General features: G+C 58.8%; 56 protein-coding genes (2 of these 56 running past the window's edge). 15 read left to right on the plus strand and 41 right to left on the minus strand.

Annotation, left to right across the window (positions count from 1 at the left end):
• Nucleotides 1–812, plus strand: partial view of a TIGR00730 family Rossman fold protein gene (locus B9Z39_RS07000; protein WP_108301155.1) — the 3' portion only. The gene continues 52 nt to the left of window position 1, outside the view; only the last 812 of its 864 coding nucleotides appear in the window; the start codon falls outside the window, past its left edge; it ends in the stop codon at nt 810–812.
• On the opposite strand, the gene B9Z39_RS07005 is transcribed toward B9Z39_RS07000, so the two are convergent.
• The 8 genes from B9Z39_RS07005 to B9Z39_RS07040 are packed head-to-tail and all read right to left on the minus strand — an operon-like array spanning nt 787 to nt 8,749.
• The gene (locus tag B9Z39_RS07005) at nt 787–1,938 is read right to left on the minus strand and encodes an MFS transporter (RefSeq protein ID WP_100146795.1); all 1,152 of its coding nucleotides are present in this window, start codon (nt 1,936–1,938) and stop codon (nt 787–789) included. The genes B9Z39_RS07000 and B9Z39_RS07005 overlap by 26 nt on opposite strands.
• A complete protein-coding gene (locus tag B9Z39_RS07010; protein WP_108301156.1) occupies nt 1,935–3,185 on the minus strand; it encodes a DNA recombination protein RmuC in 1,251 nt (416 codons plus the stop codon). Before B9Z39_RS07010 ends, B9Z39_RS07005 begins: the two co-directional genes overlap by 4 nt.
• Nucleotides 3,182–4,153 carry a D-glycerate dehydrogenase gene (locus B9Z39_RS07015; protein WP_108301157.1) on the minus strand — a complete coding sequence of 324 codons (972 nt, stop codon included), beginning with the start codon at nt 4,151–4,153 and terminating at the stop codon, nt 3,182–3,184. The genes B9Z39_RS07010 and B9Z39_RS07015 overlap by 4 nt, the downstream gene beginning before the upstream one ends.
• Before the next feature lie 13 nt (nt 4,154–4,166).
• The gene (gene nhaD, locus B9Z39_RS07020) at nt 4,167–5,453 is read right to left on the minus strand and encodes a sodium:proton antiporter NhaD (protein WP_108301158.1); all 1,287 of its coding nucleotides are present in this window, start codon (nt 5,451–5,453) and stop codon (nt 4,167–4,169) included.
• Nucleotides 5,454–5,464: 11 nt separating this feature from the next.
• Nucleotides 5,465–6,649: a nicotinate phosphoribosyltransferase gene (gene pncB, locus B9Z39_RS07025; protein ID WP_100146891.1), complete on the minus strand. Its 1,185-nt coding sequence runs from the start codon at nt 6,647–6,649 to the stop codon at nt 5,465–5,467.
• Nucleotides 6,650–6,654: 5 nt separating this feature from the next.
• Entirely contained in the window at nt 6,655–7,371 is a 717-nt protein-coding gene (locus B9Z39_RS07030; protein WP_108301159.1) for a nitroreductase, read from the minus strand.
• Nucleotides 7,368–7,817: a thioesterase family protein gene (locus B9Z39_RS07035; RefSeq protein WP_100146800.1), complete on the minus strand. Its 450-nt coding sequence runs from the start codon at nt 7,815–7,817 to the stop codon at nt 7,368–7,370. Before B9Z39_RS07035 ends, B9Z39_RS07030 begins: the two co-directional genes overlap by 4 nt.
• A complete protein-coding gene (locus tag B9Z39_RS07040; RefSeq protein WP_108301240.1) occupies nt 7,814–8,749 on the minus strand; it encodes a histone deacetylase in 936 nt (311 codons plus the stop codon). Before B9Z39_RS07040 ends, B9Z39_RS07035 begins: the two co-directional genes overlap by 4 nt.
• A gap of 177 nt (nt 8,750–8,926) precedes the next feature.
• Between B9Z39_RS07040 and B9Z39_RS07045 the strand changes: the two genes are divergently transcribed.
• Nucleotides 8,927–9,469 (plus strand): phasin family protein, encoded by a 543-nt coding sequence (locus B9Z39_RS07045; protein ID WP_108301160.1) that lies wholly within the window; start codon nt 8,927–8,929, stop codon nt 9,467–9,469.
• Between the two features lie 87 nt (nt 9,470–9,556).
• Here the strand turns inward: B9Z39_RS07045 and B9Z39_RS07050 are convergent, their stop codons facing one another.
• Entirely contained in the window at nt 9,557–10,450 is an 894-nt protein-coding gene (locus B9Z39_RS07050) for a patatin-like phospholipase family protein (RefSeq protein WP_100146893.1), read from the minus strand.
• Between the two features lie 174 nt (nt 10,451–10,624).
• Between B9Z39_RS07050 and B9Z39_RS07055 the strand changes: the two genes are divergently transcribed.
• From B9Z39_RS07055 to rpoD, 3 genes are all read left to right on the plus strand, one after another.
• On the plus strand, nt 10,625–11,383 hold the full coding sequence (locus B9Z39_RS07055) for a 3-hydroxyacyl-CoA dehydrogenase (RefSeq protein WP_100146802.1): 759 nt from the start codon (nt 10,625–10,627) through the stop codon (nt 11,381–11,383).
• A gap of 57 nt (nt 11,384–11,440) precedes the next feature.
• On the plus strand, nt 11,441–13,339 hold the full coding sequence (dnaG, locus tag B9Z39_RS07060) for a DNA primase (protein ID WP_100146803.1): 1,899 nt from the start codon (nt 11,441–11,443) through the stop codon (nt 13,337–13,339).
• 252 nt (nt 13,340–13,591) lie between these two features.
• The gene (gene rpoD / locus B9Z39_RS07065; RefSeq protein WP_100146804.1) at nt 13,592–15,964 is read left to right on the plus strand and encodes an RNA polymerase sigma factor RpoD; all 2,373 of its coding nucleotides are present in this window, start codon (nt 13,592–13,594) and stop codon (nt 15,962–15,964) included.
• Between the two features lie 87 nt (nt 15,965–16,051).
• On the opposite strand, the gene B9Z39_RS07070 is transcribed toward rpoD, so the two are convergent.
• Nucleotides 16,052–16,888 (minus strand): class III extradiol dioxygenase family protein, encoded by an 837-nt coding sequence (locus tag B9Z39_RS07070; RefSeq protein ID WP_100146813.1) that lies wholly within the window; start codon nt 16,886–16,888, stop codon nt 16,052–16,054.
• An 18-nt stretch (nt 16,889–16,906) separates the two neighbouring features.
• Nucleotides 16,907–17,257 carry a protocatechuate 4,5-dioxygenase subunit alpha gene (locus tag B9Z39_RS07075; protein ID WP_100146814.1) on the minus strand — a complete coding sequence of 117 codons (351 nt, stop codon included), beginning with the start codon at nt 17,255–17,257 and terminating at the stop codon, nt 16,907–16,909.
• An 89-nt stretch (nt 17,258–17,346) separates the two neighbouring features.
• Between B9Z39_RS07075 and B9Z39_RS07080 the strand changes: the two genes are divergently transcribed.
• A complete protein-coding gene (locus B9Z39_RS07080) occupies nt 17,347–18,246 on the plus strand; it encodes a LysR family transcriptional regulator (protein WP_108301161.1) in 900 nt (299 codons plus the stop codon).
• Between the two features lie 55 nt (nt 18,247–18,301).
• Here the strand turns inward: B9Z39_RS07080 and B9Z39_RS07085 are convergent, their stop codons facing one another.
• A complete protein-coding gene (locus B9Z39_RS07085; RefSeq protein ID WP_100146816.1) occupies nt 18,302–20,533 on the minus strand; it encodes an NADP-dependent isocitrate dehydrogenase in 2,232 nt (743 codons plus the stop codon).
• Nucleotides 20,534–20,750: 217 nt separating this feature from the next.
• Between B9Z39_RS07085 and cfa the strand changes: the two genes are divergently transcribed.
• A complete protein-coding gene (gene cfa, locus B9Z39_RS07090; protein ID WP_108301162.1) occupies nt 20,751–21,908 on the plus strand; it encodes a cyclopropane fatty acyl phospholipid synthase in 1,158 nt (385 codons plus the stop codon).
• A 6-nt stretch (nt 21,909–21,914) separates the two neighbouring features.
• On the opposite strand, the gene B9Z39_RS07095 is transcribed toward cfa, so the two are convergent.
• The 10 genes from B9Z39_RS07095 to B9Z39_RS07140 form a co-directional block, all read right to left on the minus strand.
• Nucleotides 21,915–22,922 carry an aldo/keto reductase gene (locus tag B9Z39_RS07095; protein WP_108301163.1) on the minus strand — a complete coding sequence of 336 codons (1,008 nt, stop codon included), beginning with the start codon at nt 22,920–22,922 and terminating at the stop codon, nt 21,915–21,917.
• Nucleotides 22,923–22,942: 20 nt separating this feature from the next.
• On the minus strand, nt 22,943–23,899 hold the full coding sequence (locus B9Z39_RS07100; RefSeq protein ID WP_108301164.1) for a Gfo/Idh/MocA family oxidoreductase: 957 nt from the start codon (nt 23,897–23,899) through the stop codon (nt 22,943–22,945).
• Nucleotides 23,900–23,917: 18 nt separating this feature from the next.
• Entirely contained in the window at nt 23,918–24,796 is an 879-nt protein-coding gene (locus tag B9Z39_RS07105) for a class III extradiol dioxygenase subunit beta (protein ID WP_108301165.1), read from the minus strand.
• Nucleotide 24,797: 1 nt separating this feature from the next.
• The gene (gene ligA / locus B9Z39_RS07110) at nt 24,798–25,238 is read right to left on the minus strand and encodes a protocatechuate 4,5-dioxygenase subunit alpha (protein WP_100146821.1); all 441 of its coding nucleotides are present in this window, start codon (nt 25,236–25,238) and stop codon (nt 24,798–24,800) included.
• Nucleotides 25,239–26,156 (minus strand): amidohydrolase family protein, encoded by a 918-nt coding sequence (locus tag B9Z39_RS07115; protein WP_108301166.1) that lies wholly within the window; start codon nt 26,154–26,156, stop codon nt 25,239–25,241.
• Between the two features lie 44 nt (nt 26,157–26,200).
• Complete coding sequence (locus B9Z39_RS07120) at nt 26,201–27,166, minus strand: tripartite tricarboxylate transporter substrate binding protein (RefSeq protein WP_108301167.1); 966 nt, start codon at nt 27,164–27,166, stop codon at nt 26,201–26,203.
• Nucleotides 27,167–27,185: 19 nt separating this feature from the next.
• Nucleotides 27,186–28,025, minus strand: a complete 840-nt coding sequence (locus B9Z39_RS07125) for a transporter substrate-binding domain-containing protein (protein ID WP_108301168.1) — start codon at nt 28,023–28,025, stop codon at nt 27,186–27,188.
• A gap of 12 nt (nt 28,026–28,037) precedes the next feature.
• Complete coding sequence (gene ligK, locus B9Z39_RS07130; protein WP_100146825.1) at nt 28,038–28,721, minus strand: 4-carboxy-4-hydroxy-2-oxoadipate aldolase/oxaloacetate decarboxylase; 684 nt, start codon at nt 28,719–28,721, stop codon at nt 28,038–28,040.
• A 61-nt stretch (nt 28,722–28,782) separates the two neighbouring features.
• Nucleotides 28,783–29,817, minus strand: coding sequence for an amidohydrolase family protein (locus B9Z39_RS07135; protein ID WP_100146826.1), 1,035 nt, complete (start codon nt 29,815–29,817; stop codon nt 28,783–28,785).
• A gap of 41 nt (nt 29,818–29,858) precedes the next feature.
• The gene (locus B9Z39_RS07140) at nt 29,859–30,575 is read right to left on the minus strand and encodes an extracellular solute-binding protein (RefSeq protein WP_233248938.1); all 717 of its coding nucleotides are present in this window, start codon (nt 30,573–30,575) and stop codon (nt 29,859–29,861) included.
• 117 nt (nt 30,576–30,692) lie between these two features.
• Here B9Z39_RS07140 and B9Z39_RS07145 point away from each other — a divergent pair, with 117 nt between their 5' ends.
• Nucleotides 30,693–31,610 carry a LysR family transcriptional regulator gene (locus B9Z39_RS07145; protein ID WP_100146828.1) on the plus strand — a complete coding sequence of 306 codons (918 nt, stop codon included), beginning with the start codon at nt 30,693–30,695 and terminating at the stop codon, nt 31,608–31,610.
• A 17-nt stretch (nt 31,611–31,627) separates the two neighbouring features.
• On the opposite strand, the gene B9Z39_RS07150 is transcribed toward B9Z39_RS07145, so the two are convergent.
• From B9Z39_RS07150 to B9Z39_RS07165, 4 genes are read right to left on the minus strand one after another with little or no spacing between them, the layout of a single operon-like run.
• Nucleotides 31,628–33,226, minus strand: a complete 1,599-nt coding sequence (locus tag B9Z39_RS07150; protein WP_108301170.1) for a DHA2 family efflux MFS transporter permease subunit — start codon at nt 33,224–33,226, stop codon at nt 31,628–31,630.
• Nucleotides 33,223–34,434, minus strand: a complete 1,212-nt coding sequence (locus B9Z39_RS07155; RefSeq protein WP_108301171.1) for an efflux RND transporter periplasmic adaptor subunit — start codon at nt 34,432–34,434, stop codon at nt 33,223–33,225. Before B9Z39_RS07155 ends, B9Z39_RS07150 begins: the two co-directional genes overlap by 4 nt.
• A 10-nt stretch (nt 34,435–34,444) precedes the next feature.
• On the minus strand, nt 34,445–35,875 hold the full coding sequence (locus B9Z39_RS07160) for an efflux transporter outer membrane subunit (RefSeq protein WP_108301172.1): 1,431 nt from the start codon (nt 35,873–35,875) through the stop codon (nt 34,445–34,447).
• Nucleotides 35,875–36,750, minus strand: a complete 876-nt coding sequence (locus B9Z39_RS07165) for a tetratricopeptide repeat protein (RefSeq protein WP_108301173.1) — start codon at nt 36,748–36,750, stop codon at nt 35,875–35,877. The genes B9Z39_RS07160 and B9Z39_RS07165 overlap by 1 nt, the downstream gene beginning before the upstream one ends.
• A 303-nt stretch (nt 36,751–37,053) precedes the next feature.
• Here B9Z39_RS07165 and B9Z39_RS07170 point away from each other — a divergent pair, with 303 nt between their 5' ends.
• Together B9Z39_RS07170 and B9Z39_RS07175 are read left to right on the plus strand one after the other, a co-directional pair.
• Nucleotides 37,054–37,665 carry a hypothetical protein gene (locus B9Z39_RS07170; RefSeq protein WP_199221178.1) on the plus strand — a complete coding sequence of 204 codons (612 nt, stop codon included), beginning with the start codon at nt 37,054–37,056 and terminating at the stop codon, nt 37,663–37,665.
• Nucleotides 37,658–38,602, plus strand: coding sequence for a nucleotidyl transferase AbiEii/AbiGii toxin family protein (locus tag B9Z39_RS07175; protein WP_108301174.1), 945 nt, complete (start codon nt 37,658–37,660; stop codon nt 38,600–38,602). Before B9Z39_RS07170 ends, B9Z39_RS07175 begins: the two co-directional genes overlap by 8 nt.
• A 55-nt stretch (nt 38,603–38,657) precedes the next feature.
• Here B9Z39_RS07175 and B9Z39_RS07180 read toward each other — a convergent pair whose 3' ends face one another.
• From B9Z39_RS07180 to B9Z39_RS07210, 7 genes are read right to left on the minus strand one after another with little or no spacing between them, the layout of a single operon-like run.
• Nucleotides 38,658–39,578, minus strand: a complete 921-nt coding sequence (locus tag B9Z39_RS07180) for an oxaloacetate decarboxylase (RefSeq protein WP_108301175.1) — start codon at nt 39,576–39,578, stop codon at nt 38,658–38,660.
• Nucleotides 39,575–40,099: a 3-isopropylmalate dehydratase gene (locus B9Z39_RS07185; protein WP_199221179.1), complete on the minus strand. Its 525-nt coding sequence runs from the start codon at nt 40,097–40,099 to the stop codon at nt 39,575–39,577. Before B9Z39_RS07185 ends, B9Z39_RS07180 begins: the two co-directional genes overlap by 4 nt.
• Nucleotides 40,092–41,375 carry a 3-isopropylmalate dehydratase large subunit gene (locus tag B9Z39_RS07190; protein ID WP_108301176.1) on the minus strand — a complete coding sequence of 428 codons (1,284 nt, stop codon included), beginning with the start codon at nt 41,373–41,375 and terminating at the stop codon, nt 40,092–40,094. The genes B9Z39_RS07185 and B9Z39_RS07190 overlap by 8 nt, the downstream gene beginning before the upstream one ends.
• 1 nt (nt 41,376) lies before the next feature.
• Complete coding sequence (locus tag B9Z39_RS07195) at nt 41,377–42,351, minus strand: tripartite tricarboxylate transporter substrate binding protein (RefSeq protein ID WP_108301177.1); 975 nt, start codon at nt 42,349–42,351, stop codon at nt 41,377–41,379.
• Nucleotides 42,352–42,366: 15 nt separating this feature from the next.
• Nucleotides 42,367–43,332, minus strand: a complete 966-nt coding sequence (locus B9Z39_RS07200) for a Bug family tripartite tricarboxylate transporter substrate binding protein (RefSeq protein ID WP_369908120.1) — start codon at nt 43,330–43,332, stop codon at nt 42,367–42,369.
• A gap of 26 nt (nt 43,333–43,358) precedes the next feature.
• Entirely contained in the window at nt 43,359–45,653 is a 2,295-nt protein-coding gene (locus B9Z39_RS07205) for a molybdopterin cofactor-binding domain-containing protein (RefSeq protein ID WP_108301179.1), read from the minus strand.
• 10 nt (nt 45,654–45,663) lie between these two features.
• Nucleotides 45,664–46,143: a (2Fe-2S)-binding protein gene (locus B9Z39_RS07210; RefSeq protein ID WP_108301180.1), complete on the minus strand. Its 480-nt coding sequence runs from the start codon at nt 46,141–46,143 to the stop codon at nt 45,664–45,666.
• A gap of 183 nt (nt 46,144–46,326) precedes the next feature.
• On the opposite strand from B9Z39_RS07210, the gene B9Z39_RS07215 reads away from it, so the two are divergent.
• The 3 genes from B9Z39_RS07215 to B9Z39_RS07225 all read left to right on the plus strand — a co-directional run bounded on the left by B9Z39_RS07215 (nt 46,327) and on the right by B9Z39_RS07225 (nt 49,173).
• The gene (locus B9Z39_RS07215; RefSeq protein WP_108301181.1) at nt 46,327–46,611 is read left to right on the plus strand and encodes a DUF1778 domain-containing protein; all 285 of its coding nucleotides are present in this window, start codon (nt 46,327–46,329) and stop codon (nt 46,609–46,611) included.
• On the plus strand, nt 46,608–47,114 hold the full coding sequence (locus B9Z39_RS07220) for a GNAT family N-acetyltransferase (RefSeq protein WP_108301182.1): 507 nt from the start codon (nt 46,608–46,610) through the stop codon (nt 47,112–47,114). The genes B9Z39_RS07215 and B9Z39_RS07220 overlap by 4 nt, the downstream gene beginning before the upstream one ends.
• Nucleotides 47,115–47,199: 85 nt before the next feature.
• On the plus strand, nt 47,200–49,173 hold the full coding sequence (locus B9Z39_RS07225; protein ID WP_233248939.1) for an amidohydrolase: 1,974 nt from the start codon (nt 47,200–47,202) through the stop codon (nt 49,171–49,173).
• A 12-nt stretch (nt 49,174–49,185) separates the two neighbouring features.
• On the opposite strand, the gene B9Z39_RS07230 is transcribed toward B9Z39_RS07225, so the two are convergent.
• Genes B9Z39_RS07230 through B9Z39_RS07250 form a run of 5 tightly spaced genes read right to left on the minus strand, consistent with a single transcriptional unit; the run spans nt 49,186 to nt 52,315 of the window.
• Complete coding sequence (locus B9Z39_RS07230; RefSeq protein WP_108301183.1) at nt 49,186–50,187, minus strand: tripartite tricarboxylate transporter substrate binding protein; 1,002 nt, start codon at nt 50,185–50,187, stop codon at nt 49,186–49,188.
• Nucleotides 50,188–50,207: 20 nt separating this feature from the next.
• Nucleotides 50,208–50,795: a malonic semialdehyde reductase gene (locus tag B9Z39_RS07235; protein WP_108301184.1), complete on the minus strand. Its 588-nt coding sequence runs from the start codon at nt 50,793–50,795 to the stop codon at nt 50,208–50,210.
• A gap of 27 nt (nt 50,796–50,822) precedes the next feature.
• Nucleotides 50,823–51,134 (minus strand): Dabb family protein, encoded by a 312-nt coding sequence (locus B9Z39_RS07240; protein WP_100146845.1) that lies wholly within the window; start codon nt 51,132–51,134, stop codon nt 50,823–50,825.
• A 12-nt stretch (nt 51,135–51,146) separates the two neighbouring features.
• Nucleotides 51,147–51,455 (minus strand): YciI family protein, encoded by a 309-nt coding sequence (locus B9Z39_RS07245; RefSeq protein ID WP_100146846.1) that lies wholly within the window; start codon nt 51,453–51,455, stop codon nt 51,147–51,149.
• Between the two features lie 26 nt (nt 51,456–51,481).
• Complete coding sequence (locus B9Z39_RS07250) at nt 51,482–52,315, minus strand: intradiol ring-cleavage dioxygenase (protein ID WP_108301185.1); 834 nt, start codon at nt 52,313–52,315, stop codon at nt 51,482–51,484.
• A gap of 104 nt (nt 52,316–52,419) precedes the next feature.
• Between B9Z39_RS07250 and B9Z39_RS07255 the strand changes: the two genes are divergently transcribed.
• Nucleotides 52,420–53,346, plus strand: coding sequence for a LysR family transcriptional regulator (locus B9Z39_RS07255; protein WP_108301186.1), 927 nt, complete (start codon nt 52,420–52,422; stop codon nt 53,344–53,346).
• A 5-nt stretch (nt 53,347–53,351) separates the two neighbouring features.
• Here B9Z39_RS07255 and B9Z39_RS07260 read toward each other — a convergent pair whose 3' ends face one another.
• From B9Z39_RS07260 to B9Z39_RS07270, 3 genes are read right to left on the minus strand one after another with little or no spacing between them, the layout of a single operon-like run.
• Complete coding sequence (locus tag B9Z39_RS07260) at nt 53,352–53,783, minus strand: SRPBCC family protein (RefSeq protein ID WP_233248940.1); 432 nt, start codon at nt 53,781–53,783, stop codon at nt 53,352–53,354.
• A gap of 13 nt (nt 53,784–53,796) precedes the next feature.
• Nucleotides 53,797–54,780, minus strand: a complete 984-nt coding sequence (locus B9Z39_RS07265) for a tripartite tricarboxylate transporter substrate binding protein (protein ID WP_108301188.1) — start codon at nt 54,778–54,780, stop codon at nt 53,797–53,799.
• Between the two features lie 2 nt (nt 54,781–54,782).
• Entirely contained in the window at nt 54,783–55,388 is a 606-nt protein-coding gene (locus B9Z39_RS07270; RefSeq protein ID WP_100146851.1) for a nuclear transport factor 2 family protein, read from the minus strand.
• Between the two features lie 170 nt (nt 55,389–55,558).
• On the opposite strand from B9Z39_RS07270, the gene B9Z39_RS07275 reads away from it, so the two are divergent.
• Nucleotides 55,559–55,743 carry the 5' end (the start) of a tripartite tricarboxylate transporter substrate binding protein gene (locus B9Z39_RS07275; protein WP_233248941.1) on the plus strand. 817 nt of this gene lie beyond the right edge of the window, so only the first 185 of its 1,002 coding nucleotides appear in the window; it begins with the start codon at nt 55,559–55,561; its stop codon lies beyond the right edge, outside the window.

Consider the following 55,743-nt stretch of genomic DNA (forward strand, 5'->3'; position numbering starts at 1 on the left):
TTCTCAAGGCGCAACACGAAGGTGCCGATGCGCTGGTCCCCGAATCGAACCGACTGGCCTTTGCCGACCCCGAGTTTTTGCTGCGCCGAGAGACGCGTGGCATTCGCTTTCAACTCGAAATGCTCAAGCCAGACCTGGCACAGCAGGCCTTGGGCATCGAGCACACGGTGGTGGTGTTTGGCAGTGCCCGATTCCGCAGCGCAGAAGTCGCAGCCCAGCAATTGACCTTGGCACAACAAGAAGGTTCGCCCGAGGCCTTGGCACGCGCCCACACCTTGGTGCGCAATGCCCATTTCTATGAACAAGCGCGTGCGCTGGGTAAAACCATCACTCAACACACCTTGACGCAAACCAATGGCAACAAGATGTTCATCTGCACGGGCGGTGGTCCAGGCATCATGGAGGCTGCCAACCGTGGTGCCCATGAAGCGGGCGGCATCAGCGTGGGGCTCAACATCGCCCTGCCCCATGAGCAAACGCCCAACCCCTACATCACGCCGGGCTTGAGCTTCAAGTTCCATTACTTTGCTTTGCGCAAAATGCATTTCATGATGCGCGCCAAAGCCTTGGTGGCCTTTCCAGGTGGTTTCGGCACATTGGACGAGCTGTTTGAAACGCTCACGCTGATTCAATGCAAAAAAGCCAAGCCTGTGCCAATTGTGTTGTTCGGCACGGACTACTGGAAGCGCCTGTTCAACCCACAGGTGTTGGTCGAAGAAGGCGCAGTATCCGCCGAAGATTTGGATCTGTTCAAGTACGTCGACAGCGTGGAGGACGCATGGCACGTCATCCGTGCTTTTTACCAATTCTGAGCAGATAAGCGCTGCGTGACCCCAGCCCCACCACGGCTGAAACACACCAGAAAACGCCGCCAATACCCACCACAGCCCCTGCGGCACCAAACACAATGGGCATGACCACACTGGATGCGTTGATGCCCATCAAACGCAAGCCAATCGCTTCACCATGGCGCGACTCGGGTGTGATTTGGTGCAAGGTGCTCATCACCATGGGTTGCACCGAACCCAACGAAAAACCCAACAGAACCGAACAACAGCCCATGCTCAAGGCGGTGTTCATGAACGGGTACAGCGCCAAGAATACCGACGTGATCAACATTGCCCCGGTCAGCACCTGCCACTCGTGCAGGCGAGCGACTAAAAATGGCAAGCCAATGCGAATCAACGCAGCAGCAATCGCAAAGGCTCCCAAGATCGAGCCAATGGCCGACGCACTCAAACCCCGCTCGTGCCCCATGATCGGCACCACAAAGGTATGCACGTCCCAGCAAGCCGACAAAAACCAGTTCACCAACATCAGGCGGCGAAACATGGGGGCATTCAACAAGTCCCAGGCTCTGTTTTTTTCATGTCCTTCGGGCTTGACGAAAGTGGGCAATTCACGGGTTTGACGCACCCAGGCCCAAGTCAACAGGGGCAACACAGCCATCGCGCCATACGCCCATTGAAACCCAGCATGGTCAATCAACAAACCCGCAGTGAAAGGACCAATAAAGTTAGAAATGGCGGGGCCAATGGCCAGCCAACTGAAGGCCTGCTTGAGTTGAGTCAGGTCTTGTGCCGCTCGCCCAACGTGACGCTGCAAGGCGATAACCGCAGCGCCCGTCGCACCGCCCGTCAACAGCGCACTCACGCACAGGACAGGAAATATGGGCCAGATCGCAGCGATGCCCGCGCCCACAAAAGAGGTCAACACACTCCACATCACAGGTCGTTTCAAGCCATGCCGATCGGCATAGCGCCCTGCTGGCAAGGCCAAGAAAACTTGGGTCAGGGCAAACAAGGCCAGCAACACCCCCACGGCAGCCTCGCTTTGTCCGCTGCGCAAGGCCATCAAAGGGGCCGCCATGCGCATGCCTGTCATGCAAGCATGCAAACAAACCTGTCCAGCAATCAACTTGGCGAGTTCGCGTTTCACGCAGCGTCCGTATCGTCTGGCTCGTCCAACCTGGGCAGCAGCGCTTGTGCTTCACCCTCAGGCAAGGCCTCGACATTTTTCAGCGCACGGCGCATTTGTCGGCTACGGGTATCGGCACGGTCCAAGGTATCGGCAGCCTTTTGCACTTGCTCGCGCACCTTCTCCACCCAATCGCCATAGCGTTCGAATTCGGTTTTGACCGCCCCCAAAACCTTCCACACTTCCGAGGCTTGCTGTTCCAAAGCCAAGGTGCGAAAGCCCATGTGCAAGCTGTTGAGCATGGCCAACAAGGTCGTGGGGCCCGCCAACGTGACACGGTAATCGCGCTGCAAACTGTCCATCAAGCCCGGGCGGCGCAGCACCTCGGCGTACAGACCTTCGACGGGTAAAAACAAAATGGCGAAATCAGTGGTGTGCGGTGGCGCCAAATAACTCTCGGCAATGCTTTTGGCTTCGCCACGGATACGCGCTTCCAAGGCCTTTGCCGCAAGCTCGGCCGCCACGGCATCGGCGCGGTCATGAGCGTCCAGCAGGCGTTCGTAATCATCGCGTGGGAACTTGGCATCAATCGGCAACCACACCGGCTCCCCGTCATGGCCACCTCGACCTGGAAAGCGAATCGCAAAATCCACCCGCTGGTTGCTGCGAGGCTTGGTTTCGACTTGCTTGGCGTATTGCTCCACCGTGAGCACCTGTTCTAACAAGGCCTCTAGTTGCACCTCGCCAAACATGCCGCGCGTTTTGACGTTGGTCAGCACGCGCTGCAAACTGCCCACACCGTCGGCCAACTTTTGCATTTGGCCCAAACCGTTGTGCACCTGTTCCAGACGCTCAGCCACTTGTTTGAAGCTCTCGGACAAGCGCTTTTCCAGTGTGGTCTGCAACTTCTCGTCCACGGTGCGACGCATTTCGTCCAACTTTTCGGCGTTGCTGCGTTGCAGCTGTTGCAGTTGCTGGTTCAAGGTGTCGCTGATGGACTTTTGCATCAAGGTCAATTGCTGCACTTGGCTTTGCTGAAACGTGGCCAAGCTTTGGGTCAACTCTTGGCGTCCACCCCGTGATGACTCACTGATGTCATGACGCAACTCGCGCTCCATACGCTCCAGTTTGTCTTGCATGTTCTGCAAACTGAGCACCCATGCAGTCTGAGCATCCGAGCTACTCGACCCCGAACGTCGCAACAAAACCAGCAACAACACAGCGTTCAAGACGCCAAGCGCCAGTCCCCATCCAAGCTCAAAATTCATGACAGCGTGTTCAAGGGCGTCAAGGCCTTGCCTTGTGTGAAGTAAGAGATCAGATTGTCTGCAGCCAAGTTCGCCATCGCGAAGCGGGTTTGAATCGAGGAGCTGGCGATGTGCGGTGTCAACACCACATTGGGCACCGTCAACAAATCAGGATGCACCTTGGGTTCGCCTTCAAACACATCCAGACCAGCCGCTGCAATTTGACGCTCACGCAAAGCCACGGCCAAGGCCGCATCATCCACAATGCCGCCACGCGCAATATTCACCAGGGTGGCTGTGGGCTTCATCTGCGCCAGTTCTGCCGCACCAATGGTGTGGTGCGAAGCCGCCGAATAAGGCACCACCAACACCACATGGTCAGCCGTGCGCAGCAACTCTTCCTTGCTCACATAGGTGGCTTTGCATTCCGTCTCTAGCTCTGACGACAGGCGTGAACGGTTGTGATAGATGACCTTCATGCCAAAGCCATGTGCACCCCGGCGTGCAATGGCTTGACCAATGCGACCCATGCCCAAAATACCCATCGTGCTGCCATGCACCTCAGCACCAGCAAACATGTCATAACGCCATTGTTTCCATTCACCACGGCGCAAATAATGTTCGCTCTCGGTCATGCGACGTGCAGTGGCCATCAGCAACGCGAACCCGAAATCGGCTGTGGTCTCGGTCAACACATCAGGCGTGTTAGAGGCCAATACGCCACGCGCGGTCATGGTGGGCACGTCAAAGTTGTTGAATCCCACCGCCATGTTGGCGCACATCTTGAGGTTGGGGCAAGCAGACAGCACCTCGGCATCCACGGGGTCAGAGCCGGTGGTGAAAGCACCCGCGTGTTGTGCCAACGCTGCCGTCCAAGTCGCCTTGGTCCATGGATGGTCTGCTTGGTTGTCGGTCACGTCAAAGTGGTCTGACAGACGCTGTATGACGCTTTCAAAAATAGGACGGGCGACGATGATTTTGGGTTTCATAAACAGCTTTCAATTAATGAGTGAGTGTGTATTGAGCGATGTAGAACACAGCGCCAGAAAAGTAACCGAGCAAAGCAAGCGCACTGATTTTTTTGACGTACCAAACAAAATCTATTTTCTCCAGCCCCATTGCAGCGACACCTGCCGCGGAGCCAATGATCAGAATAGACCCGCCAGTGCCTGCGCAATAGGCCAAGAACTCCCATAAGAAGCTATCTGCGGGGTATTGCGTCAGGCTGTACATGCCCATCGACGCTGCGACCAATGGCACGTTGTCCACAATGGCACTCACCACGCCAATGATCATCACGATCACATCTTGGCGTCCTACTGTTTCATCAAGCCAGGTTGCCAAACTCGACAGAACATGTGTGTGCTCTAAAACAGCAACCGACAACAAAATCCCGACAAAGAAAACAATCGATGACATGTCGATGCGCGTGAGCGCGTGGGTGAGCGACAAATTTGCCTTGTCCTCATCGTCCTTTTTACGGTGCACCAAATCACCGACCAGCCACAAAACACCCAGGCCAAACAACACCCCCATGAATGGCGGTAAATGTGTCCATGTTTTAAACGCAGGCACGGCCACCAAAATCCCTAAGCCCAAAAAGAACATCAGGTTTCGCTCAAACGCCGTGGTGACGTACGAGGACTGGTCGGCCTGAGAAGCTGCGGGTGCAACAACCGGTTGACCTTTGAGCCAAAAACCCGTCACCAACAAAGGCACCAGCAAATTCACCAGTGACGGCAAAAACAACCCTTTGATGATTTCCAACGCAGTGATTTGCCCACCAATCCACAACATGGTTGTCGTCACATCACCAATGGGTGACCAAGCACCACCAGCATTGGCTGCAATCACAATGATGCCGGCAAAGAACAACCGATCCTCACGTTGGTCAAGCAACTTCTTCATCAAAGAGACCATCACAATGGTCGTGGTCAAGTTGTCCAAAATTGCGCTGAGGAAAAAAGACACAAAACCAACCAACCACATCAAAGCAGAAAGCTGGGTGGTTTTGATTCGCGATGTGATGACTTCAAAACCATTGTGTGCGTCAACCACTTCAACGATGGCCATCGCGCCCATCAGGAAAAACACAATTTGAGCCGCACTGATGAGCGACTCGTTCAAGTGCTCTCCCACCTTGTGTGCATCGCCAGTGCTGACCGCATAAATCGTCCACAACAAACCCGCACCAACCAAGGCTGAGGCTGATTTGTTGATCTTGAGAGGGTGCTCAAACGCAATCGCGGCATAAGCCAGCACAAAAATAACAACCAGTGCAGTCAACATACGTGTTTGTTTTAGACCGGCTGCGCAATGTCAAACACCTGGCGTAAATAAGCCAAGTATTTTTCATCCTCACACATGTTTTTCGAAGGGGTATCCGACAATTTGGCCACCGGCTGACCGTTGCACTTGACCATCTTGATGACAATTTGTAACGGCTCGTAACCCAGGTCGTTGGTCAAGTTGGTGCCAATACCAAACGCCAACTGACAACGACCTCGAAACTGCTGGTACAGCGCAATGATGCGCTCCACCGTCAGACCATCGCTGAAGATCAAGGTCTTGGTCATGGGGTCTACCCGGTTGTTTCGGTAGTGCGCAATCATGCGTTCGCCCCAAGTGAACGGATCGCCACTGTCGTGGCGGGCGCCATCGAACAACTTGCAAAAGTACATGTCGAAATCGCGCAGGAATGGCTCAATGCCGTACACATCGCTGAGCGCAATGCCCAAGTCGCCGCGGTACTCACGGGCCCAAGTTTCAAAACCAAACACCTGACTGTCACGCAACCGTGGCCCCAACGCTTGGCAGGCTTGCAAATACTCATGGGCCATCGTGCCCAAGGGCGTGAGGTTGAGCTTCATGGCAAACAGGGCGTTGCTGGTACCTGCCAGCTGACCTTGCGGCCCGGTCCCCAACTTGGCACTGAGCACTCGCAACAACTCTTCGTGCCAGGCCTTCGAAAAACGTCGCCGTGTTCCGTAGTCGGCGATCTTCAAATCACTCAAACGCTCCGCGTGCAAGGCTTCAATTTTTTGATCCAGGCGTTTGCGTCCCTCCAAAAAGTCAGGCACTTTCTGGGTGTTGCGAAAGTACACTTCGTTGACGATGGCCAGCACAGGAATTTCAAACAAGATGGTGTGTAGCCATGGGCCCTGGATGCTGATGTCAATCTCCCCATTGGGTAGGGCGGTGACTTGGATGTACTTTTCGTTCAGGCGAAACAGTCCCAAAAAATCGACAAAGTCGCTCTTGATAAAGCGCAAGGTGCGTAACCAAGCCAGCTCGGCATCTTGAAAATGCAAGCTGCACAACGAGCGAATTTCGTCTCGAATTTCCTGCACATACGGGGCCAGTTGTACGCCGGGGTTGCGACACTTGAACTTGTAAGAGACCTGCGCGCTGGGGAACTGATGCAACACCGCTTGCATCATGGTGAACTTGTACAAATCGGTGTCAAGCAGGCTCGTGATGATCATGACGTTCAATCCACCCAACGTGTAAATTCTTCTACCGGCACTCGCGGCGTGACCAAGGTGTTGACCTTGTCACTCTCATCGGCCCACCCCAAGGACATGCCACAGACCATGCGCTCTCCTTCGCCTGCACCGATGTGCGGCAAGATGATGCTGTGAAACGCATTCCAAGCTGCCTGCGGGCAGGTGTGCAAACCACGTGCACGTGCCGCCACCATGATGTTTTGCAAAAACATACCGAAGTCCAACAACGAGCCGCGCCCCATCACCGGGTCCATCGTGAACATCAAGCCAACAGGCGCATCAAAGAAGCGGAAATTGCGCTGCTGCTGTTGGTGCATCTTGTCTTTGTCGGCCTTGCCAATCCCCAACAAGCCATACAAGCTCCACCCGTTTTCACGGCGGCGGTCAATGTAGGGGCTGACCCACTGCGTCGGGTAGTAGTCGTACTGCTCTTGGTAATCCTTGGCCAACTCGGGGTTGGTGCGCATGGCCTCATGGGCCGCGCACACCTTGTCCACCAAGCTGTCGCGACTGGACCCTTGCAACACATACACCTTCCAAGGCTGGGTGTTGGTGCCAGATGGCGCGCGGCTAGCCACCTGCAACACCTCGGCAATTAACTCGCGGGGCAGAGGCTGCTGAGTAAAGGCACGCACCGACATGCGCGAGGTGATGGCATGGTCGACGGCAGCCACATCGTGAGAAGTTGACGTTGCATTCATACAAGTTGCTCCAAAACTGTTTTTAAATTCATCGGTAAAGCTGTCACAGGACGCCGCGTTTCTTTGCTCACATACACATGCACAAAGTGGCCACGTGCTGCACACAAGTCTTCCCCTTGGGCAAACAAGCCCACTTCGTAACGCACGCTAGACGCCCCCATGCGTGCGACCCGAATGCCCGCCTCCACCACCTGCGGAAAAGCCAGTGGCGCAAAGTAGTTGCACTGGGTTTCGACCACCAAGCCAATCGTCTCGCCTTGATGAATATCCAACGCACCTTGCTCTATGAGATGCGCATTCACCGCCGTGTCAAACCAGCTGTAGTACACAACGTTGTTGACATGCCCATACACATCGTTGTCCATCCAGCGTGTGTCAATGCGCCGAAAGGCCTTGAACGCGCTGCGCGGCTCAGGCTGAATGCGAACTTGGGAGGTGTGTGTCATCTGGGCAGATTTTGCCAGCCCCGCCAGTACGCTTGGGCGACACGGTAGGTATTGACTTGCACCTGAACTGTGTCTTCGATGGCGTTGCCATAACCGCCCGCCATGGCAAAGGCCAAGGGCACACGGCGTTGAAACGCCCAGTCAAAGACACGTCGATCACGCGCTTCCAAACCATCAAAACTCAACTTCAAACGGCCCAGCCTGTCACCTTCGTGTGGATCGGCACCGGCGAGGTAAATCACCAACCCTGGATCAAACTGCGTCTCCAGCGTACTCATGGCTTGATCCAAAGCCTCCAGGTAAGCGTCGTCACCGCAGCCATCGGGCAACTCCACATCCAAGTTGCTCATCTCTTTGGCGAACGGAAAATTGCGTGCGCCATGCAGAGACAGCGTGAACACATGGGGGTCATTGGCAAAAATATGCGCCGTGCCATTGCCCTGGTGCACATCCAAATCAATGATCGCCACCTTCAACGGCTGCACATGCTGGCGTGCCCATTCAGCTTGCATCAAGCGCGCGGCCACAGCGGCGTCGTTGAACACACAAAAACCACTGCCACGCTCAGCATAGGCATGGTGTGTGCCCCCTGCCAAATTGGCCGCAACCCCTTCTGCGCCGAACAAACAGGCACGTGCGGCCATCACGGTGGCGCCGGCCGAGCGACGCGAGCGTTCCACCATCGCAGGTGTCCAGGGAAATCCAATCTCGCGCTGTGCAGCGTCGCTGAGGGTGCCTGCAATCACCGACTGGATATAAGCCGGGGAATGCACCAACGCCAACTCCCCATTGCTGGCGGGTTCAGCTGGGTTCAACACAATGTCTGGCAACTCCACGGCCAAGCGCTCACGCAGCAACGCGTACTTGGCCATTGGGAAGCGGTGGCCGGGTGGCAAGGGCAACACAAACTGGTCGGAATAAAAAGCACGCATCAAAAGCCTGACACCAACAAAGATGGCCGCCATTGTGGCCAATCTCCACGCCTATCAAGATTTAGAACGTCACCTCTAAACATGTCAAAGTGACTTGCAAAACCCAGGGATAACCCTAAACTTCAACCCATGCTGCACTGCAACATATTTCCAACCTCAACCCTCTGGAGTCACCCCATGCTGAATGCTGAACAAGTCATCGCCACCAACAAAGCTAACCTGAACAACCTGTTCAGCCTGACCAACCAAGCCTTCGCTGGCGTGGAAAAACTGGTTGAACTCAACCTGACCGCTGCTCGCGCCGCCATGTCTGAATCTGCTGACCACGCCAAGGCTGTGTTGAGCGTGAAAGACGCGCAAGAGCTGTTGGCCCTGCAAGCCGGTTTGATCCAGCCCTTGGCTGAAAAATCTGCTGCTTACAGCCGCCACATTTATGACATCGCCTCCAGCACAAGCGCTGACCTGAGCAAGGCCATTGAAGCCAAAGCCACAGAAAGTCAACAAGCTGTGTTGGGTTACATCGACGCTGCTTTGAAAAACGCACCTGCTGGCTCTGAGTCAGCCGTGGCCTTCTTCAAGCAAGCCGTGACCGCCAGCAACAACGCTGTGGAATCGGTTCAAAAAGCTGTCAAACAAGCCACTGACCTGGCTGAAACCAATCTGCAAGCCGTCACCGACACGGCTGTGAAAGCCACGAAAACCGCTACCAAAAAGCGTTAATTCGTCAACGATTGTCTCCTCGGATTCTTTCGTCACCATCGGGTGCAGGAATCCCTTCAAGGGCTCGCCGCAAGGCGGGCCCCTTTTTTATGGCATGGCCAATGCGGCACGCAGTTTGGGCAGCGCCTGCAACATGGCAGCTCGTCCAGCTTCAATCGAACGCCTGCGGGCGCTGAATTCGGCGCTGCCCACATTGGCCAAAGCGGGGCGCACCACCAAATCGGCCTCACGCAGTTCAAAGGCATTGATGCTCTTGCCCATGATGGTGAAGGTCTGTAACAAGATTTGAAAAATATCGCCGGTTTTGCCGCTTTCTGGCGCACTTGAAATATCCACGGCCAAGACATACTCGGCCCCCATCTGGCGCGCATAACGCACCGGCACGGGTGATACCAAACCACCATCGACGTACTCGCGGGTACCGATGCGCACCGGCTCAAACACCGACGGCACCGAGCTCGACGCACGCACCGCAGTGCCCACGTCGCCACGCTGAAACAACACCCCCTGCCCCGAGTGCAGATCGGTCGCCACGATGCCCAGCGGCATTTTGAAATCTTCAATCCGTCGCCCACCGGTTTGGGCGTTGACATAGCGCGCCAGTGCATCGCCGCGCATCATGCCGCGGCCAAGCAAGGGCACGGTCCAGTCGGTGATGGTCGCCTCCTCCATCGTCTCGGCCACCGTCTGCATCTGTGCGCCCGTTTTGCCGCTCGCATACAAAGCAGCCACCACACTGCCCGCCGACGTCCCCACCACCAAATCAGCCTTGATGCCCGCCTCTTCCAACACTTGCAACACCCCCACATGGGCAAACCCTCGTGCAGCGCCCCCACCCAATGCCAACCCCAAGCGCGGAGGACGTTTGGGCGCTGGTGCCTCCACCGACGGAGCACTGGCTCCGCCCTGAGAGTCCCCCACCGGCGCCACGGGTCCAGAGGTGGTGCAAGCCGCTAGAGCCAACACGCACAGCGCGCACATGCTGCGGCGCAAAGCAGGGAAAAGTGCGTGGGAAAAAGTAAACAAAGAAGCCATCAAACGTTTCAGTTGCATGCAAAGAGTGGCCGATTGTCCCGGATGCCGCACTTGGCTGATAATTGACGTTAACGTAAACGTCAATCATCAAACATCAACCCTTTAAGCAGGAGATCACTCATGGACATCAACGGCAAAGTATTCATCGTCACAGGCGGCGCCTCGGGCCTGGGCGAAGGCACAGCACGCGCTTTGGCGGCACGTGGCGGCAAAGTGGTCATCGCCGACATGCAAAGCGACAAGGGAGAAGCCGTGGCCCAAGACATAGGTGGTGCGTTTGTCAAATGCGATGTCAGCAGTGAAGCCGACGGCCAGGCCGTGGTGGCCAAAGCCGTGTCCATGGGCAAGCTGATGGGCCTGGTCAACTGCGCAGGCATTGCACCTGCGGAGAAAACCGTGGGCAAAAACGGCGCGCACAGTTTGAGCGTCTACACAAAAACCATCATGGTCAACTTGGTGGGCAGCTTCAACATGATTCGTTTAGCCGCCGAGGCCATGTGCCACAACGAGCCCGAAGCCACTGGGGAGCGCGGTGTGTTGATCTCCACCGCCTCGGTCGCTGCCTATGACGGGCAAATTGGCCAAGCGGCTTACAGCGCGTCCAAGGGCGGCGTGGTCGGGATGACCTTGCCCATCGCACGCGACCTGGCCCGCAACGGCATTCGCAACATGACCATCGCACCCGGCATCTTTGGCACCCCCATGTTGTTTGGCATGCCCCAGGAAGTACAAGACGCGCTGGCAGCTGGCGTGCCCTTCCCTTCGCGCCTGGGCACTCCTCAGGACTACGCCAAACTGGCGCTGCATATTTTTGAAAACGACATGCTCAACGGGGAAGTGATCCGTTTGGACGGCGCCATCCGCTTGGCACCGAAGTAACGTCAACAAGTCCATGCAAAGGGTGGAGCCTAAAATCAGGCTTCACCCTTTTTTCACATGGCCATTCCACAATCCTTCATCCAAGAACTTCTCGCACGCGTTGACGTGGTCGAGGTGGTCGGCCGCTATGTGCAGCTGAAAAAGGGCGGCGCCAACTTCATGGGTTTGTGCCCCTTCCACGGCGAGAAATCGCCCTCTTTCTCGGTCAGTCCAGCCAAACAGTTCTTCCACTGCTTTGGCTGTGGCAAAAACGGCAACGCGATTGGCTTCTTGATGGAGCACGCCGGCATGAACTTTGTCGAAGCCGTCAAAGACCTGGCCCAAGGCGTGGGTCTGCAAGTGCCCGAAGAAGACATTTCGCCCCAAGACCGCGAGCGCGCCGCCCAACAGCGCGAGAAACAAGCCACGCTCACCGACGTGCTGGAAAAGGCGGGCGAAGCCTATCGCAAGCACCTCAAGTCGTCGCCCAAAGCCGTGGAATACCTCAAAGGGCGCGGCCTGAGCGGCGAAATCGCCAAACAATTTGGCCTCGGCTATGCCCCCGAAGGCTGGCGCAGCTTGGCCAGTGTGTTCCCCGATTACCAAGACCCGCTGCTGGCCGAAAGTGGCCTAGTCATCGTGAACCAAGAAGACGGCCAAGACGAGAAACGTTATGACCGTTTCCGGGATCGCGTGATGTTCCCGATTCGCAACGTCAAAGGTGAATGCATTGGTTTTGGCGGTCGAGTGCTGGGCGAAGGCACCCCCAAGTACCTCAACTCGCCCGAAACCCCCGTGTTCAGCAAAGGCCGCGAACTCTACGGCCTGTTTGAAGCCCGTCATGCCTTACGCGATGCAGGCTATGTGTTGGTGACCGAAGGCTACATGGACGTGGTGGCCCTGGCCCAGCTGGGCTTTCCCAATGCCGTGGCCACACTGGGCACCGCGTGTACCGCGGACCATGTGCAAAAACTCTTTCGCTTCACCGATGCGGTGGTCTTCAGCTTTGATGGCGACAGTGCCGGACGGCGTGCCGCACGCAAAGCCCTGGACGGCGCCCTGCCCTACGCCAGCGACGTGCGCAGTGTGAAGTTTTTGTTCCTGCCGGCAGAGCACGACCCCGACAGCTACATCCGCGAATTCGGCAAAGAGGGCTTTGCCCACTGCGTGACCGAAGCCATGCCGCTGAGCCGCTTTTTGATTGAGGTGGCACGCGAAGGCTGCGACCTGCACACGGCGGAGGGCCGCGCCCACATGGCCAGCAATGCCAAGCCCCTGTGGATGGCGCTGCCTGAGGGCGCACTCAAACGACAGTTGCTGGGCGAAATTGCCAGCTTGGCCGACCTGGGTACCCACGAGCTGCAAGAGCTTTGGCTGCCAACCCCAGTGGCTGCACCCGCTGCACGCTCTGGTAGCTTTCAAAAATCCAAAGACTACCGCCCGCGCGAACGCGCTCCGCAAAGCTGGAGGCGCAGCAACACACGTCAAATTCCAGCGGGTCGCGCTGACCACGCGGCACGGGTGTTGCTGTCCGACATGTCCATCTGGGAAGACCTCTCCAGCGAAGACCACAACCTGCTGTGCGACCTCGCTCCGCCCCATGGCCCCTTGTTTGCGTGGCTCGACCACCAACACCATGAACACGGCAGCCAACCCTGGGGAGCCTTGCGCGAAGGCTTGCGCGGGCACGAGTCTGAAGACTTGGCCGTGCGAGTCATGGCCACCGCCTTCACCCCTGTGCTTGATGAAGATGGCAACTTGCCCAAAGATGCCCCCACGCCCGAAGCTTTGGCCCATGAAGCGCAGATGGAACTGCGCGGCATGCTCAACCGCATGCTGATTGAGAGCCTCAAAGCGCAAGAAACCGAAGCAATTGCAGCCGCCAAAGACGATCCGACCGCCCTACAGCGCTACCGCAGCCTGCAAATGCGTCGCCGCCAACTCGAATCAGCGCAACTCGCCTCACAAGAAACTTAAGAGACAAAGCGCCTGTTGGCGCGGCATCCCCCCGCTCGTTGGGTATAATCCAACTTTCTCGGCAAGAGCGACAGCAACACCTCCGGACCGGCCAAACGTGACACACAGCGCACGACTCGCCAAATTACCGCAAGGACTGCATACCAAATGTTCGCCCATCCCCCTTGCCTTTGAAACCCACTGCCCCCATTTTTTACCTGCACCGGGTTGCGTGGTGCTGTGTATTTGTTTCTTTGATGTCTAGGAGTTTCCATGCCCGCTGACCACAAGTCCAAGAAGCCTGCCCCCAAAGTGGCCAAAACGGTAGCCAAACCAGCAGCCAAAACGACAGCCAAACCTGTCGTCAAAACTGCGGCGAAACCTGCCGTCAAAGCCGCCGCCAAGGCAGTTACCCAGAGCACCACAAAACCCGTTGCGAAATCTGCTGCCAAAACAGCAACTCAGCCTGCCACGAAAGCCAAACCAGTGCCCGCATCCAAAGCCAAAGCTGACGCCAAACCCGTCGTCGTCAAATCCATCCCCAAAGCACCCAAGGCCAAAGTCGAAGAACCGAAAAAGAAAGCAGCTGCCGTAGAAGGCAAAGCACCCAAAGCTGCCGCCAAAAAAACAGGCAAAGCCAAAGCCGGTAAGTCTGTGCTCGACGAAGACATGAGCGACATCGAGGCTGACCTCGAAGTCGAAGAAGTGGCAACGACCGAAAAGGTCAAACCCCTGCGCATGAAAATCAGCAAGGCCAAAGAACGCGCCTTGATGAAAGAGTTTGGTCTTGACGAGACCGTGCTGTCTGAAGAAGACATGCAAAAACGCCGTCAGCGCCTGAAAACCCTGATCAAGCTGGGCAAAACACGCGGCTACCTGACCCATGGCGAAATCTCCGACCACTTGCCCGACAAGTTGGTCGATGCCGAAACCCTGGAAGTTGTGATCTCCATGTTGAACGACATGGGCGTGGCGGTGTACGAACACACCCCTGACGCAGAAACCCTGCTGCTCAACAACAACACCCCCACCGCAGCCACCGAAGAAGAAGCCGAAGAAGAAGCCGAAGCCGCCCTGTCCACCGTGGACAGCGAATTCGGGCGCACCACCGATCCCGTGCGCATGTACATGCGCGAAATGGGCACGGTGGAGTTGTTGACGCGCGAAGGCGAAATTGAAATTGCCAAGCGCATCGAAGGCGGCTTGATGGACATGATGCAAGCCATCAGCGGTTCACCAGCCACCATCGCAGCCATTTTGGAAATGGCCAACGACATCCGTGAAAACAAGGTGGTGATCTCCACCGTGGTGGACGGCTTCAACAACCTCAACGAAGCCGACGACTATGTGGCCGAAGAAGACTTTGACGAGTTCGATGAAGCCGACGACGACGATGGCAAAGGCGGCTCCAAAGCCCTGACCAAGAAGCTTGAAGAACTCAAGAACCAAGCCTTGGAACACTTTGACCGCATGTCCTCGCTGTTTGAAAAACTGCGCAAGATCTACGACAAAGAAGGCTATGGCACACCCGCCTACGAAAAAGCACAAACGGCCCTGACCTTGGAGCTGATGACCATCCGCTTCACCGCCAAGACCATTGAAAAACTGTGCGAAATGGTGCGTGGCCAAGTCGACGAAGTGCGTAAAAAAGAACGCGAACTGCGCCGCATCATCGTGGACAAATGTGGCATGCCACAAGCCACCTTCGTCAAAGACTTCCCACCCAACCTGCTCAACTTGAAGTGGGTCGAAAAACAAGCCGCTGCGGGCAAGCCTTGGTCAGCCACCATGGGCCGCAACATTCCACCGATTCAAGAACTGCAACAAAAATTGATGGACTTGCAGTCGCGCGTGGTCGTGCCCCTGGAACGACTGAAAGACATCAACAAACGCATGAACGAAGGCGAGCGTAACTCGCGCAACGCCAAGAAAGAAATGATCGAGGCCAACTTGCGCCTCGTGATCTCGATCGCCAAAAAGTACACCAACCGTGGCTTGCAGTTCCTCGACTTGATCCAAGAAGGCAACATCGGCTTGATGAAGGCCGTCGACAAGTTTGAATACCGCCGTGGTTACAAGTTCTCCACCTACGCCACTTGGTGGATCCGTCAGGCCATCACCCGTTCCATTGCTGACCAGGCGCGCACCATCCGCATCCCGGTCCACATGATCGAGACCATCAACAAGATGAACCGCATCAGCCGCCAACACTTGCAAGAGTTTGGCTTTGAGCCTGATGCCAGCGTCTTGGCTGAGAAGATGGAAATTCCAGAAGACAAGATCCGCAAGATCATGAAGATCGCCAAAGAGCCGATCTCGATGGAAACCCCCATCGGCGACGATGACGACAGCCACTTGGGCGACTTCATCGAAGACAGCGTCAACACCGCCCCCATCGAAGCCGCCATGCAAGCGGGCTTGCGCGATGTGGTCAAAGACATCTTGGACGGCCTCACCCCACGCGAAGCCAAAGTGCTGCGCATGCGTTTCGGCATCGAGATGACCAGCGACCACACGCTGGAAGAAGTGGGCAAGCAGTTTGACGTCACGCGCGAACGCATCCGTCAAATCGAAGCCAAGGCTTTGCGCAAACTCAAGCACCCCAGCCGCAGCGACAAACTGCGCAGCTTCATCGACACCATCTAAGCCTGAGCCTCCCAACCATGCGTTGGGACCCCACATAACCCCCGTAAGCGGCTAACGTTTGCGGGGGGGTTTCATGCGTTCAGCGCATCACACCGCCTGCAACGCCAACACACCCGTCGCCGTGTTGGAAATTGGAATGTGATAGTTCTGATGCACCGTCGATACGGTTTGCCCCAAGGCACCGCGCATGGCCAACCAGTTCAACAGCTCAATGCCTTGGGTGCCGGCCTTCTCCACCAACTCGTGGATGCTGAACTGTGTGGCCCACTCAGGGTTGTTCTGCAAGCTTTGCATGAACTCCAAATCAAAGGCTTTGTTGATGTGACCGGCACGCTCACCATCGAGCTGATGGCTCAAGCCACCGGTGCCCACCACCACCACATTCAAATCGCTGTCCCAACTGCGAATGGCGTCCCCCACGGTTTGGCCGAGTTTGTAGCAGCGCTTTGCCGAAGGCAGTGGGAACTGCACGGTGTTGATGCAAATCGGCACCGTCAGCACCGGGCACACATCGTCTGGCCAAAACAACTTCAAAGGCAGCGTGAAGGCGTGATCCACCAGCATTTCCTGGCAGGTCACCACATCAAACTCTTTCTCAACCAATTGGTTGATGATGTGCCATGACAAGTCAGGCGCACCTTTGAACGGTGGCAAGGTGGGAATGCCCCAGCCTTCATCGGCGTTGTTGTATTGCGCCGCTGCTCCCACCGCAAACGTGGGCATTTTGTCGAGGAAAAAGTTCAACCCATGGTCGTTGTAAAACACCACCGCCACATCGGGCTTGGCTTTGCCCAACCATTCACGGATAGGGGGGAAACCATCAAAGAATGGTTTCCAGTACGGGTCTTGCTGCAAGCCCTTGGCAATCGCGCTGCCAATGGAAGGAATGTGTGAAGTGGCGAGACCGCCAACGATGTGTGCCATGGTGTGTGCTCCTACGTGTTATTGGTTGGCCGCTGCACGCAGCTTGGCTTTGAATTCTTCTTTGCTCATGCCGGTTTGTGCCGCGCCCAGGTCTTGCACATCCAGCCCCAAGATGCCGGCAAATTTGGCCAAGTAGTACACATTGCCACCCGCAGCAATCAAGCCCAGCACATTGCGTGTGCGAATGGCATCGGCTTGTTGCGCATTCAAGCCGTAGTGGCGCATGTAGGCCTCTTCGTCGGCCTTGAAGGCATGGCGGTTGTCCGCGCTGTTGAATGAAAAACACATCTTGTTGAGTGCATAGCCTTTTTGGGCTTGCTCGCCGTCAAACAAGGTGGTGCCTGGAATGGGGGCAAGGGGGGTGCTCATGTCGTCTCCTCAAACAACGCAGTGGTGCGATAGGTTGAAGTGTGGCGAGGTTCACTCATAAAATAAACAGCGTAAAGCTCATCTATTTCATGAAAAAATTCGATCATTTAGATTTGGATGGCCATTTGCTCAAGCTCTTGAGCACCGTCATCGAACAAGGCTCGGTCACCCGCGCCGCCAGCACGCTGGGCGTCACGCAGTCGGCTGTCAGCCATCAGCTCGACCGCTTGCGCGCCATCCTGGGCGATGCCCTGTTTGTCAAATCGGGACGCGGCATTGTGCCCACGGCGCGCGCCGAAGCCTTGGCGCAGCAAGCCCAAGGGCTGCTGACGCAAATGCAAGGCTTCGTCCATGCGGGGGGCTTTGTGCCCGCCCGGTTGCGGCAATGCTTCACCATCGCCGCCAACGACATGCAACGCGACTTGCTGCTGCCTGGCCTCTTGAACCGCCTACGCGCCCAGGCTCCAGAGGTCACGTTGCGGGTACTGGCTTCGGATATTCCCAGCGCCGACATGTTGCGTGACGAAGAGTGCCAACTGGTCATCAGCCCGCGCCCCCCTGACGCCACCGACATCAAACACAAACGCTTGTTCAGCGACAACTACCGCGTGTTTTATGACCCTCAGGTCCGCAAAGCGCCACGCTCGCTCAAAGCCTATGAAGCCGCTGAGCACGTCAGCGTGGTCTACCAACCCAAACGGGCGTTGGACATTGACGATTTGCTGCTCAAACGCGGCGTGCAACGCCACTTTGCCGTGACCTTGAGCAGTTTTGCGGGCATTGCGGCGTTCGTGCGCGGCACTGACCGCTTGACCACCCTGCCCGGTCTGCTGCGCGAAGGTTTGTTGCATGGCCTGGCCGATGCGCCTGCCCCGTTTGAGACGCCTGCCATGCCGATGTACGCCATTTGGCACTTGAGGCACCACAACGACCCTGTACATACCTGGTTGCGCGAGCAACTTTTTGCAACACCCAATGCAAAGACATAAAAAAAGCGCCAGCTCCAAAGAGGTGGCGCTTGCTGCAATCAACGCGCGGTCTTGATTAGAAAGCGCTCAAGGCGGCATTCAAGGTCGCGCTGGGTCGCATGATCTCGGAGACCTTCTTGGCATCCAAGATGTAGTAGCCACCGATGTCCACAGGCTTGCCTTGCACCGCTTGCAACTCGGCCAGAATCTTCTGCTCGTTGTCAGTCAAGGTCTTGGCCAAGCTTGCGAACTTGGCTTGCAACTCTTGGTCTTCGGTCTGTGCCGCCAACTCTTGGGCCCAGTACATGGCCAAGTAGAACTGGCTGCCACGGTTGTCGAGCTGCCCCGTTTTGGGCGATGGGTTTTTGCTGTTGTCCAGCAGTTTGCCCGTGGCGGCATCCAAGGCTTTGGCCAAAATTTTGGCTTTGTCATTGTTGGTTTTGATGCCCAACTCTTCCAAGCTGGCAGCCAAAGCCAAGAACTCACCCAGCGAGTCCCAACGCAGGTGGTTTTCTTCCACCAGCTGTTTGACGTGCTTGGGCGCAGAACCACCAGCACCAGTTTCGTACATGCCACCACCGGCCATCAAAGGCACGATCGACAACATCTTGGCGCTGGTGCCCAGCTCCATGATGGGGAACAAGTCGGTCAGGTAGTCGCGCAAGATGTTGCCGGTCACCGAGATGGTGTCCATGCCGCGCACCACACGCTCCAGCGTGTAGCGCATGGCGCGCACTTGCGACATGTGCTGAATGTCCAAGCCCGTGGTGTCGTGGTCCTTCAGGTACAACTCAACCTTCTTGATCAACTCGGCTTCGTGTGGACGGTAGGGGTCGAGCCAGAACACAGCCGGCATGCCCGAGTTGCGCGCACGCGTGACGGCCAGTTTGACCCAGTCGCGAATCGGTGCGTCCTTGACCTGGCACATGCGCCAGATGTCGCCCTCTTCCACGTTTTGTGTCAGCAGAACTTCACCTGTGGCGATGTCCACGATGCGGGCTTCACCTGCTTCAGGCACTTCAAAGGTTTTGTCGTGCGAGCCGTACTCTTCAGCTTGTTGGGCCATCAAGCCCACGTTGGGCACAGTGCCCATGGTGGTGGGGTCAAAGTTGCCGTTGGTCTTGCAGAAGTTGATGATCTCTTGGTAGATACGGGCAAAGGTCGACTCAGGAATGACCGCCTTGGTGTCCTTGGGTTTGCCGTTGGCGTCCCACATCTTGCCGCCGATGCGGATCATGGCTGGCATCGACGCGTCTACGATCACATCGTTGGGTGCGTGCAGGTTAGAAATGCCTTTGGCCGAATCGACCATGGCCAACTCAGGGCGGTGCTCGTGGCAAGCGTGCAGATCACGGATGACCTCTTCACGCTTGGTGGTGGGCAAGCTCTCCAGTTTTTCGTAGAGGTTGACCAAGCCGTTGTTGACGTTCACACCCAGCTCGTCAAACAACTGGCCGTGTTTGGCAAAAGCGTCTTTGTAGAAAATCTTCACCGCGTGACCGAACACGATGGGGTGCGACACCTTCATCATGGTGGCCTTGACGTGCAAGGACAGCATCACGCCGGTCTTGCGTGCGTCTTCCATCTGCTCTTCATAGAAGTCGCACAAAGCCTTTTTGCTCATGTACATGCTGTCGATGATCTCGCCTGCCAGCAACGACACCTTGGGCTTGAGCACAATGGTTTTGCCGCTCTGGGTCACCAGGTCCATCTTCACATCACGAGCTTTGTCGAGGGTCATCGACTTTTCACCGTGGTAGAAGTCACCGTGCTTCATGTGCGCCACGTGGGTACGCGAAGCCATGCTCCACTCGCCCATGCTGTGGGGGTTCTTGCGGGCAAAGTTTTTCACGGCCAGCGGTGCACGGCGGTCCGAGTTGCCTTCACGCAGCACAGGGTTCACAGCACTGCCCAGGCACTTGGAGTAGCGCGCACGAATGGCTTTGTCGGCATCGGTCTTGGGATCTTCAGGGAAGTTGGGCAGGTGGTAGCCCTTGCCTTGCAACTCTTTGATCACCGCAATCAACTGGGGCACCGAAGCGCTGATGTTGGGCAACTTGATGATGTTGGTGTCGGGCAGCAAGGTCAAACGGCCCAGCTCGGCCAAGTTGTCAGGCACTTTTTGCGCTTCGGTCAAAAACTCTGGGAACTCGCCCAACACGCGGGCCGCCACCGAAATGTCGCTCTCAGCCACTTCAATGCCAGCAGGTGCAGCAAAGGTGCGAACGATGGGTAAAAACGAGTAAGTGGCCAACAAGGGCGCTTCGTCGGTCAGGGTGTAAATAATTTTGGATTTGTCAGCAGCCATGGTGTCTTTGTTACGTTGGTTGACGGGTCAAGAAGTGAGATTCACAACCCCTGATCTTAAGCGACGCACCTGCAAGGCTGCTGAAAGAAAAGTCACGTCATTGACCTTGGTTCAATCGGCGTGAAATCGGTGTGAAACAGCCTCCCGCAAATAGGCAATTTGCGCTAAATTTCGGGCTTGTCAGGCGATCTGCTGCTCATTCACTTTTGAACTGACCATGCCACAAACAGCCTTCACACCCCCCCAAAGCCCCCAGGTACGCGACCTTTTTGTGCGGCTTCTGGCACGTGCAGATATCGCGCTCAATGGCACCCGTCCCTGGGACATGCAGGTACACCATGAAGACACCTACCACCGCGTGCTGCGCTCGGGCAGTCTGGGTTTGGGAGAAAGCTACATGGATGGGTGGTGGGATTGCGAACGCATTGATGAGTTGATGCACCGGATCTTGCGCGCCAAGCTAGACCAGCAAGTCCGCCCACCGGGACTGCTGTTGGCGGCACTCAAAGCCCGGGTGATGAATCGCCAATCGGTGCCACGCGCCTGGCAAGTGGGCCAAGAGCACTATGACCTTGGCAACGATTTGTTTCAGGCCATGCTGGACCCCTACATGGTCTACAGCTGTGGCTATTGGGCCAACAGCCACAACTTGGCACAAGCGCAAGAAGCCAAACTGGAATTGATCTGTCAAAAGCTGCAACTGCAACCGGGCATGCGTCTGCTGGACATTGGCTGCGGCTGGGGCAGCCTGATGCGCTATGCCGCGCAACACCATGGCGTGTCATGTGTGGGCCTGACGGTGTCGCGTGAACAAGCCGCTTGGGGACAAACACAAAAAGCGCATTTACCCATTCGGTTTGAACTCACCGACTACCGCTTGTTCAACCCCCAGGGACTTGAAAAGTTCGACCGGGTGGCCTCTGTCGGCATGTTTGAGCATGTGGGCCCAAAGAACTACCCGGCCTATTTCCAGGCCGTGCAACGGTCCTTGCACGAGCAAGGCCTGTTCCTGCTGCACACCATTGGTCAAAACACGCCGGCCTTGAGCCTAGACCCGTGGATCGAACGCTATATTTTTCCAAACGGTGCATTGCCTGCCATCAGTGAACTGAGCCAGCATTGCGAAAGCCTCTTCGTGGTGGAAGACTTGCACAACTTCGGCACCGACTATGACCACACCTTGATGGCTTGGCTGGCACGTTTTGACGCCGCATGGCCAGAGCTGAAATCACGCTACCCGGAGCGCTTTCAGCGCATGTGGCGTTATTACCTGATGGCCTGTGCCGGGGCCTTTCGTGCTCGCGACATGCAGTTGTGGCAATGGGTGCTGTCACCCAAAACCAAAACAGGGGGTTATCGACGCCCCCTGCTTTGACGAGACTCAGAGCGTCGCAAACTCTTCGGTATCCACTTCCGTCATGTTTTGCGCGTTGTAGCGCAATCCTTTGACCGTCTGGGTGTTGATCAAGGCTTCCACGCGCTGCATCTGCTCTGGCGTGAGCACCACAGCCGCCGCTGCCATGTTGTCTTCCAGATGGCGAATATTTTGTGTGCCGGGGATCGGGATCAACGTGCTGTCTTTGTGCAACAACCACGCCAGTGCCAATTGCGCAGGCGTGCATCCCAACTCGCGTGCCAAGGCTTGGTACGCGTCCAGCAGCGCCACATTGGCAGCATAGGTTTCAGGCACAAAACGCGGCATGGCACGGCGAATGTCGTTGGCCGCCAAACCACCCACATCGCGCAAGTCACCGCATAAGAATCCGCGCGCCACCGGACTGAAAGCCACAAACGTGGCGCCTAGCTCGTGACATGTTTGCAACACTGCAATTTCAGGATTGCGTGTCCACAGCGAATACTCGGTTTGCACCGCCGCGATGGGGTGCACCGCGTGCGCTTTGCGCAGCGTGGTGGCTGACACCTCGCTCAAACCAATGCTGCGCACCTTGCCCGCACGCACCAAGTCGCTCAAGGCACCCACGCTGTCTTCAATCGGCACCTTCTTGTCCCAACGGTGCAAGTAGTACAGATCAATCACATCGGTGTCCAAACGGCGCAAACTGTCTTCGCAGTTTTGACGGATGGTTTCAGGGCGCCCATCAATCACACGCTTCACGCCATCGGGGAACGTGACACCCGCCATGCCGCCTTTGCTGCACAGCGTGATCTGCTGGCGGTACGGCTTGAGCACCTTGCCCACCAGCGTTTCATTGGCCCCAAAACCATACAGGGCTGCCGTGTCAAACAGTGTGCAGCCCAAGTCCAATGCCCGATGCAACAGCGCCGTCGCCACCTCAGGTGCAGGTGGCGCACCGTAGGCGTGGCTCAGGTTCATACAGCCCAGGCCGATGGCTGATACAGAGAAAGGCCCAATCTGGCGTTGTTGCATAGCGGTCTTGTGGTGTGGGGTTAAGCGTTCAGTTGCAGCTCAAGGTCGTGCAGCACCTTGTAGCAAGGCAGCACTTGGGCCACGCTGCTGTTGGGCTCACGGCCTTCTTGGATGGCAGAGAAGAACTCGCGGTCTTGCAACTCAATGCCGTTCATCGACACCGCCACTTTGGACACGTCGATTTGCTCTTCCTTGCCGGTGTACAAGTCGTCGTAACGGGCCAGGTAAGTGCCGGTGTCGCCGATGTAGCGGAAGTAAGTGCCCAAAGGACCATCGTTGTTGAACGACAAACTCAGCGTACAAATGGCGCCATTGGCGGCCTTGAGCTGAATGCTCATGTCCATCGCAATGCCCAAGGTGGGGTGAATCGGGCCTTGCACCGCATTGGCTTTGACAATCGGGCTGCCTGCTTGGTAGGCAAACAAATCCACCGTGTGGGCCGCGTGGTGCCACAGCAAGTGGTCGGTCCAGCTGCGGGCCTGACCCAAGGCATTCATGTTGGTGCGGCGGAAGAAATACGTCTGCACATCCATTTGCTGGATGTTGAATTCACCGGCCTTGATTTTGTGGTGCACCCACTGGTGGCTGGGGTTGAAGCGGCGGGTGTGGCCACACATGGCCACCAAGCCTTTTTCTTGGGCCACGCGCACCACCTCGTCAGCATCTTTCCAGCTGTCGGCCAAGGGAATTTCCACTTGCACGTGCTTGCCCGCTTTCAAACAAGCCAAGCTTTGTGCGGCGTGCATTTGGGTGGGCGTGCACAAAATCACAGCGTCCACTTCGGGCAAGGCCAAGCTATCGGCCAAATCGGTCGTCACATGGCCAATGCCGTATTTGCTAGCCACTTCTTTGGTTTTATCCAGCTCGCGACCGATCAACGACACCACTTCCACGCCATCGATGTTTTGAATGCCGTCCAAATGTTTGATGCCAAATGCACCTGCGCCCGCCAGGGCGACTTTGATGGTTTTGCTCATGCGTTTTTCTCCGGAGTTTTATTGGTTTTCAAGAATCGCGTGCCCCACCGCCGTGTTGGAGGCGGGCACATGGTAGAAGCGGTGCTTCAATTTAGGCGCGGGGCCAGTGACTTTGCCGTCTTGGATGTCAGACATCGCGCCACGCGCAATCAACCACATCACCAACTCAATGCCTTCGCTGCCTGCTTCGCGCACGTAGTCGATGTGTGGAATGGCCGCAGCAGCCAAAGGATCGGCAATCAACTTGTCCAAGAACATCTTGTCAAACTCTTTGTTGATCAAGCCTGCGCGTGGGCCTTGCAACTGGTGGCTCATGCCGCCTGTGCCCCAGATCTGCACGTTCAAATCTTCGTCGTAGCTTTCCACTGCTTTGCGGATGGCTTGGCCCAGGTTGAAGCAACGCTGGCCGCTGGGCACGGGGTACTGCACCACGTTGACTGCAAACGGAATCACCGGGCAAGGCCACGCGCCTTGGAGGGGGTCTTGCTCGCCACACATCAAAGACAGGGGCACGGTCAAGCCATGGTCCACATCCATCTTGTTGACGATGGTCAAGTCAAAGTCTTGCTGAATCACCGACTGGGCAATGTGCCCGGCCAAATCAGGATGGCCTTGCACCACCGGCACAGGGCGCGGGCCCCAGCCCTCGTCGGCCGGTTGGTATTGGGCCGCCGTGCCAATGGCAAAGGTGGGAATCATCTCCAGACTGAAGGCCGTGGCATGGTCGTTGAAGACCAAAAAGATCACGTCGGGCTTGTTGCCCTTGAGCCACTGCTTGGAGTATTCGTAACCCTTGAACACAGGCTGCCAATACGGCTCTTGGGTCTTGCCCAAGTCGAGCGCGGCGCCAATGGCGGGCACGTGAGAGGTGTAAACAGATGCGGTAATTTTTGCCATGTCAGTCTTTCTTCTTTCCTGCGGCGCCTTGGGGCTGGTTCTGCGCTTGTGCGTCACCGTCTTCGCCCACCACGCGGTTGCCGTTGGCCGAACGTCCGCCTGCGACCATCATGTGGCGGTATTCCTCTTCGGTCATGCCCGTCATGGAGCCGGCCATTTGCTGGAAGCTCTTGCCATCGGTGGCACCAATCTTGGCCAGGAAATAAATGTTGCCACCGGTGCTGATGCACCAGTTCAAGTCACGCGCCAAGACCGCCAGCTTTTGCTCCTCGGTCATGTCCCATTCGTCGAGGTAGGCACGCTCGTTGGCTTTGAAGCGCGTGCGGTTCTCAGCCTTCATCAGCGACATGCAAAACTGGTTGAGCCAGTAGCCTTTGCGCGATTGCTCGGCATCAAAAATCGTCGTGCCTGGCACGTCCAGGTAAGGTTTGTCGAGTGCCATTTATGCCACCTCTTCAGGCCAGTACAGGCGCATGGGGTTGTCCACCAACAGTTGTTGTTGTTGGGCTGCTGTGGGTGCAATGTGCGGAATGAAATCAACCAACAAGCCGTCATCGGGCATGTGGTCTTTCAGGTTGGGGTGTGGCCAATCGGTGCCCCAGATCACGCGGTCTGGGAAAGTGTCCACGATGCGCTTGGCAAACGGCACCACGTCTTGGTAAGCGTTTTGTTCGCCGTGCAAGGCCTTAGGGCCCGCCACCGACAAGCGCTCAGGGCATGTCACTTTGCACCACACGTTTTGGTGCTCGCGCATGAACTTCACAAACAACTCGAACTCAGGGCCATCCACCGGCTTGCTCACATCAGGGCGGCCCATGTGGTCCACCACCACGGTGGTGGGCAAAGCCGTGAAGAAGTCCCACAACTCAGGCAGGTCTACCGCTTCAAAATAAATCACCACATGCCAGCCCCATTTGGCAATGCGACCGGCAATTTCCAGCAACTCGTCTTTGGGCGTGAAGTCCACCAAACGCTTCACAAAGTTGAAACGCACACCACGCACACCGGCGTCGTGCATGGCTTGCAACTCGGCGTCGCTCACACTGCGCTTGACCGTGGCCACGCCACGCGCTTTGCCACCCGAGCTGACCAACGCATCCACCATGGCGCGGTTGTCGGCGCCGTGACACGTGGCTTGCACCACCACATTGCGTGCAAAGCCCAGGTGGTCACGCAGTGCATACAACTGCTGCTTGGACGCATCGCACGGCGTGTACTTGCGCTCAGGCGCGTAGGGAAACTCGGCACCGGGTCCAAACACATGGCAATGGGCATCTACCGCGCCTGCGGGCAATTTGAAGGTGGGTTGGCTAGGGCCGTTGTACCAGTCGAGCCAGCCGGGGGTTTTTTGAAATTCCATCTCAGTTCTCTTTCGTATCAATCGTTCAATCGCTATGCAGGTGCTCAATCGGGTTGGATGTTGGCTTCTTTCACCAGCTTGGTGTAGCGCTGACGCTCAGAGCGAATCAGGTTGCCAAACATCTCGGCGCTGCCGGGCACCACTTCGCCGCCCACCGCGCTCATGCGCTCGCGCACTTCTTTGGTTTGCAGCGCTTTTTGCACTTCGTCGTGCAGCTTGGCCACGATGGGCTTGGGCGTGGCGATGGGGGCGACCAAGCCGTACCACACCGAAGCTTCAAAGCCAGGAAAGCCCGACTCGGCAATGGTGGGCACATCCGGAAAAATTGGGCTGCGGTTGGGGCTGAGCACAGCCAACACCTTGAGCTTGCCGCTCTTGGCATGCGGCAACACCTCAAGGGCATTGACCGCCACCAGGGGGATTTGTCCACCGATGGTGTCGGTGATGGCGGGCGATCCGCCCCGGTAAGGCACGTGCTGCAAGTCAATGCCTGCGGCGCGTGCAAACAACTCAATCGCCATGTGGGGTGTGGAGCCATTGCCGGGCGAGCCAAAGGCAATGCTGTTGGGCTTGCCCTTGGCGGCCTCGATGAGTTGCTTCACAGTGGCGTAGGGCACATTCGGATTGGCGGCAATCACCACCGGCACACGGCCAATCAAAGACACGGGCACCAAGTCGCGCTCGGCATCAAAGGGCATGGGCTGGTACAGCGCCATGTTGGCGGCCAAGGCGTTGGCCGCCATCATCAAGGTGTAGCCATCGGGCTCGGCACCGATCACCGACTTGACCGCAATGTTGGTGCCCGCGCCGGGTTTGTTTTCTACCAACACGGGCTGACCCATGCTGCTGGACAAACTCTGCCCGATGGTGCGTGCCACCACATCCACCGCGCCGCCTGCGGCATAACCCACCACCACTTTGATGGGTTTGCTCGGATAGGCCTGCGCCAAGACTTGGCCTGCCACCAGGCACATGCACAGCCGTGCCATCCAACGTGTGAGCAATTTCATGGGTCTTCCTTGTAAGCGGTTATGGGTTGTGAGCCAAGCCGCGCAAACCTGCGCGCTCGGACATGCGTTTCACATCGCCCTCGCGCACACGCGCTTGGGCAAAGTCGTTCAAATAGGCCCGGCCAGCCTCGCGGCCCTTCGGAATCGCAATGGCCAAATTCTCCAAACCCCAGCGGTCTTTGAGAACCTGCGAGCCAGGCACTTGTTCAGACAGTTCAAACAAGATGCCTTTGTTGGTGGCAAAAGCATCCAACTCGCCGCGCTGCAACATTGGCTGCGCCACATCCAACGAAGCCACGGGCACCAAGCGCGCCATCTTCAAGCGCTGGCCCAACACGCCTTGCGACGAGCTGCCTTGGCTCACGCCCAGACGCACACCGGCACGGTCCACATCGGCGAAGCTTTGGATGCGGCTGTTGGCAGGCACCAGCACGCCAAGCTCCAACTGAATCAAGGGCGGTGTGAAGTCCACGTCCTTGGCACGCGACGCGGTGGCGTTGGTGAACGTCATGTCCACCTCGGCCCGCTTGAGTCCTTCAATCACCTCTGCAACGCGTGGGTAGCTCACCACCTGCACGGGCACACCCAGTGCCAAGCCCAAGGCGTGGCCGAGTTCAAACGCCACACCATTCGAAGTGCCTGTGCGTGCGTCACGCACCCACGAGGTGGGACTGCCCAAGTACACCCCCACGCGCAACACGCCTGTGGGTGCCAGCGCCTGCTGGACCTCGGGCGCGACCTGCGACAGCGCAGGCGCGGGCACAGAGGAGCCGCCCATCTCCCAGGTGCGCACGCACCCAGCCAAACCCAGCAAGGCTGCCAGCAGCCAAGGTCCTAACGTGCGGTGCAGTGTGCGCATGGGAGAGTCCGATCAGTCGATGTATTTCAAACCAGCCGCAGCCAGCGGTTCGCGCATTTTGTACATGTCCAAGCCCAACACGCCTGAGGCCAACTTGGCGCGTTTTTCGCCTTCGTTGGCTTCACGCGCTTGTGCCGTAGCCAGTGTTTTGGCAGCCAACGCTTGGGGCACGCACACCACGCCATCGTCGTCGGCCACGATCACGTCACCAGGGTGCACGATCATGCCGGCACACACCACGGGGATATTGACCGAGCCGATGGTGGCCTTGATGGTGCCTTTGCTGCTGATGGCTTTGCTCCATGCGGGAAAGCCCATCTTGGTGAGCTCTTTCACATCACGCACCCCTGCGTCGATGATCAAGGCACGTGCACCACGGGCCATGAACGAGGTGGCCAACAGGTCACCAAAGTAACCGTCGGTGCACTCGGCCGTGATGGCCGCCACCACAATGTCGCCAGGCTGAATTTGCTCAGCCACCACATGCATCATCCAGTTGTCGCCGGGGTGCAGCAACACCGTCACTGCCGTGCCCGACACCTGCGCGCCGGGATAGATGGGGCGCATATAAGGCTTCATCAAGCCCACACGGCCCATGGCTTCGTGCACCGTGGCAGAGCCCAAAGCGGCCAAGCTGTCGGTGGTGGCGCGGTCAGCGCGGGTGATGTTGCGGTAAACAACGCCGAGTTCGTACATGTGGTTTTCTCCTGAAAAAATTTGGGCTCAAACAATCGGGTTCTGACCCCAATTCAATGAATCAACGGCCTTGCGACTTGAGCTTGGTGTCCAAGCGCGAGAACACGCGACGTGCGTTGCCCTCGTACACCTGGTGACGTTCTTCGGCGCTCAGGTTGGCAGTGGCCTCGATGTAGCGCTTGGTGTCGTCAAAGGGGTGGCCGGTTTCAGGGTCGATGCCACGTACCGCGCCAATCATTTCAGAGGCAAACATGATGTTCTTGACCGGGATCACTTTGGTCAACAAGTCAATGCCTGGCTGGTGGTACACGCAGGTGTCGAAATAAATGTTGTTGAGCAGGTGCTCGGACAACAAAGGCTTTTTCAGCTCTTGCGCCAAGCCACGGAAACGGCCCCAGTGGTAAGGCACAGCGCCGCCGCCATGGGGAATCAAGAACTTCAAGGTGGGGAAGTCTTTGAACAAGTCACTGGTCAAACACTGCATGAAGGCGGTGGTGTCCGCGTTCAGGTAGTGCGCGCCGGTGGTGTGGAAACAGCTGTTGCAGCTGGTGGAGACGTGAATCATGGCGGGAATGTCGTACTCCACCATCTTCTCGTAAATGGGGTACCACGACTTGTCGCTCAACGGGGGCGAGGTCCAGTGGCCGCCCGACGGATCGGGGTTGAGGTTGATGCCCACATTGCCGTACTGCTCCACACACTTGACCAATTCTGGAATGCAGGTGGCGGGGTCCACACCAGGCGACTGGGGCAGCATGGCCGCAGGCACAAAGTTGTCGGGAAAGAGCTGCGAGACGCGATAGCACAGCTCGTTACAAATGGCCGCCCAGGTGGACGACACCTGGAAGTCACCAATGTGGTGGGCCATGAAACTGGCGCGTGGGCTGAAGATGGTGATGTCTGAGCCACGCTCTTTCATCTTGGCGAGCTGGTTGGTCTCAATCGTCTCGCGCAGTTCGTCGTCGCTGATCTTGAGCTCCGAGACTTTGGGCATGGACGCGGGATCTTTGATACCGGCGATTTGGCGGTTGCGCCAGTCTTCAAGCGCCTTGGGCGCGGTGGTGTAGTGACCGTGTACGTCGATGATGAGAGACATAAAAAACCTTCAGGGCTAAAAGTTTGGAGATGAGAAAAAAATCAGAGCCAGTCCATACCCTGGCGACGCTTGACGTCTTCCACGTCAGCCGAAGCCAAGAACTTCAAAAATGCCTGCACCGCCTGAACACGCGCTGCATCATGGGCCATCACTTGCGCAATGCCCGACGAAAAAATGGTGATGTAAGCCACCTCGGGCGGCAGCGTGCCCAGCACCTCAATGCCGGGCAAGGCGATCAGTTCGCTGAGTTGCTGAAAGCCTAAGGCCACCTCGCCGCGCGCCACCAAAGTGCCCACGGGTGTGCCAGGAGGCGGCACCACCATGCGCGGTGTCACCTGCTCGGCAATGCCCCAACGCGCCAGCAATTGGTTCAGGTAAACACCGCTTGGTCCGGTGGAGAACCCTAGGCTGGGGCTGGCCAGCACAGCGGCTTTGAGCGCCGCTTCTGTGCCGATGTCGGGATGGGCTGCGCCCGCTTGTACCGCCATCGCCACGGGCGAACGCACCCAGTCGCTGCGGCTGTCGGCCAACACATGGCCCGAGGCGATCAAGCGGTCAATCGCGTCCGAGGCCAGCAGCACCACATCAAAGGCTTCGCCTGCTTGCACGCGCTTGGCCGCATCCACGCCGCCCACCGATTCGATCTGCACGGCCACGCCGGTTTCAGCTTGGTAGACCTGGGTCAAATCGGCCAAGATGGCCTTGGTGGCCATGGAAGAAATACCACGCAGCACGAGGGGAGAGGTCGAGGTTTGCATGGGCTGGATTCTAGAGACCTCCCCCTGCTTCAGGTGCCATGTCAGGGGTTTTGGGGAGAACTAGCTGATATAACGAATTTAAATAACAGACAATTGGTTATTCACTTTCAAAAAGCCATGGAACTCAAGCAAATCGAATCCTTTGTCCGGGTCGCCGAGCTAGGCAGCTTCACCAAAGCCGCCATTGCGTTGGGCATGCCACAACCCCTGCTGAGCCGCCATGTGCGCCAGCTGGAAGTGGAATTGCGACAAAACCTGCTGCTGCGCAACGGCCGCGGCGTCACCGTGACCGAAGCTGGCTTGGTGATGCTGGAGCACGGGCGCGGCATCTTGCACCAAGTGAGCGTGGCACAAGAAGAACTGGCCTCGGTGCGCGGTGCCCTCACGGGGCGCGTGTCCATCGGGTTGCCGCCCAGCCTGTCCAAGCTGATCACGGTGCCGCTGACCTTTTCGTTTCGCGACCAGTTGCCGCAGTCACAGCTGTCGCTGACCGAAGGGTTTTCGGTGCCCATGCTCGAGAGCCTGCGAGCGGGCCGCCTGGACATGGCCGTGCTCTACAACCCGCCGCCCTCGCCTGATTTAGAGATGACGGTGCTGCACGAAGATGCCTTGATTTTGATTGCCGGCAAAAAAGCCAAGCTGGCGGGTGCTGCACTGCAACCCAAGGTGGCCTTGTCAGCGCTGTTTGATTTGCCGCTGATCTTGCCCAGCCGACCCAACGCGTTTCGTTTGCTGATCGACACCGAAATGCAGCGCCTCAACCGCAAGCCCCACATCGTGCTGGAGATCGATGGTTTGAATGCGATTTTGGAATTGGTCAAAGAAGGCCTGGGCTATGCCGTGCTGCCCGCCTACACCCTGAGCAACTTTGCCAAGCCCAAAGACTTCAGCACCCACCGCATCGAGCGGCCGCGGCTGCTGAGTCAACTCATGCTGGTGTGGTCGGCGCGTCGCCCCATGACGTCAACCCACAAAGCCGCGCAGCGTGTGACGCAAGAGGTGGTGGGCCAAGCCTTGTTGGCTCACACACTCTGAGACCTCAACACGCAAATTCAGTGCGCGCCGCCCGCATCAGGTGCCAAGGCTGCACCATGGCGGGCGGGCCGCCGGGTGAGCCAGATGAAGCCAATCAAGGCGATGAACAAACCCGCTGACGCCAAGAAAATATCGTCTGCGGCGCGCGTGAATGCCTGCTGATCGATCAAGCGGTTGACCTGCGCCATGGCCTGTTCGCTGCTCAGGCCTGCAGACTTCAAGCCTTCCAGCGTGGCCAGGTACACCCCATTGGCCTGATTCAACGGTTCGGTCAGGTGGGCGTGGTGCAAGGCGGCACGACTCTCCCACAGCGTGGTGGCAATCGAAGTGCCCATGGCACCGGCGGTGATGCGCACAAAGTTGCTCAAGCCCGCTGCCGCAGGAATGCGCTCTGGCGACAAGCCCGACAAGGTGAGCGTGGTCAGGGGAATGAAGAAGAACGCCATGGCCGCGCCCTGCATCAAGGTGGGCCACAAGATGTGGGCAAAGTCGGTTTGCGTGTTGAAGTGCGAGCGCAACACCAGCACGAGGGAAAACACAATGAAGGCTCCGGTGGCCATCCAGCGTGGGTCCCAAGCGTTCACTTTCTTGCCCACCAGCGGCGTGAAGAAGATGGCCAAAATGCCCACCGGTGCCAGTGCCATGCCGGCCGAGGTGGCGGTATAGCCCATCCACTGCTGCAACCACAAAGGCAGCAGCACCACGTTGCCAAAGAACAGCCCATAGGCAATCGACAAGGCCAGCGCGCCAAACGCAAAGTTGCGGCCTTTGAACAAACGCAGGTCCACCACCGGGTGTTCGTCGGTCAGCTCCCAGACCACAAAAATGGCAAAGCCAATCAAGGCCACCAGCCCCAGCACCACGATCTCGGTGGAGGCAAACCAGTCCAGCTCTTTGCCCTTGTCGAGCATCAACTGCAAGGCGCCTACCCACAGCACCAGCAAGGTCAGGCCCACACTGTCGATGGGCAGCTTGCGCGTGGGCGTTTCACGCTTGCGGTAAATGCCCCAGGTCAGCGCCGCCGAGGCCAGGCCCACCGGCACGTTGATGTAAAAAATCCAGGGCCACGACACGTTGTCGGTGATCCAGCCCCCGAGCAAGGGGCCCACCACCGGCGCCACCAGCGTGGTCACGCCCCACAAGGCCAGGGCCGTGCCGGCCTTGGCCGCCGGGTAACTTGAGAGCAGCAACGTTTGCGAGAGCGGAATCATGGGCCCGGCCACCAAGCCTTGCAGCACGCGAAACACCACCAGCCACTCCAGCGAAGGGGCAAAGCCACACAGCCAACTGGTCAACACAAACAGCAAGATGCTCATGGTGATCAAACGCACCGCGCCAAAGCGTTGTGTGAGCCAGCCTGTGAGCGGCACCGAAATGGCATTGGCCACCCCAAAGCTGGTGATGACCCAAGTGCCCTGCCCCGGACTCACCCCCAAATCGCCCGAGATGGCCGGAATGGACACATTGGCAATGGATGAGTCGAGCACGTTCATGAACGTGGCCAACGACAAAGACAGCGTGCCCAGCAGCAGCATCAAGCCATGCAGTGGCTCGGGCCTGGCAGGGGCTGAGGGCGGTGCAGTGGGTGCGGCGTCAGCGGCAGGTGTGTCGCTCATGGTTTGGCGCTGTGCGTCCCCAGGTTGGCGGCAATGGTGCGTTGCACCTCGGCATCGGCGGCGGCTTGCAGTGTGTCGTAGATGGCGGTCGATGACACCGCGCCCTCACGGCGGGTGTCGGCCAGGTTTTTACCGCTTTGGTCCGCGGTGTCCACCGTCACATCCATCGACAAGCCCACCCGCAACGGATGCTGGGCCAACTCCTGGGGGTCCAACACAATGCGCACCGGCACACGCTGCACCACCTTGATCCAATTGCCCGTGGCGTTTTGTGCGGGTAGCAGTGAGAAAGCCGAGCCCGTGCCCGCGCCCAAACCCGCCACCTTGCCGTGGAACGTCACCTTGTGGCCATACACATCGGCTTCCAGCTCGGCGCTTTGGCCGATGTGCAGCTCGTTGAGCTGGCTCTCTTTGAAATTGGCGTCGACCCACAACTGGTTCAAAGCCACCAAGGTCATCAAGGGCGCGCCTGCTGACACACGCTGGCCCACTTGCACGCTGCGCTTGGCAATGTGCCCATCGATGGGTGCCAACAGGTTCACGCGCTGCAGGGCCAAGTAGGCCTCACGCATCTTGGCGGCGGCACGCGCCACGCTGGGGTGGCTCTCGATGCGGGTGCCTTCGGTTTGCGTTTGACCGGCATTGAATTGCTCTTTGGCCGCGTCGAGTGCCGCCTGCGCCACGTTGAGGCCGCTCTTGGCCGCACTCAGTTGGGCGCTGATGTGCTGAAACTCTTCTTGACTCACGGCACCACTGGGCACCAGCGGTGCACGGCGGTTCACATCGTCTTGGGTGCGCTGCACATCGGTTTGGGCGCGTTGCACATCGGCCTCGCGCAGCTTGACCTGCGCGGCCAAAGCCCCCGTGTTGGCAAACAAGGCGCGGGCCTCGCGCACGGTCTGCGCCAACTGGGCCTGGGCTTGCTCCAGCGCCACGCGGGCGTCCGACGCGTCGAGCTTGACCAGCACCTGGCCTGCACGCACAAAGTCGGTTTCATCGGCCTGGATGGCCACCACCGTGCCGGTGATTTGCGGCGTGATTTGCAACACATGGCCCATCACATAGGCGTTGTCGGTGCTGACATGGTGTCGGCCCGACACCCAGTGCCAGCCCCCCCACACCAAAGCTGCGACACCGATCGTCGCTGCAATGGCTTGCAAGCCTCGGCGACGTGCGTTGGCTTTTTCATTGGCAGACAGTTGGCTCATGCGATTTCTTTCAATTTTTTTGTTCTTGTGGCGACTCGCGCCAACCGCCGCCCAAGGCTTTCATCATCACCACCTGGTTGTCCAGGGCACGGGCCTGAACCTCGGTGAACGCACGTTGTTGCGCCAGCAATTGGCTTTGCGCATTCAGCACCACGCCCTGATTGACCAAGCCTGCGGCAAAGCGCGCACGGTAGGTGGCGAATGCCGCTTGGGCAGACACCAGGGCCTGCTGTTGGTCGCGCAATTGCACGCGCAAAGACAGGCTGCTGCTGATGGCGTCACTGGCTTCTTTCACCGCATCCAGCAAGGTGGCGTTGTAGCTGGCAATGGCCACGTCCAAGTCGCCCTCGCGGCCACGCAGTTGGGCGCGCAAACGTCCGGCATCGAACAAGGGCAAGCGCAAAGCCGGGCTGATGCCCACTTGGCGGCTGCCGTTGTCAAACAAGTTGTCCAAACCAATGGCGTTGACGCCCACGAAAGCGCCCAAATTCACGTTCGGGTAGAACTGGGTTTTGGCCACCGCCACGTCTTGCGTGGCCGCCTCCACGCGCCAGCGCGCCGCCACCACATCGGCTCGTCGACCCAGCAAATCGGCCCCCAAGTTCAAAGGCAAGGCCTCCAGTTGCAAGGCACTGAGTTGCGGCGTCAAACCGTCATAAGCCTGTGGGCCCTGCCCGCTCAAAGCTGCCAGCTGGTGGCGCAGCAAAGCCATCTGTTCGTCCAGCGCCTGCACCTGGGTGCGCGCTTCCAACACCCCGACGTCTGACTGGTGCAACTCCAACTGGTTGTCAATGCCCGCCGCCACACGCATTTGCGTGACGCCTTGCAATTGGCTGCGCTGCGTGAGCGTGGCTTGCGCCAACGCGTGCTGTGCCACCACACGCGCCAAGGCGATGTAGCTGCGACTCACCTGCGAGGCCAAGGTCACCGCAGCAGCAGCTGCATCGGCACGGGCGGCTTGCACCTGCCCCAAGGCCGACGCCAATTCGGCCGTGTGTTGGCCAAACAGATCCGGCGTCCAGCCCAGCCCCAACTGCACGTTGCCCGTGTTGTACACACCGCCTGCAATCGGCTTGGGGTAGAGGCCGTTCTCGGTGAAGCGCTGGCGCGACAGGTCTACTGCGGCCGAGGTTTGTGGCAGGCCGTTGGCGCGGCTCACATCGGCCATGGCCAGCATGCGCTCCAGGCGCGCACGCGCCACCACCAAGGTGGGCTGCCCTTGTAGGGCTTGGGTCACGATCTGGTTCAACACCGGGTCCCCCATGGCGCGCCACCAATCGGCGGCCACCTCTGGCGTGGCAGTGTCTTTGAGCCCCAAGGTTTGAACAGCGGTGGGGATTGCCGCTTGTCGCTCAGGGCCAGAGCTGGCACACGCCGTCAACACCCCCACCAGCAGCGCGCCACAGGCCAGACGGCCGCGCGCAGAAAAAAGCCAAGACATCACCAGCTGTCGTCGCCACCGCCAGAGGCATCGCTGCCGCTGTCGTCCCAACCACTGCCAGATCCCGCATCAAAGCTGCCCAAGTCGGGGCGTGAAGGTGCATCAAATGGCACATAGCCGCCGTTGTTGTCCACCACCGGCGCGCTGGTGCTGCTGTGGTGGTCACCTTCCAAGGCTTTGGACAAGGCATAACCTGCGGCCACACCGGCCAAGCCCCCCACCACAGCGCCGGTCATGGTGGAGCCACCACTGGGCGTTTGTGCGGGGTAGCCCTGGGGGGCGTAGCCTGGCTGGTTGGGCGTGAACTGCGCGCCAAAGCCACGTGCGGGCTGAGGTTGCATGGGCGCGGGCATGGGGCTACCCGCAGGTGGGTTGTTGGCCACAAAACGGCGTGCCAACCAGGCCACGACCACCACCAGCGCAATGGCAATCCAGATGTAGCTCAGCGGCGAGCTGCCAGAGGCCGCAGGGGCTTGTGGCGCAGGCGCGGCTTGCACCATAGCGGTGGACGGCGTGCTGTGCGTCACGGCGGGCGTGGCCGCTGCACTGACTTTGTCGAACACGGCGTTGAACTGGGCATCGCTGCCGGCAAACTTCAACGACGGGTCGATGGTTTTGGCCTGCTTGAGCTCCGTCAGGGCTTCGGGGTAGCGCGCTTCGCGCGCCAGCACTTGGCCCAGCTCGTAGTGCGCTTTGGCACTTTGGGGCTTTTCTTGGATCACTTCGCGCAGCATCGACTCGGCTTGCGCCATGTGGCCTTCGCGAACCGCAGTTTCAATGTCTTTGGGGGTGGGCAGTGCCAAAGCCAAGGCCGAGACGGCCAACAACAGGCCTGCCACCAGGGGTTTGAACAAGGTACGAACAGTCAGGAACATGGATAGACCCTCTCAAAATCAACACAGCCTCAGGCTGCAAGGAGGTCTATTGTGGGGCTTGCTCGTGAATACTAAGTAAAGACCCTAGGACACCCCTCAGGTCTTGAGGTCGAAGCGCTGTTCCCATGCCTCCACATCGGGCAAACCCAACACGTCGTTGTACTCGCGTGAAAATTTGTTGTTGATGTGCAAAACGTTGGGCACGCGCCGGGAAACGCTCAGTTAGCTCAAAGAGATACCAGAGGAGATGGCGGGATGGGTCAATGACGTTAAAATGCATGAAATTTCAATGAGAAATCTTTCGTGCCAGCAACCACTTCACTGCCCACCGCATCCCTGCGGGGTGCCACTGCGCACCTAGCAGATGAGCTGAAAGCCGGTCATGTCTATCGGCGTGAGGATCTCGCTCGCCTAAGCAATGCGGTAGATCGGCATCTGCGTGAGCTGGTCTCCATGGGCAAACTTCAAAAGCTGGCTCAGGGGCTTTACCACGCCCCCAAGCAGTCGAACTTTGGCCCTCTCCCCCCAGCCGACGATCAGGTTGTGAAGGGGTTTCTGCGGGACAAGGAATTCCTGGTGTTTTCGCCCTCTTCTTATAACGCTGTGGGCCTAGGCACCACGCAGCTCTACAACCGGACGTTGGTCTACAACCACAAGCGCCACGGCGTCTTCCGTCTCGGAAATCGGCAGTTCGATTTCCGGGTGAAGCCCCGTTTTCCGAAGAAGCTGTCTCGCGAGTTCCTCTACGTGGACTTGCTCAACAACTTGGAAGAACTGGCCGAAGACCGTGATGTGGTGCTCAGCCAGGCTCGCAGCAAACTACCCTCCTTCGATATGGATCGGCTGCTAGAGGCCATAGAAAGCTACGGCAACATGGTCACGCGCAAACGGTTCCGGGAATGGATCAATGGCTGAGTTTCTTCACGAGCGACGCGACTTCGACCAATTGCTCGCGGTTGTCGCCAACGGTCGAGGCCTTGACCCCATGTTGGTCGAGAAGGATTACTGGATCATGCACGGGCTATGGGGCATACAGGCACAGGGTTTTGTGTTCGAGCTCAAGGGCGGTACATCCCTGTCCAAAGGCTTCGGGGTGATCCATCGGTTCTCCGAAGACATCGACATCCGTATCGAGCCTCCGGCCGACATGGATGTGAAAATCGGCCGCAACCAGGACAAGCCCGCTCACATTGCCTCACGGCTGGCTTATTACGACGAACTGGCCAAGCGCATCAGCATCCCAGGCATCGACAGTGTGGAGCGGGACACCTTTTTCGATGACGAAAAAATGCGCAGCGCAGGCATTCGCCTGTCTTACTCACCTCGTACAGCCGGGCTGTCGGGGGTGAAGGACGGCATCCTGCTGGAGCTGGGGTTTGACGACACAGCTCCCAATCGAGCGGTCACGATCTCCTCATGGGCCTTGGATTTCGCCCTGGGCAAAGGCGTACAGGTGTTCGACAACCGTGCGGTGAACGTCCTGTGCTACGCGCCGACACACACCTTTGTCGAGAAGCTCCAAACCATTTCGACCAAGTACCGGCGTCTGGCCGAGGCCAAAGAGTTTCCAGCCAACTTCCTACGGCACTACTACGACGTGTACTGCCTGCTCGGTCTACAGGAAGTGCAGGAATTCATGAAAACGCCTGCTTACCAGGAGAGAAAACAACAGCGCTTTCGGACAGGCGATGAATTGGTGATCTCCAAGAATTCAGCATTTACTTTGAGCGATCCAAAGCAACGGGCGCTTTTTACTCGGGAATACAGCAAGTCTTCCACGCTCTATTACCAGGGACAGCCTGATTTTGATCAGCTACTTGCCAGAATTGGCGAACACCTGAATTCCATGTGATGCACCAAGATCATGAATTGATGACACGCCCTCGCCAAAGCCTATAAGGTGCCCCTCAGGTCTTGAGGTCGAAGCGCTGTTCCCATGCCTCCACATCGGGCAAACCCAACACGTCGGTGTACTCGCGTGAAGACAGCATGCGTGGGCGCACTTGGGCGGTGCTGCCGTCGTGCTTGAGATGCCCCAGGGCTTCGCGCATGGCAAAACCCACGGCGTTGCGAATCATGCCGGGGTAAATCGCCACGCCAATGCCGTGGGTGTGCAGCTGGTCTGAGGTCACCTCGGCCAGTGCGCCACCGGCGTCGATGTTGACCACACAGGGCACCGGCACCACATCGGCGATGCGGCGAATGTCAGCCAAGATGCCCGCGTGGCCTTTGAGTTCCACAAACACCGCCCCCGCGCCAACCTGCGCAAAGGCCTGGGCACGCCGGATGGCTTCGTCTAGCCCCATCGAGGCCGCGCTGTCGGTGCGGCCAATCACCATGAAGTCGGGGTCGTTGCGCGCCGCCACAGCAGCGGCAATTTTGGCCACCGCCTCGTCAAAAGGCAGCACTGTGCGCGCGCCGGGCAACTGGGCGCAGCGCTTGGGCGAGCATTGGTCTTCGATGTGAATGGCGGCCACGCCTGCGGCCTCGAACTCAGCCACCGTGCGCTGCAAGGCCACGATGCCACCGTAGCCAGTGTCGGCGTCACAAATCAGCGGCAAGTCCATGCAAGCGGCCACGTTGCGGGCATGGTTGGCAATCTGCGTCAAATCAATCAGCCCCACATCGGGACGACCCAACAAACAGGCCGACACGCCGTTGCCCGTCATGTACGCGGCTTCGAACCCGGCTTGTGCGACCAAGCGTGCGCCGTAGCCGTCGTAAATGCCAGGCGCCACCAAGGCGCGCTGCTTGACCGTGGCCAAACGCTGTTGCAAGGCTTGGCGAATGCGCGAGACGCGGCCCGGGGCGCGAGAGGTGGTGGTCATGCGGTGACTTCCCAGTTGGGGTATTTCTTCAAGAACGGAATCAGCCCGCCCTCGCGCAAGATGGCCAGGATGGCCTCGGGCAAGGCCCTGAAACTGCGCGTGATGGGTGGCTGGCTGGCGTCGGAGGGGGTCACCGTGAAGGTGTGGGTTTGCAGGTCCAAACGCGCTGACGCGCCGTTGGGCAAACCGGCGGTGTCGCACTCCAGCACCAACAGCCCGTTGTTGATGGCGTTGCGGAAAAACTGACGCCCGAACGACGGCGCCACGATGGCCGCCACGCCCATGCGGCGCAAGATGTGCACCGCCTGCTCACGCGAGGAGTTGATGCCAAAGTGCGTGCCCGCCACGATGATGTCGCCCGACTTGAAACGCTGCACAAAACTCGGATCGACGGCTTCAAAGGCGTGGGCCGCGATGTAGGCCTCGTCTTTGCCGGGCAGGTATTTGCCCGAGCAGTTGAGGTCGGTGTTGACGTCGTCGCCCAACACCCAGGCGGTGGCTTCCATCAAATGCTCAGACATGGCTGGCCTCCCATTGCCCACCTTCAACCGTGCGCGGGTCGGTGATGCGCCCGGTCAGGGCAGACGCGGCCACCGTGGCTGCGGAGCCGAGCCAAATCTCGGCCTCGTGGTTGCCCAGACGGCCTTGGAAATTGCGGTTGGCGGTGGAGATCACCACCTCGCGGTCGCCTGGAATCAAATGGTTGGTGATGCCCACGCAGGTGCCGCAGCCTGCGGCTTCCACCGAGGCACCGGCTTCGGTCAAGGTCTCAATCAGTCCCTCACGCAAAGCCGCCAAATAAATTTGCCGCGAAGCCGGGGTGATGATCATGCGCACGCCCGAGGCCAAACGACGGCCTTTCAAAATCGCGGCGGCTTGGCGCATGTCGTCCAAGCGGCCGTTGGTGCAGGTGCCAATCAGCGCGAAGTTGATCTTTTGGCCAATCACCTCGTGAGCAGCCACCACATCGTCCACCGCATGCTTGCGCGCGACTTGGGGCGCGAGTTGCGAAGCGTCGATGTCCAGCCGATCGGCATACACCGCATCGGCATCGGCAAACACAGGCTGAGGTGGACGCGCACCATGTGCCGCCAGCCAAGCGAAGGTTTTGTCATCGGCTTCGAGCAGCGCAGCCTTGGCGCCGAGTTCGGCGGCGTGGTTGGCCAGGGTCATGCGGTCGTCGATTTCCATGGCGTTCACGGCTGAGCCCACGTACTCGATGGCACGGTAGTTCAAGCCTTCCGCGCCAAAGCGACCCAGCATGTACAGCGTCAGGTCTTTGGCCCAGACACCGGGTTGCAAACGTCCGTTGAGGGTGACGCGCACCGACTCGGGCACACGCAGCCACACCTTGCCGGTGGCCATGACGGCGCTCACGTCGGTGCCTTCGATGCCGGTGCCAAACGCGTTGAACGCGCCATAGGTGACCGAGTGGGTGTCGGTGCCCACCACCAAGTCACCACAGGTCAGGTGGCCGCCTTCAGGCAGCACCTGGTGGCAAATGCCGTCGCCAATGTCGTAGAGCTGGCTGCCGTGTTCTTTGGCAAAACGGCGCATCGCACTGTGGCCTTGTGCCGCCTCTACCGTGGGCGGGGGCGAGTAATGGTCGAGCACCCACGCGGTCTTGGACGCAAAGGGCAACTTGGCGTCCATCTTCTCGACCATGCGAATGGCGTTGGGTGCACGCGCGTCGTGCACCATCGCGTAATCCACGTTGGCCACGACGATGTCGCCCGCGTGTACCTGGGTCTGGCCCGAACGTTGAGCCAGTATTTTTTCAGCCATGGTGGCGCTCATGTCAATCTCCGCTAATGCCTGCTTTGCGCACAATTGCGCCCCACTTGTCGCTCTCTGCGCGCATGTAGCGCGCGGTGTCTTCGGGCGAGGTGGGTGTGGGGGCCAAGCCCAGTTTGCGCAGCTGCGCGGCTATCTGGGGGTCGCTGAGGGTCATGGTGATCACCTCGTTCAAACGCTTCACAACCTCGGGGGGGGTGCGCAGAGGTGCGGTGAAGGCGTACCAGTTGACAGCCTCAAAGCCGGGGTAGCCCAACTCGGCGATGGTGGGCACGTTGGGCAACACCTCCATGCGCTTGGCGCTGGTCACGGCCAGTGGACGCAGCTTGCCGTTTTGGATGAACTGCATGGCATCGGTCGGGCTGGAGAAGATGGAGGGCAGCACGCCGCCCAACAAGTCGTTCATGGCGGGCGCGCCACCCCGGTAGGCCACGTGCTGGTTGTTGAGGTTGGCAGTGGCTTTGAACAACTCACCCGCCAAGTGCCCTGCACTGCCAATGCCCGAAGAGCCAAACGACGCACGTGAACGCTCGGCCTTACCCTGGCGCACATAGTCGTCCAGGCTGCGGATGTCGCTGTTGGCGTTGACCACCAAGACGTTGGGAAACACGATGGCCATGCTCAAGGCCTGCATGTCGGTGACGGGGTTGTAGCTGAGCTTGTTGATGTGCTGGTTCACCGCCAGCGAGCCAATGGTGCCCAGCATGATGGTGTAGCCGTCTGCGGGAGCTTTGACCAATTGCTCAGAGGCGATGTTGCCACCCGCGCCGGGTCGGTTTTCGATCACCACCGATTGCTTGAGCAACTCGCCCATGCGCGGTGCCATGATGCGCGCCACGGTGTCCGAGCTGCCGCCCGGCGCAAAGCCAATCAGCAACTTGACGGGCCGTGTGGGAAAAGGCTCAGCGGCTGACGCAACCGAGGCCCCCAAAAAAGAAGCGGCACCCAAAAGTGCCGCTAACAACTGTCGTATGTTCATGTGTTCTCACTCTGGCTAATCGACTCTCGCACCCGAATCTTTGACGATGCGCGACCAGCGCTGCAAGTCGTCGCGCACGATGATAGCGAGTTGCTCTGCGCTGCCTTTGAAAGGCTCGCACCCCAGAGTCGCCAACTTGTCTTGGGTTTCCTTGGCGTCCAGGGCTTTGGCCACCTCGTCTTGAATTTGCGCCAAGATGTGCTTGGGCGTGCCAGCGGGTGCAAACATGCCGTACCACGGGGTGGCACCAAAGCCTTTGACGGTCTCGCCAATGGTGGGCACATCGGGCAGTGCGGCCAAGCGCTTTTCGTTCACCACCCCCAAGACCTTGAGCTTGCCCGAGCGGATGAAGGCAATCGAGGACGGCATGCTTTGCACCGACAGCGGCACTTGCCCACCCACCACATCGGTCGCTGCCATGGCCGCGCCTTTGTAGGGAATGTGCTGCAACTGAATGCCCGTGGCCTTTTGCAGCATCTCGCCAATCAGGTGGTTCAAGGTGCCATTGCCCGCCGAGGCAATGGCCAGCGGATCCGACTTGGACTTGGCCAACGCAATCAGCTCGGCCACGGTGTTGGCAGGCAACGCCGGGTTGGCCACCAGCACGTAACCGGCCTTGGCCAACGGGGCCACCGGATCAAAGTCTTTCACCGGGTCAAAGCCGGTGCGCTGGTAGAGAAACGGGTTGATGACCTGCGCACTGTCGGCATTGACCAGCAAGGTGTAGCCATCGTTCTTGGCCTTGGCCACCGACGCTGTGCCCACATTGCCACCGGCGCCGGGGCGGTTTTCCACCACCACGGGCTGACCCCATTGCTCGCTGAGCTTTTGCGCCAGCACGCGGGCAATGGCGTCGTTGGCGCCGCCTGCGGTTTGCGGCACCACCAAGGTCACGGTTTTGGACGGGAACTTGTCTTGCGCCTGTGCGCCGCTGCACAGCGCTAAGCCCAGACAAGTCACCCACCAAGTGCGACGAAGCATCGGCGTGAACATGGTGTGCAACCCGCTCAGGTGGTCAAGGCCTGCTTGACGCGTGCGGGTGCCAGCGGGTAGCGGCGAATGCGTACACCCGTGGCGTCAAACACCGCATTCGCAATGGCAGCGGGGAAACACACGATGGCGGGCTCACCGGCACCGCCAATGGGTTTGTCGGGGCGATTGAGCAAGACGATCTCGACTTGACCCGGAATGTCGTCCAAGTTGGCGATGCGGTAGCTGTTCCAGTCCACGCTGTTGACGCGCTGAGGATCGAAATGGACTTCTTCATACAACGAGCGGCTGATGCCCTGCATGATTTGCCCTTCCATCGCCGCACGCACACCAATCGGGTTGACGATCAGGCCGCAGTCGTTGGCGATCACCAGCTTCTTGACCCAGATGCGTCCCGTGTCGCGGTGCACTTCGACCTCACAGGCCACGGCCGCATACGACTGGTAACCCGCGTGCAAGGCCATGCCACGACCGGTCATCACCTTGGCCGTCGACTTGCCGCGTGCTTTGGTGCGCGGTGCCCAGCCCAGTTTTTCAGCCGCCGCTTTCACCACGTCGGCCTCACGCGGGTCTTGCATGTGCTTCATGCGGAATGCCACCGGGTCCATGCCGGTGGCGTGCGCCACTTCGTCGATGAAGCACTCTTGGCCAAAGTGGGTTTGCATTTCTTGCGGCGCACGCATGTGGGCGGTGCGCATGGGCGAGGCTTGTTCCAAGTACGGAGGAATGGTTTCCCACCAGTGCACATGGTTGTTGAACTTGTAGCTTTCTTCAGGCACGTTGAAGTTGTAGGCGGTCCACTTCTTGTGGCCGGTTTGCATGCCGACCAAGGTGTGCTCAGGACTCTCGGCGTTGAACTTGACGTCCCAGCCGTTGAAGCCCTTGGCCTTGAGCAACCAGCCCGTCACGTTGTTGGCCTCATCGAGGCCCGCTTTCATGGTGATCACCGCAGCGGGAGCTTTGGGGTCCCAGGCGATGCCCTCGGCACGCGACCATTGCATGCGCACGGGACGGCCAAACTCTTTGGACAGCAGCGCGGCTTCATAAGGGGCCTCATCGGCATCGCTGCGGCCATACGAGCCCGCGCCGTGCATCCACTTCACCTGCACATTGGCTTCGGGCAGGCCCAAGAACTTGGCAATGCCTTCACGCAAGTAGTGGGGCTTTTGCACATCGGCCCAAATTTGTACTTGGTCACCCTTGACATCGACCACGCCGCACGACGGCGAGATGCGCGCATGCGACTGGAACGAACACTCGTACTCGGCCTCGATCACGCGCTTGGACGAGGCGAGCGCCGTCAAGGTGGGCTTGGCGTCGTAGGCTTTTTTACCGCCAAAAATGGGGATGGCGTTGGACGCGGTCACAGGTGCCGAGCGGATGTGCTCAAACACCGTGCCTTCGCCCCCACCCAACGGGCCTTGTACGTCAGACCAAGTGACCTTGAGTTGGCGCGATGCACGCACCGCATTCCACTCGGTCTCGGCCAACACGGCCACAAAGCCGCCTTTGACAAAGTGCTTGGCACCGGGAATGTCGGCAATCGACGCCGCATCGACCGATAGCGGCATGGCCCCAGCCACAGGCGGGCGCACGGCACGCGCATGCAACAGGTTGTCAGGACGGATGTGCGCGGTGTAGTGCTCTTTGGCGCCCACCTTGTCGGCAATGTCTTTGCGCTTGATGCCTTGGCCCACGATCTTGTACTGCGACACATCTTTGGGTTTGGCCATGCCCTGGGCATTCATGCCGTTGCCGATGGCGTTGTTCCACTTCAACGAAGCCCCAAAGTCTTTGCCACCAATCAAGTCGGCATAGCTCACGCTTTGTGCCGTATTGGCTTTGACGAACACGCGGCCGTTCTCGGTGGCCAGCTCGCTGGCGGCCACGCCCAAACGGGCCGAGGCGGCTTCGACCAACAAACGACGGGCTTCAGCGGCTGCGTTGCGCAGCGGGTTGGAGCCCATGCGCAAACCGGTGCTGCCGCTGCCGCCGCCTTGGTTGGGGGTGAGGCGGGTGTCGCCCATCACCACGGTGACCGCGTCCATCGACACATCGAGTTCTTCGGCCACGATTTGGGCGATGGCGGTATCGAGGCCCTGGCCGCAATCCATCTTGCCAAAGTTGGCGGTCACGTGGCCATTGGTGGCAATGCGAATCCAGGTGTCAAGTGCGGTGGGTTGCGGGCCAATCACCACTGGCGCAGCGGCTTGCGCGAGGGCATCGCCCACAAAGACAGAACCACTGGCGCCCACAATCAGCGCGCCTTGGGTCTGCATGAATTCACGACGAGAAAGCTTGGGGGTGTTCATGGTGGCTCCTTCAGGCTTTGGCGTTGGGGGTCATGGTGTCGCTGGCGCGTTTGACGGCGCGCATGATGGCAATTTGGGTGCCGCAGCGGCATTGCACATTGGTGAATGCCTGTTTGATTTGGGCCTGGGTGGGCTTGGGCGTTTTCTCCAGCAAGGCCACGCTGTTCATGATCCAGCCGTTCGAGCAGTAGCCGCATTGCGCCGCTTGCTCGTGCACAAAGGCTTCTTGCACCGGATGCAGTTGACCGTTTTTGGCCAAGCCATCGAGCGTGCGAATGGGCTTGCCCACCACCGCGCTGGTGGGGGTGACACACGAGCGCACTGGCTTGCCATCGACCAACACGGTGCAGGTACCGCACTGGGCCAAGCCACAACCAAACTTAGGCCCCTTGAGCTTGAGCTTGTCGGTCAAGGCGTACAGCAGAGGTTCATCGACCTCGGCTTGCACGGTCTGCGGGGTTCCGTCCACATTGAGTGAATAGTTGGGCATGGCGTCTCCTGAAAGGGGAAAAGGTTTCGACAAAAACTGTGAGCATGCTAAAGAAGATCACCCGTGCAGATGTCAGCGTTTTCCCTTTGGCTGTGTACCTTGGTGACAGGGTATTTGCATCGCCCCATTCTTTACAAAGACGACCAATAGCCGTACATTAAGCCACTTCATTCGGAGAAACAGATGACTGCCACAGCCTTAAAAAGTGCACGCATGGAACTCAAAACCACCGCGGATGCCAAAGAACTTCTCAACAAAGCCGCGCTGTTAGACGGCATGGACTTGTCTTCGTTTGTCATGAGTTCTGCCATCGAAAAGGCGCGCAAAGTGTTGCTGGCACATGCAGCCATCACCTTGTCCAAAGAAGGCCAACTCAACTTGGCCCGTTTGGTCATGCAGTCCCCCAAGCCCACCAAAGCCATGAAAGACTTGATGGCCCTGCCCCCTCTGCCGCAGCAGAAAAAATGAACATCGTTTCATCGCTGTTTGACCCAACGGTCAAACACCCAGGACTGAAAGATTTCGACTGCGGCTTGGATGCCATCAACCGTTTTGCCAGACACAACTTGTCCAAGCAAGTGCGCCAAGGTGTATGCGTCGCCTACGCCTTGCTGGACAGCGACGACGCTCAGCGTTTGGTGGGTTTTGTCACGCTGGCCAACCACAGCATCGAACTCTCTCGCTTGAGTGTGCTTGAGCTAGGGTCTATGCCCCGAACCATCCCTTGCACGCGGGTGGTGATGCTCGGTGTGGCCAAGTCTTACCAGCAGCACCGTCTGGGTCAGCAGTTGATCAAGATCGCCTTGCAAGCGGCTCAAGCGAGCGCCGTCAACGTGGGCAGTTTTGGCGTCTACCTGGATGCCGACGCCAACGCTGTGGGCTTTTATCAAAAGCTCGGTTTTGTGTTGCTGCAAGGCAATCAGTCCCCAGATCCATCGCCCATGTTTTTGTCCATGTCGAGCATTGCCTGAAAGCATTGAGGTCGTCCAGTCACCAACGTGTCAGCCTCCAGCCGCATCGCCAGACATGATGCGCGGCAAACCAAGGAGACACGCCATGCTTTGCCTGCAACCCGATTGCACCGACCTCAGTTGCCAAACCCCGTCAGAGAACGCCCAAAGTTATTTCGGGCGACGCCAGTTTTTGCGTGACTTGATTGGCGGCGGCGTGGCTGTCGGCAGCCTGTCCTCCATCAGCGGTTGTGCCAGCCTGCTGGCGCCCAGCGTGAGTGCCGAGACCATCGTGATCAATGGCCGCATGGCCACCCTCAACCCCAAGCAACCGACCGCCTCGGCCTTGGCGGTGGCTGACGGCAAGATCTTGGCCATTGGCACCGAGGACGAGGTGATGCGCCACAAGGGCCCCAACACCCGCGTCATCGACGCCCAAAAACGCACCATCGTGCCGGGTCTGAACGACGCCCACACCCACTTCATCCGCGGCGGCTTGACCTACTCGATGGAAGTGCGCTGGGACGGTTTGTCCTCGCTCAGCCATGGCCTGGAAATTTTGCGCATCCAAGCGCAACGCACACCCTCACCGCATTGGGTGCAGGTGATTGGCGGTTGGACCTGGGCGCAGTTTGCCGAAAAGCGCTTCCCCACATTGGACGAAATCAACGCCGCCACGGGCGATACCCCCGCCATGATCATGCACTTGTACGACCGTGCGTGGATCAACCGCGCAGGCTTGCGCGTGCTGGGCTGGAACAAAGACACACCCAACCCCTTTGGCGGCCAGATCGAGCGCGACGGCGCGGGCAACCCCACCGGTTTGTTGGTCGCCACCATTGGCCTGCCTGCGCTGGTCAACACCTGGTTGAAGATTCCACGCCTGTCGCCCGATGACCAAATTTTGTCCACCCAGCATTTCATGCGCGAGAACAACCGCCTGGGACTGACCAGCGTGATCGACGCCGGCGGTGGTGGCCAAAATTACCCCGACAACTACGCCGCCATTGCCCAGTTGGCACGCGACAAAAAAATGACCATGCGCATTGGCTACGAGCTGTTTGCGCAAGCCGGTGGCAAGGAGATCGACAACTACCAAGCCTGGAGCAAGATGGTTCAAGTGGGCGAAGGCGACGACTACTTCCGCATGCTCGGCGCGGGTGAATACATCGTCTGGGCCGCCGGTGACGTGACCAACTTTGACAAGGCACCGCCCACCATCCCTGCCGTGATGGAGAGCCAGCTCACCGCCGTGGGCAAGTTTTTAGCCGGGCAACGCTGGCCGTTTCGCATGCACGCGAGCTTTGACGCCACGGCGCAGCGCATCTTGGGTGTGCTGGAGCAAGTGCACCGCGAAGTGCCGCTCACCGGCCTGCGCTGGGGCTTGGACCACTGCGAAACGCTGTCGCCCCAAACGCTGGAGCGTGTGGCGGCACTGGGCGGCAGCATCAACATCCAAAACCGCATGTCCTTGGACGGCGAAGCCTTCCTCAAACGCTATGGCCCCCAGGTCTCAGCCAACGCGCCACCGATCCAGCGCATTCGCGAAATGGGCATCCCACTGGCCGCAGGCACCGACGGCAACCGTGCCACCAGCTACAACCCGTGGGTGGGCGTGCACTGGCTGATCACGGGCAAAACACTCGGCGGCGCCAAGCTGCAAGGTGACCACAACCTGCTGGATCGCACCGAAGCCTTGCGCCTGTACACCACGGGCGGCGCCTGGATGTCCAACGAAGAAACCAAAAAAGGCACGCTCGAAGTGGGCAAGTTTGCCGACCTGGTGTTCTTGTCGGGCGACTACTTCAACATGCCGGTGGACGAGATCAAGAACCTCGAATCAGTGCTCACCATGGTGGGTGGCAACGTGGTGTACGGAGCCGGCACTTATGAGAGCTTGGCCCAAGCCGCGCCGCCCATCCGCCAAGACTGGCTGCCGATGAAAGACTATGGCCGCTACTACAAACGTGCTGGCATGGAGGTGCCCACACCCAATCGCATGGCACAAAGCGGCCATCAGCACCCCTTGATCATTGGGGATGCGGGTTCATGGCGGATGGAATGCCCTTGCGCGTTTTGAGCGCGAGGGGTTTTACTCCAACTCAATGCGACGGTCGGCCACCACTTTTTTGAGGTTGCCAATGTCGCGCTCGACGCGCTGACGAAACTCCGCTGGGCTGCTGGCCCGCGGGGTGCCGCCAAAGTCAATCAGCTTTTGGCGCACATCGTCTTGAGCCAAGACCGCACGCAGTTCTTTGTTGACTCGCTCCAGGATGGCGGGCGGTGTGCCCACCGGTGCGGCAATGCCCAACCACGACTCGAACACCACCTGCGGCAAGGTGTCGGCAACCGTGGGCACACCAGGCACCGGGCTGTTGCCGGCAGGCGATGTCACGGCGATGGCGCGCACGCGCTGGTCTTTGAGCAACGAGGCTGTCAGCGTCATGGTGTCGATCATCACATCCACACGTCCTGCCAACAGCTCGGTCAAGGGGCCCGTGCCACCCTTGAACGGCACATGGGTGATTTGCACACCGGCTTCACTGAAGGCCCATTCGGCCACCAAGTGCATGGCGGTGCCCACCCCCACGGAGGAGTAGGTGTATTTGTTGGGCTCGGCCTTGGCGCGTTTGACCAAATCGGCAAACGAAGTGATGGCTGAACCTGGCGCCACAGTCAGCGCCAGCGGATACGTGGTGATGGTGCTGACCCAGGCGAAGTCTTTCACCGGATCAAACGGCAAACTCTTTTTCATGGCGGCACCACTGGCGTGACCACTGGGCAGCAAGATCAAGGTGTAGCCATCTGGCGCTGCGCGCACCAGCATCTCAGACGCGATGTTGCCCCCGGCGCCTGGTTTGTTGTCGACCACCACGTTTTGCCCCAAGCGCTCGCCGAGCGGCTTGGCCACCAAACGCGCCACGATGTCTGAGCCACCACCGGCCGGGAAACCCAGCAGCAGGCGGATGGGCTTGGTGGGGTATGCAGGCTCAGCCGCCAGCACGGGAGCTGCGGCCAGGCCCGCCAACACAACAGCCGACAAGCCACGCACCCAAGGGCGCGCGAACGCAGTGAAGTCAAACAAAGTGGCCATGAGGTGGGTCTCGCGCTGTCTTACAGAACTTGCGTGGCTTGCTCGAACGTCAAGCGTGGGTTGCGATTGAACAACTTGCTGGTGTCCATATAACCCAGGTTGATCAGGTAGTTGGCTTGCCAGCGACCATCGGGGAAGAACTCGGCATTGACCTTGGCGGCATCAAAGCCGCTCATGGCGCCACAGTCCAGGCCCAAGGCACGGGCAGCAATCATGAAATAGGCGCTGCCCAAGGTGCCGTTGCGGGAGGCAGTGCCTGCGGCCAAACCAGCGTTGCCCGCGAACATTTCTTTGGCATCGGGTTTGTTGGGGAACACCACAGGCATGTGCTCGAAGAACTGGGTGTCGTTGGCCACGATCACGGTGACAGGTGCCTGGCTGGTTTTGTCCACGTTGCCGGGAGACAAGGCGGGCAACAAACGAGCCTTGGCTTCGGGGGTGGTCAAGAACACGTAGCGTGTGGGTTGGGTGTTCATCGAGGTGGGGCCCATCTTGGCGATCTCGTACACCTCTTTGAGCAGGCTCAAAGGCACGGGCTTGTCGATGAAGCCGTTGGCGGTGCGTGCGTTGGTGAACAGATGGTCGATGGCGTCTTTGGAAATGGTCATGAAAGCCTCAGAAAAAGAAAAACAAATTTATGCAACAGATGTGCTCACAAAATCCACTTGGTGGCGGGCAATACGCACCGCCCCTAGGGTTTGCTTCACGCGTAAATGCGCGGGGTGGGATGCATACGCATCCAATGACTCTTGCGAATCAAACTCAGTGTAGAGCACCACATCGCAAGCATAGTCGACATGGCTGTGGTCAATGCCCACCTCCACATGCAACAGGCCTGGAATATGCCCCCGCAAGGCCTCAAACTGAGATTGAATCAGCTGGCGGTTGGCTTGCTTTTGCGCAGGCGTGTCGCCCTGCACGTCCCACATCACGATGTGTTTGATCACAGCGGGTGCCTTTCAATGCGCCGCAGGCGGAAAACCCGCCTTTTGCGGCCACAGGTTGACGAAGGCGTGCACTTCGGTGCGCGCATACAAACCGGCTTTGGTGAAGGGCTCTTGGCTCAACCAGGCATGGGCTGCGTCACGCGAGGCAAAGTCAATTGCCAGCAAACTGCCCAGCATGGTCTGGCCGTCGTCATGCGTCAGCGGCCCGGCAAAAGCGATGTGCTCGGCCACTTGCGCCAAGTAGTCTTTGTGCTCAGGACGCATGCGCGCACGCAACTCGGCGTGGTCGGGCTTGTCGATCAGGATGAAGGTGAAGATCATGAAGGCTCCGGCAACACACCCAGCACTCAGGCGGCCACGGGGTTCAACACAAAGTCGTAATCCACCAACCAGCTGCCATCGGCTTGTTGTGTCCAGTCAGTCACCAAGGACTGGCGCACACCAAACACGGCGTCCGAGTCGAGGTATTGGTCGTCGTTGCGGAACACATGGGTGGTCAAGGTCTCGTAGCCCTCGGCCACGATCATGAAATGCAAGTGCGCGGGACGCCAGGGGTGGCGGTTGGTGGCAATCAGCATCTCGCCCACCGGGCCGTCGTGCGGAATGGGGTAGGACTCGGCGAGGATGGAGCGAAAGTGAAACTCGCCATTTGGGCCCGACTTCAAAATGCCGCGTGCAGACGCGTGCGCGTAATCGGGCAGTTGCACGTCGTACAAGCCATTGGCATCGGCTTGCCACACCTCCATCGTGGCACCCGCAATGGCCTTGCCGTCCAAGCCACGCACGGTGCCACGCACCGAGCAGGGTTGACCGACGGCGCCGTTGCCCACATCGTCGCCGTGTTCGTAGTGCGGCGCATCTTCCACATGAAACGGCCCGACCACTGTGGCTTCGGTGCAGCCGTCTGGCTTGTCGTTGTTCATGGCCACCGTCAGCATGGACAGGCCCAGCGTGTCAGACAACAAGATGAACTCTTGGCGCTTGTCGTCGCACTTGTGGCCGACACGGGTCAAGAAGTCGATGCCCTGCTCCCACTCTTTCTCGGTCAGGCGCACCTCACGCGCAAACGCATGCAGGTGTTGCACCAAGCTGTTGATGATTTCTTTCAGGCGCGGGTCAGGGGTGTTGGCAAAGCGCGCAATCACGGCTTGCGTGATGGTGTCTTGGTTCAAATTACGCATGTCTCAAATCCTTGGGTGATGACGTGTCGGCGACTTTAAGATTTGCGACAGGCGATTGAAAGACCCAAAATAGAAAATCATTGTTCCGGCTAGCGGAAAGATACATGGATCGCCTCAAAGAATTAGAACTGTTTGTCCGCGTGGTCGAAACCGGCAGCCTGAGCAAAGCGGCCTTGGCCCTGGACCTGTCCAATGCGGCTGCCAGCCGTCACCTCGCTTCCCTCGAAGCGCGCTTGGCGGTGCGTTTGGTGGAGCGCAACACCCGACGCCTCTACCCGACGGGTGAAGGCCAGGCGTTTTTCAACCGGGCTCGCGCCATCCTCAACGACTTGGCCGATGCCGAGTCCGAGGTCAACTCGGCCACGCTCGATCCCAGCGGCACGCTGCGCATCAGCGCCTCGTTGTCGTTTGCCATGCAACTCATTGCGCCACGCATTGGCGACTACACCCAGCGCTACCCCAAAGTGAAGGTGCACATCGAGGCCTCGAACCGCTACCTGGATTTGATCGACAACGGCATTGACGTGGCGGTGCGCACGCGTGAGATGGAGCCCGACAGCAACATCACCATCCGCCGCTTGGCCACCACGCGGCGAATTTTGGTGGCCTCGCCCAAATACCTGGCACGCGTGGGCACACCCCAAGACCCCAGCGATTTGTCAGCCCACCAACTGCTGGTGTACCTGCATGCCAACAACCCCAACGAATTGCGTTTCACCCAAGGTGACGCCTCGGTGGTGGTGCCGGCGCCGGGCTTGCTCGAATCCAACGATGGGCAAATCTTGCGCGCTGCGGCGCTAGAGGGCACGGGCATCTTGGTGCAGCCCACCTACATCGTGTTCGAAGACATCGTGGCCGGGCGCTTGGTGCCCATCCTGGACGACTGGGACTTGCCACGCCTGCACATCAACCTGGCCTACCCCAGCCGCAAGCACTTGTCAGCCAAGGTGCGCAGCTTCATCGACTTCATGGTGGAAGAGTTTGAGCGCTACGACTACGAGCGCAAGTGGACGGGGCAGCAGGGGTTTTGAGGTGGCTAACCCGGAATGTCTGCCTCCACCAGTTGCCCCAAGAGCATCAACGACTCTTGCCAACCCAGGTAGCAAGACTCTAAGGGAATGACCTCCGGAATGCCTTCTTGCACCACGCTGAGGTCGGTGCCGCACGACACAGGCTTGAACTCCACCGTCACGGTGAGGGTGCCTGGCAGATGGGGATCGTCGAACGTGTCGGTGTAGCGAATGCGCTGATGCGGCACCAGCTCCAAATATTCGCCGCCAAAGCTGTGGCTGTTGCCCGAACTGAAATTGGTGAACGACATGCGAAACGTGCCACCCACGATGGGTTCGATGTGATGCATCTTGGCCGTGAACCCATGGGGCGGCAGCCATTTGACCAAGGCGTCTGCGTCAAGAAACGCACGGTAGACACGCTCAGGTGGCGCGCGAAGAACTCGGTGAAGTCGCATGGTGTGAGCCATATCACTCCGGCTGAAACCCTGCCGCCTTGATCAAGGGCAACCAACGGTCCAAGTCGCGCCGCAACACGGCCTTGGCGTCATCGCCAATCAGTGCCAAAGGTTTGCCGCCGGCTTTTTCAAAACGTTCCATCACATCGGGCGAGGTGATGACTTTGCGCAGCTCGGTGCGCAAGCGGTTGAGCTCGGCCGCAGGCGTACGCGCAGGCGCGAAGTAACCAAACCACGACTCCAGCTCCAAGGGCGCCACACCGGTTTCACGGATGGTGGGCACCGAAGGGTGCATGGGCAAGCGGGTCGCACTCGACACGGCCAAGGCCTTGAGGCTGACCGAATCCACATGCGTGCGTGCGGTGGAAGCCAAGTCAAAGAACACATCCACACGCCCACCGATCAAATCAGTGTAGGCAGGTTGTGCCCCACGGTAAGGCACATGGGTGAGCTGCACGCCGGCCAAATGCCACAAGGCAGCGGCCAAGATGTGCTGGCCTGAACCATTGCCCGCCGAGGCATAGCTCACTTTGTTGGGGTTGGCTTTGGCATAAGCCACCAATTCGGCCAAGTTGCCAAAAGGCAAGTCTTTGCGCGCCACCAAGGTGTAGCTGTAGGAGACGGCCAAGCCAATCGGCTCAAAGTCTTTCACCGGGTCGTAGCTCAGGTTTTTGTACAAGCCCGCATTGAGCACCAGGTTGGACACCGAACCCATCAACAAGGTGTAACCATCGGCCGGCGCTTTGGCGGCCAAATCGGTGCCCACCAAAGTGCCCGAACCCGTGCGGTTTTCCACCACCACGCCGGGTTTGAACACCTGGCCCAGTTTGTCCGCCAACACGCGGGCCACAAAGTCGAAACCGCCGCCTGGGGGCTGCGGCACGATGACGCGGATCGCGCGGTTGGGGTAAGCGTCTTGGGCCAAGACGCGCAAAGGCAGCGCCCCCGCCAGCAGGCTGCCCAAGAGTTTCAGGTGGGTGCGGCGTGGATGGGCCATGTTCAACGCTCCAGCGGTTTACCAGCCAACCAGTTGGCACCACGACGGTACAGGTCTTGCACGCCCTCGCCTTTGAGCATGGGCATGTCCATCTTCACGGTGTAGCCGATGCGGGTTTGGATGTAGGCCAGGTGACGGTAACCTTCGGGGAAGTTGGCCAAGGCGGCTTGGTCTAACTGCAAGGTGGCCGCTGAGTCCACCGGATCCACGCGGTCTTTTTCATAAATGGGTTGACGGTGCACCAAGCCCCACTGGCCGTTGCGCTCTTCAAAAAAGTCATAGAAGCGCCCGGTACACACCACGTCACACAACACGCCTTCGATCAGGCCGCGCTGCGAAATGGTCATCTTGGTTTGCGCAATGGCGCGGGTGCCTTGCACGTCAATGGAAGAACCGCCCAAGAAGTGCAGAATGCTCACGCCCTTGTTCCAGCCCTCGATGGTGACGCGGATGAACTCTTCAAACGGCCCTTGAAACCAGGTGGCCATCATCACGCCGTCGTCGTGCCAAACGGTGCGAAAACGGTCCCACAAACCGGCGTCGCGCCACACGGCCCAGTTTTCCACCAGTTGGCGAATTCGAAGTTGTTGTTCCATCTCGTGTGTCATAGCCAGTCCTTCCAGTTGAATGGCGCAGACTCTAGAAGCAGACCTGCCCAGCGTCAACGCTTGGGCTGAAAATTAGTTTTGCGCTGGCTGCAAAAGAAACATCGTCCAATCGGTCACAGCGTCAGTTTTGTATCCTTGTTTCAACTTTGTTTTTTCGGAGACAACCCCCCATGACACCCATGCACCTCATCTTGCATCGCCCTGTGTCCGCTGGTCGCCGCATGTTGCTGGCTTTGGCAGGCAGTGTGTGTCTGAGCGTGAGCGCCCAGGCCGACACATTTCCCAGCAAAGCCATCACCATCGTTGTGCCCTTCCCGGCTGGTGGGCCTACCGACGCCAACGCCCGTCTGATTGG

It is taken from the genome of Limnohabitans sp. JirII-29 (assembly GCF_003063395.1).
In the GTDB taxonomy this organism is placed as follows: Bacteria; Pseudomonadota; Gammaproteobacteria; order Burkholderiales; family Burkholderiaceae_C; genus Limnohabitans.

Bases quoted from the DNA above. Each gene is read 5' to 3' on its own strand.
- B9Z39_RS07010 (WP_108301156.1), bottom strand. From the start codon at position 3,185: ATGAATTTTGAGCTTGGATGGGGACTGGCGCTTGGCGTCTTGAACGCT.
- B9Z39_RS07015 (WP_108301157.1), bottom strand. From the start codon at position 4,153: ATGAAACCCAAAATCATCGTCGCCCGTCCTATTTTTGAAAGCGTCATA.
- nhaD (WP_108301158.1), bottom strand. From the start codon at position 5,453: ATGTTGACTGCACTGGTTGTTATTTTTGTGCTGGCTTATGCCGCGATT.
- pncB (WP_100146891.1), bottom strand. From the start codon at position 6,649: ATGATCATCACGAGCCTGCTTGACACCGATTTGTACAAGTTCACCATG.
- B9Z39_RS07030 (WP_108301159.1), bottom strand. From the start codon at position 7,371: ATGAATGCAACGTCAACTTCTCACGATGTGGCTGCCGTCGACCATGCC.
- B9Z39_RS07035 (WP_100146800.1), bottom strand. From the start codon at position 7,817: ATGACACACACCTCCCAAGTTCGCATTCAGCCTGAGCCGCGCAGCGCG.
- B9Z39_RS07040 (WP_108301240.1), bottom strand. From the start codon at position 8,749: ATGCGTGCTTTTTATTCCGACCAGTTTGTGTTGCCCTTGCCACCCGGC.
- B9Z39_RS07045 (WP_108301160.1), top strand. From the start codon at position 8,927: ATGCTGAATGCTGAACAAGTCATCGCCACCAACAAAGCTAACCTGAAC.
- B9Z39_RS07050 (WP_100146893.1), bottom strand. From the start codon at position 10,450: ATGTGCGCGCTGTGCGTGTTGGCTCTAGCGGCTTGCACCACCTCTGGA.
- B9Z39_RS07055 (WP_100146802.1), top strand. From the start codon at position 10,625: ATGGACATCAACGGCAAAGTATTCATCGTCACAGGCGGCGCCTCGGGC.
- dnaG (WP_100146803.1), top strand. From the start codon at position 11,441: ATGGCCATTCCACAATCCTTCATCCAAGAACTTCTCGCACGCGTTGAC.
- rpoD (WP_100146804.1), top strand. From the start codon at position 13,592: ATGCCCGCTGACCACAAGTCCAAGAAGCCTGCCCCCAAAGTGGCCAAA.
- B9Z39_RS07070 (WP_100146813.1), bottom strand. From the start codon at position 16,888: ATGGCACACATCGTTGGCGGTCTCGCCACTTCACACATTCCTTCCATT.
- B9Z39_RS07075 (WP_100146814.1), bottom strand. From the start codon at position 17,257: ATGAGCACCCCCCTTGCCCCCATTCCAGGCACCACCTTGTTTGACGGC.
- B9Z39_RS07080 (WP_108301161.1), top strand. From the start codon at position 17,347: ATGAAAAAATTCGATCATTTAGATTTGGATGGCCATTTGCTCAAGCTC.
- B9Z39_RS07085 (WP_100146816.1), bottom strand. From the start codon at position 20,533: ATGGCTGCTGACAAATCCAAAATTATTTACACCCTGACCGACGAAGCG.
- cfa (WP_108301162.1), top strand. From the start codon at position 20,751: ATGCCACAAACAGCCTTCACACCCCCCCAAAGCCCCCAGGTACGCGAC.
- B9Z39_RS07095 (WP_108301163.1), bottom strand. From the start codon at position 22,922: ATGCAACAACGCCAGATTGGGCCTTTCTCTGTATCAGCCATCGGCCTG.
- B9Z39_RS07100 (WP_108301164.1), bottom strand. From the start codon at position 23,899: ATGAGCAAAACCATCAAAGTCGCCCTGGCGGGCGCAGGTGCATTTGGC.
- B9Z39_RS07105 (WP_108301165.1), bottom strand. From the start codon at position 24,796: ATGGCAAAAATTACCGCATCTGTTTACACCTCTCACGTGCCCGCCATT.
- ligA (WP_100146821.1), bottom strand. From the start codon at position 25,238: ATGGCACTCGACAAACCTTACCTGGACGTGCCAGGCACGACGATTTTT.
- B9Z39_RS07115 (WP_108301166.1), bottom strand. From the start codon at position 26,156: ATGGAATTTCAAAAAACCCCCGGCTGGCTCGACTGGTACAACGGCCCT.
- B9Z39_RS07120 (WP_108301167.1), bottom strand. From the start codon at position 27,166: ATGAAATTGCTCACACGTTGGATGGCACGGCTGTGCATGTGCCTGGTG.
- B9Z39_RS07125 (WP_108301168.1), bottom strand. From the start codon at position 28,025: ATGCGCACACTGCACCGCACGTTAGGACCTTGGCTGCTGGCAGCCTTG.
- ligK (WP_100146825.1), bottom strand. From the start codon at position 28,721: ATGTACGAACTCGGCGTTGTTTACCGCAACATCACCCGCGCTGACCGC.
- B9Z39_RS07135 (WP_100146826.1), bottom strand. From the start codon at position 29,817: ATGTCTCTCATCATCGACGTACACGGTCACTACACCACCGCGCCCAAG.
- B9Z39_RS07140 (WP_233248938.1), bottom strand. From the start codon at position 30,575: ATGCAAACCTCGACCTCTCCCCTCGTGCTGCGTGGTATTTCTTCCATG.
- B9Z39_RS07145 (WP_100146828.1), top strand. From the start codon at position 30,693: ATGGAACTCAAGCAAATCGAATCCTTTGTCCGGGTCGCCGAGCTAGGC.
- B9Z39_RS07150 (WP_108301170.1), bottom strand. From the start codon at position 33,226: ATGAGCGACACACCTGCCGCTGACGCCGCACCCACTGCACCGCCCTCA.
- B9Z39_RS07155 (WP_108301171.1), bottom strand. From the start codon at position 34,434: ATGAGCCAACTGTCTGCCAATGAAAAAGCCAACGCACGTCGCCGAGGC.
- B9Z39_RS07160 (WP_108301172.1), bottom strand. From the start codon at position 35,875: ATGTCTTGGCTTTTTTCTGCGCGCGGCCGTCTGGCCTGTGGCGCGCTG.
- B9Z39_RS07165 (WP_108301173.1), bottom strand. From the start codon at position 36,750: ATGTTCCTGACTGTTCGTACCTTGTTCAAACCCCTGGTGGCAGGCCTG.
- B9Z39_RS07175 (WP_108301174.1), top strand. From the start codon at position 37,658: ATGGCTGAGTTTCTTCACGAGCGACGCGACTTCGACCAATTGCTCGCG.
- B9Z39_RS07180 (WP_108301175.1), bottom strand. From the start codon at position 39,578: ATGACCACCACCTCTCGCGCCCCGGGCCGCGTCTCGCGCATTCGCCAA.
- B9Z39_RS07185 (WP_199221179.1), bottom strand. From the start codon at position 40,099: ATGTCTGAGCATTTGATGGAAGCCACCGCCTGGGTGTTGGGCGACGAC.
- B9Z39_RS07190 (WP_108301176.1), bottom strand. From the start codon at position 41,375: ATGAGCGCCACCATGGCTGAAAAAATACTGGCTCAACGTTCGGGCCAG.
- B9Z39_RS07195 (WP_108301177.1), bottom strand. From the start codon at position 42,351: ATGAACATACGACAGTTGTTAGCGGCACTTTTGGGTGCCGCTTCTTTT.
- B9Z39_RS07200 (WP_369908120.1), bottom strand. From the start codon at position 43,332: ATGCTTCGTCGCACTTGGTGGGTGACTTGTCTGGGCTTAGCGCTGTGC.
- B9Z39_RS07205 (WP_108301179.1), bottom strand. From the start codon at position 45,653: ATGAACACCCCCAAGCTTTCTCGTCGTGAATTCATGCAGACCCAAGGC.
- B9Z39_RS07210 (WP_108301180.1), bottom strand. From the start codon at position 46,143: ATGCCCAACTATTCACTCAATGTGGACGGAACCCCGCAGACCGTGCAA.
- B9Z39_RS07215 (WP_108301181.1), top strand. From the start codon at position 46,327: ATGACTGCCACAGCCTTAAAAAGTGCACGCATGGAACTCAAAACCACC.
- B9Z39_RS07220 (WP_108301182.1), top strand. From the start codon at position 46,608: ATGAACATCGTTTCATCGCTGTTTGACCCAACGGTCAAACACCCAGGA.
- B9Z39_RS07225 (WP_233248939.1), top strand. From the start codon at position 47,200: ATGCTTTGCCTGCAACCCGATTGCACCGACCTCAGTTGCCAAACCCCG.
- B9Z39_RS07230 (WP_108301183.1), bottom strand. From the start codon at position 50,187: ATGGCCACTTTGTTTGACTTCACTGCGTTCGCGCGCCCTTGGGTGCGT.
- B9Z39_RS07235 (WP_108301184.1), bottom strand. From the start codon at position 50,795: ATGACCATTTCCAAAGACGCCATCGACCATCTGTTCACCAACGCACGC.
- B9Z39_RS07245 (WP_100146846.1), bottom strand. From the start codon at position 51,455: ATGATCTTCACCTTCATCCTGATCGACAAGCCCGACCACGCCGAGTTG.
- B9Z39_RS07250 (WP_108301185.1), bottom strand. From the start codon at position 52,315: ATGCGTAATTTGAACCAAGACACCATCACGCAAGCCGTGATTGCGCGC.
- B9Z39_RS07255 (WP_108301186.1), top strand. From the start codon at position 52,420: ATGGATCGCCTCAAAGAATTAGAACTGTTTGTCCGCGTGGTCGAAACC.
- B9Z39_RS07260 (WP_233248940.1), bottom strand. From the start codon at position 53,783: ATGCGACTTCACCGAGTTCTTCGCGCGCCACCTGAGCGTGTCTACCGT.
- B9Z39_RS07265 (WP_108301188.1), bottom strand. From the start codon at position 54,780: ATGGCCCATCCACGCCGCACCCACCTGAAACTCTTGGGCAGCCTGCTG.
- B9Z39_RS07270 (WP_100146851.1), bottom strand. From the start codon at position 55,388: ATGACACACGAGATGGAACAACAACTTCGAATTCGCCAACTGGTGGAA.